General features: G+C 69.7%; 52 protein-coding genes (2 of these 52 running past the window's edge). 23 read left to right on the forward strand and 29 right to left on the reverse strand.

What is annotated here, in order from left to right; genetic code table 11:
- The 3 genes from ACW5EG_RS05535 to ACW5EG_RS05545 all read left to right on the forward strand — a co-directional run.
- Positions 1-144: the end of a hypothetical protein gene (locus ACW5EG_RS05535; protein WP_457021018.1), read on the forward strand. It extends 168 nt beyond the left edge of the window; 144 of the gene's 312 nt are visible here — the last part of the coding sequence; the start codon falls outside the window, past its left edge; the stop codon is at positions 142-144.
- A gap of 134 nt (positions 145-278) precedes the next feature.
- A complete protein-coding gene (hutU, locus tag ACW5EG_RS05540; RefSeq protein WP_457021019.1) occupies positions 279-1,946 on the forward strand; it encodes a urocanate hydratase in 1,668 nt (555 codons plus the stop codon).
- 130 nt (positions 1,947-2,076) lie between these two features.
- Positions 2,077-2,586 (forward strand): MgtC/SapB family protein, encoded by a 510-nt coding sequence (locus tag ACW5EG_RS05545; protein WP_457021020.1) that lies wholly within the window; start codon positions 2,077-2,079, stop codon positions 2,584-2,586.
- A gap of 15 nt (positions 2,587-2,601) precedes the next feature.
- Here the strand turns inward: ACW5EG_RS05545 and ACW5EG_RS05550 are convergent, their stop codons facing one another.
- Both ACW5EG_RS05550 and ACW5EG_RS05555 read right to left on the reverse strand, forming a co-directional pair.
- A complete protein-coding gene (locus ACW5EG_RS05550) occupies positions 2,602-3,681 on the reverse strand; it encodes a DUF1615 domain-containing protein (RefSeq protein ID WP_457021021.1) in 1,080 nt (359 codons plus the stop codon).
- A 206-nt stretch (positions 3,682-3,887) separates the two neighbouring features.
- On the reverse strand, positions 3,888-4,427 hold the full coding sequence (locus ACW5EG_RS05555) for a hypothetical protein (protein ID WP_457021022.1): 540 nt from the start codon (positions 4,425-4,427) through the stop codon (positions 3,888-3,890).
- A gap of 314 nt (positions 4,428-4,741) precedes the next feature.
- Between ACW5EG_RS05555 and ACW5EG_RS05560 the strand changes: the two genes are divergently transcribed.
- Positions 4,742-4,918, forward strand: coding sequence for a hypothetical protein (locus tag ACW5EG_RS05560; protein WP_457017755.1), 177 nt, complete (start codon positions 4,742-4,744; stop codon positions 4,916-4,918).
- Between the two features lie 36 nt (positions 4,919-4,954).
- Here ACW5EG_RS05560 and ACW5EG_RS05565 read toward each other — a convergent pair whose 3' ends face one another.
- Positions 4,955-5,275: a hypothetical protein gene (locus ACW5EG_RS05565; protein WP_457021023.1), complete on the reverse strand. Its 321-nt coding sequence runs from the start codon at positions 5,273-5,275 to the stop codon at positions 4,955-4,957.
- 92 nt (positions 5,276-5,367) lie between these two features.
- Positions 5,368-5,727 carry a DUF1428 domain-containing protein gene (locus ACW5EG_RS05570; protein ID WP_457017757.1) on the reverse strand — a complete coding sequence of 120 codons (360 nt, stop codon included), beginning with the start codon at positions 5,725-5,727 and terminating at the stop codon, positions 5,368-5,370.
- A 274-nt stretch (positions 5,728-6,001) separates the two neighbouring features.
- Here ACW5EG_RS05570 and ACW5EG_RS05575 point away from each other — a divergent pair, with 274 nt between their 5' ends.
- Entirely contained in the window at positions 6,002-7,192 is a 1,191-nt protein-coding gene (locus tag ACW5EG_RS05575) for a hypothetical protein (protein ID WP_457021024.1), read from the forward strand.
- A 36-nt stretch (positions 7,193-7,228) separates the two neighbouring features.
- Here the strand turns inward: ACW5EG_RS05575 and ACW5EG_RS05580 are convergent, their stop codons facing one another.
- The 3 genes from ACW5EG_RS05580 to ACW5EG_RS05590 all read right to left on the reverse strand — a co-directional run bounded on the left by ACW5EG_RS05580 (position 7,229) and on the right by ACW5EG_RS05590 (position 11,562).
- On the reverse strand, positions 7,229-9,091 hold the full coding sequence (locus ACW5EG_RS05580) for an ABC transporter ATP-binding protein (protein ID WP_457017759.1): 1,863 nt from the start codon (positions 9,089-9,091) through the stop codon (positions 7,229-7,231).
- A 168-nt stretch (positions 9,092-9,259) separates the two neighbouring features.
- Entirely contained in the window at positions 9,260-11,008 is a 1,749-nt protein-coding gene (locus tag ACW5EG_RS05585; RefSeq protein WP_457021025.1) for a DUF2207 domain-containing protein, read from the reverse strand.
- Entirely contained in the window at positions 11,005-11,562 is a 558-nt protein-coding gene (locus tag ACW5EG_RS05590; protein WP_457021026.1) for a LemA family protein, read from the reverse strand. The genes ACW5EG_RS05585 and ACW5EG_RS05590 overlap by 4 nt, the downstream gene beginning before the upstream one ends.
- A gap of 174 nt (positions 11,563-11,736) precedes the next feature.
- On the opposite strand from ACW5EG_RS05590, the gene ACW5EG_RS05595 reads away from it, so the two are divergent.
- On the forward strand, positions 11,737-12,255 hold the full coding sequence (locus ACW5EG_RS05595) for a DUF4019 domain-containing protein (protein WP_457021027.1): 519 nt from the start codon (positions 11,737-11,739) through the stop codon (positions 12,253-12,255).
- Positions 12,256-12,357: 102 nt separating this feature from the next.
- Here ACW5EG_RS05595 and ACW5EG_RS05600 read toward each other — a convergent pair whose 3' ends face one another.
- The 5 genes from ACW5EG_RS05600 to ACW5EG_RS05620 form a co-directional block, all read right to left on the reverse strand.
- Entirely contained in the window at positions 12,358-13,086 is a 729-nt protein-coding gene (locus ACW5EG_RS05600; RefSeq protein WP_457021028.1) for a hypothetical protein, read from the reverse strand.
- 71 nt (positions 13,087-13,157) lie between these two features.
- Positions 13,158-13,832 (reverse strand): hypothetical protein, encoded by a 675-nt coding sequence (locus ACW5EG_RS05605; RefSeq protein WP_457021029.1) that lies wholly within the window; start codon positions 13,830-13,832, stop codon positions 13,158-13,160.
- 17 nt (positions 13,833-13,849) lie between these two features.
- Positions 13,850-14,362 (reverse strand): RNA polymerase sigma factor, encoded by a 513-nt coding sequence (locus ACW5EG_RS05610; RefSeq protein WP_457021030.1) that lies wholly within the window; start codon positions 14,360-14,362, stop codon positions 13,850-13,852.
- Positions 14,363-14,458: 96 nt separating this feature from the next.
- Complete coding sequence (locus tag ACW5EG_RS05615) at positions 14,459-15,400, reverse strand: DMT family transporter (RefSeq protein ID WP_457017766.1); 942 nt, start codon at positions 15,398-15,400, stop codon at positions 14,459-14,461.
- Positions 15,401-15,461: 61 nt separating this feature from the next.
- Positions 15,462-16,376, reverse strand: a complete 915-nt coding sequence (locus ACW5EG_RS05620; RefSeq protein ID WP_457017767.1) for a LysR substrate-binding domain-containing protein — start codon at positions 16,374-16,376, stop codon at positions 15,462-15,464.
- Between the two features lie 101 nt (positions 16,377-16,477).
- On the opposite strand from ACW5EG_RS05620, the gene ACW5EG_RS05625 reads away from it, so the two are divergent.
- The gene (locus ACW5EG_RS05625; protein ID WP_457017768.1) at positions 16,478-17,374 is read left to right on the forward strand and encodes a DMT family transporter; all 897 of its coding nucleotides are present in this window, start codon (positions 16,478-16,480) and stop codon (positions 17,372-17,374) included.
- A 59-nt stretch (positions 17,375-17,433) separates the two neighbouring features.
- On the opposite strand, the gene ACW5EG_RS05630 is transcribed toward ACW5EG_RS05625, so the two are convergent.
- The 6 genes from ACW5EG_RS05630 to ACW5EG_RS05655 form a co-directional block, all read right to left on the reverse strand.
- Positions 17,434-18,777, reverse strand: a complete 1,344-nt coding sequence (locus tag ACW5EG_RS05630) for an NTP/NDP exchange transporter (protein WP_457021031.1) — start codon at positions 18,775-18,777, stop codon at positions 17,434-17,436.
- Between the two features lie 9 nt (positions 18,778-18,786).
- A complete protein-coding gene (locus tag ACW5EG_RS05635; RefSeq protein WP_457021032.1) occupies positions 18,787-19,770 on the reverse strand; it encodes an aldo/keto reductase in 984 nt (327 codons plus the stop codon).
- Positions 19,771-20,087: 317 nt separating this feature from the next.
- A complete protein-coding gene (locus tag ACW5EG_RS05640) occupies positions 20,088-20,924 on the reverse strand; it encodes a DUF72 domain-containing protein (RefSeq protein WP_457021405.1) in 837 nt (278 codons plus the stop codon).
- On the reverse strand, positions 20,921-21,346 hold the full coding sequence (locus ACW5EG_RS05645; protein WP_457021033.1) for a VOC family protein: 426 nt from the start codon (positions 21,344-21,346) through the stop codon (positions 20,921-20,923). Before ACW5EG_RS05645 ends, ACW5EG_RS05640 begins: the two co-directional genes overlap by 4 nt.
- Positions 21,347-21,431: 85 nt before the next feature.
- Positions 21,432-22,253: a helix-turn-helix domain-containing protein gene (locus tag ACW5EG_RS05650; RefSeq protein ID WP_457017772.1), complete on the reverse strand. Its 822-nt coding sequence runs from the start codon at positions 22,251-22,253 to the stop codon at positions 21,432-21,434.
- Between the two features lie 284 nt (positions 22,254-22,537).
- The gene (locus tag ACW5EG_RS05655) at positions 22,538-24,352 is read right to left on the reverse strand and encodes a DUF885 domain-containing protein (protein WP_457021034.1); all 1,815 of its coding nucleotides are present in this window, start codon (positions 24,350-24,352) and stop codon (positions 22,538-22,540) included.
- A gap of 173 nt (positions 24,353-24,525) precedes the next feature.
- On the opposite strand from ACW5EG_RS05655, the gene ACW5EG_RS05660 reads away from it, so the two are divergent.
- From ACW5EG_RS05660 to ACW5EG_RS05710, 11 genes are all read left to right on the forward strand, one after another.
- Entirely contained in the window at positions 24,526-26,160 is a 1,635-nt protein-coding gene (locus ACW5EG_RS05660) for a TldD/PmbA family protein (RefSeq protein WP_457021035.1), read from the forward strand.
- A gap of 173 nt (positions 26,161-26,333) precedes the next feature.
- Complete coding sequence (locus tag ACW5EG_RS05665; protein ID WP_457021036.1) at positions 26,334-27,968, forward strand: TldD/PmbA family protein; 1,635 nt, start codon at positions 26,334-26,336, stop codon at positions 27,966-27,968.
- An 18-nt stretch (positions 27,969-27,986) separates the two neighbouring features.
- Positions 27,987-29,321: a TldD/PmbA family protein gene (locus ACW5EG_RS05670; RefSeq protein ID WP_457021037.1), complete on the forward strand. Its 1,335-nt coding sequence runs from the start codon at positions 27,987-27,989 to the stop codon at positions 29,319-29,321.
- Between the two features lie 233 nt (positions 29,322-29,554).
- On the forward strand, positions 29,555-30,268 hold the full coding sequence (locus ACW5EG_RS05675; protein ID WP_457021038.1) for a DUF4159 domain-containing protein: 714 nt from the start codon (positions 29,555-29,557) through the stop codon (positions 30,266-30,268).
- Between the two features lie 239 nt (positions 30,269-30,507).
- Entirely contained in the window at positions 30,508-31,506 is a 999-nt protein-coding gene (locus ACW5EG_RS05680) for an AAA family ATPase (RefSeq protein WP_457021039.1), read from the forward strand.
- An 11-nt stretch (positions 31,507-31,517) separates the two neighbouring features.
- Positions 31,518-32,417: a DUF58 domain-containing protein gene (locus ACW5EG_RS05685; RefSeq protein ID WP_457018413.1), complete on the forward strand. Its 900-nt coding sequence runs from the start codon at positions 31,518-31,520 to the stop codon at positions 32,415-32,417.
- Positions 32,414-33,565 (forward strand): BatA domain-containing protein, encoded by a 1,152-nt coding sequence (locus tag ACW5EG_RS05690; protein ID WP_457017779.1) that lies wholly within the window; start codon positions 32,414-32,416, stop codon positions 33,563-33,565. The genes ACW5EG_RS05685 and ACW5EG_RS05690 overlap by 4 nt, the downstream gene beginning before the upstream one ends.
- The gene (locus ACW5EG_RS05695; protein WP_457021040.1) at positions 33,562-35,754 is read left to right on the forward strand and encodes a hypothetical protein; all 2,193 of its coding nucleotides are present in this window, start codon (positions 33,562-33,564) and stop codon (positions 35,752-35,754) included. Before ACW5EG_RS05690 ends, ACW5EG_RS05695 begins: the two co-directional genes overlap by 4 nt.
- On the forward strand, positions 35,751-37,649 hold the full coding sequence (locus ACW5EG_RS05700; protein WP_457021041.1) for a hypothetical protein: 1,899 nt from the start codon (positions 35,751-35,753) through the stop codon (positions 37,647-37,649). Before ACW5EG_RS05695 ends, ACW5EG_RS05700 begins: the two co-directional genes overlap by 4 nt.
- 304 nt (positions 37,650-37,953) lie before the next feature.
- Positions 37,954-38,304 (forward strand): GFA family protein, encoded by a 351-nt coding sequence (locus ACW5EG_RS05705; RefSeq protein ID WP_457021042.1) that lies wholly within the window; start codon positions 37,954-37,956, stop codon positions 38,302-38,304.
- Positions 38,305-38,453: 149 nt separating this feature from the next.
- Complete coding sequence (locus ACW5EG_RS05710; RefSeq protein WP_457021043.1) at positions 38,454-39,410, forward strand: aldo/keto reductase; 957 nt, start codon at positions 38,454-38,456, stop codon at positions 39,408-39,410.
- 133 nt (positions 39,411-39,543) lie between these two features.
- Here the strand turns inward: ACW5EG_RS05710 and ACW5EG_RS05715 are convergent, their stop codons facing one another.
- Both ACW5EG_RS05715 and ACW5EG_RS05720 read right to left on the reverse strand, forming a co-directional pair.
- Positions 39,544-39,846: a hypothetical protein gene (locus tag ACW5EG_RS05715; RefSeq protein WP_457017784.1), complete on the reverse strand. Its 303-nt coding sequence runs from the start codon at positions 39,844-39,846 to the stop codon at positions 39,544-39,546.
- Between the two features lie 143 nt (positions 39,847-39,989).
- A complete protein-coding gene (locus ACW5EG_RS05720; RefSeq protein WP_457017785.1) occupies positions 39,990-40,919 on the reverse strand; it encodes a peptidylprolyl isomerase in 930 nt (309 codons plus the stop codon).
- 119 nt (positions 40,920-41,038) lie between these two features.
- Between ACW5EG_RS05720 and ACW5EG_RS05725 the strand changes: the two genes are divergently transcribed.
- The 3 genes from ACW5EG_RS05725 to ACW5EG_RS05735 all read left to right on the forward strand — a co-directional run bounded on the left by ACW5EG_RS05725 (position 41,039) and on the right by ACW5EG_RS05735 (position 44,680).
- Positions 41,039-41,416, forward strand: coding sequence for a PadR family transcriptional regulator (locus tag ACW5EG_RS05725; protein WP_457017786.1), 378 nt, complete (start codon positions 41,039-41,041; stop codon positions 41,414-41,416).
- Positions 41,413-42,321: a sensor domain-containing protein gene (locus ACW5EG_RS05730; protein WP_457017787.1), complete on the forward strand. Its 909-nt coding sequence runs from the start codon at positions 41,413-41,415 to the stop codon at positions 42,319-42,321. The genes ACW5EG_RS05725 and ACW5EG_RS05730 overlap by 4 nt, the downstream gene beginning before the upstream one ends.
- 85 nt (positions 42,322-42,406) lie before the next feature.
- Positions 42,407-44,680 (forward strand): CocE/NonD family hydrolase, encoded by a 2,274-nt coding sequence (locus ACW5EG_RS05735; protein WP_457021044.1) that lies wholly within the window; start codon positions 42,407-42,409, stop codon positions 44,678-44,680.
- Between the two features lie 22 nt (positions 44,681-44,702).
- On the opposite strand, the gene ACW5EG_RS05740 is transcribed toward ACW5EG_RS05735, so the two are convergent.
- Together ACW5EG_RS05740 and ACW5EG_RS05745 are read right to left on the reverse strand one after the other, a co-directional pair.
- Positions 44,703-46,037 (reverse strand): polyhydroxyalkanoate depolymerase, encoded by a 1,335-nt coding sequence (locus tag ACW5EG_RS05740; RefSeq protein WP_457017788.1) that lies wholly within the window; start codon positions 46,035-46,037, stop codon positions 44,703-44,705.
- A 121-nt stretch (positions 46,038-46,158) separates the two neighbouring features.
- On the reverse strand, positions 46,159-46,761 hold the full coding sequence (locus ACW5EG_RS05745) for a class I SAM-dependent DNA methyltransferase (protein WP_457021045.1): 603 nt from the start codon (positions 46,759-46,761) through the stop codon (positions 46,159-46,161).
- 85 nt (positions 46,762-46,846) lie between these two features.
- Between ACW5EG_RS05745 and ACW5EG_RS05750 the strand changes: the two genes are divergently transcribed.
- Entirely contained in the window at positions 46,847-47,296 is a 450-nt protein-coding gene (locus ACW5EG_RS05750) for a CopD family protein (RefSeq protein WP_457021046.1), read from the forward strand.
- 19 nt (positions 47,297-47,315) lie between these two features.
- On the opposite strand, the gene ACW5EG_RS05755 is transcribed toward ACW5EG_RS05750, so the two are convergent.
- Together ACW5EG_RS05755 and ACW5EG_RS05760 are read right to left on the reverse strand one after the other, a co-directional pair.
- Positions 47,316-48,950, reverse strand: a complete 1,635-nt coding sequence (locus ACW5EG_RS05755) for a sensor domain-containing diguanylate cyclase (RefSeq protein ID WP_457017791.1) — start codon at positions 48,948-48,950, stop codon at positions 47,316-47,318.
- 97 nt (positions 48,951-49,047) lie between these two features.
- The gene (locus ACW5EG_RS05760) at positions 49,048-50,736 is read right to left on the reverse strand and encodes an alkaline phosphatase (RefSeq protein WP_457017792.1); all 1,689 of its coding nucleotides are present in this window, start codon (positions 50,734-50,736) and stop codon (positions 49,048-49,050) included.
- A gap of 263 nt (positions 50,737-50,999) precedes the next feature.
- Here ACW5EG_RS05760 and ACW5EG_RS05765 point away from each other — a divergent pair, with 263 nt between their 5' ends.
- A complete protein-coding gene (locus ACW5EG_RS05765) occupies positions 51,000-52,337 on the forward strand; it encodes a dicarboxylate/amino acid:cation symporter (RefSeq protein WP_457017793.1) in 1,338 nt (445 codons plus the stop codon).
- Between the two features lie 21 nt (positions 52,338-52,358).
- On the opposite strand, the gene ACW5EG_RS05770 is transcribed toward ACW5EG_RS05765, so the two are convergent.
- The 5 genes from ACW5EG_RS05770 to ACW5EG_RS05790 form a co-directional block, all read right to left on the reverse strand.
- A complete protein-coding gene (locus ACW5EG_RS05770; protein ID WP_457021406.1) occupies positions 52,359-52,913 on the reverse strand; it encodes an NADPH-dependent FMN reductase in 555 nt (184 codons plus the stop codon).
- A 110-nt stretch (positions 52,914-53,023) separates the two neighbouring features.
- A complete protein-coding gene (locus tag ACW5EG_RS05775) occupies positions 53,024-53,899 on the reverse strand; it encodes a bile acid:sodium symporter family protein (RefSeq protein ID WP_457021047.1) in 876 nt (291 codons plus the stop codon).
- A gap of 25 nt (positions 53,900-53,924) precedes the next feature.
- Complete coding sequence (locus ACW5EG_RS05780; protein WP_457017795.1) at positions 53,925-54,338, reverse strand: hypothetical protein; 414 nt, start codon at positions 54,336-54,338, stop codon at positions 53,925-53,927.
- A gap of 819 nt (positions 54,339-55,157) precedes the next feature.
- Complete coding sequence (locus tag ACW5EG_RS05785; protein WP_457017796.1) at positions 55,158-56,045, reverse strand: DUF4097 family beta strand repeat-containing protein; 888 nt, start codon at positions 56,043-56,045, stop codon at positions 55,158-55,160.
- 29 nt (positions 56,046-56,074) lie between these two features.
- A protein-coding gene (locus ACW5EG_RS05790; protein ID WP_457021048.1) for a hypothetical protein crosses the window boundary here: on the reverse strand, positions 56,075-56,252 show its end. The gene runs 353 nt beyond the window's last position; 178 of the gene's 531 nt are visible here — the last part of the coding sequence; its start codon lies beyond the right edge, outside the window — the gene reads right to left on this strand; it ends in the stop codon at positions 56,075-56,077.

The raw sequence follows: 56,252 nt of genomic DNA on the forward strand, positions 1-56,252 counted from the left end.
GTTGCCACCCGCAACCGGTCGAAGAAGTCCGATCAGGAATGCGTCGGGTCGGCGGGCCGCGTCTACACCCGCGAGGATATCGAGCGCACCGGCTCTGCCGACCTGCACGATGCGCTGCGCCGGCTGGATCCGTCGATCTTCTGATCGCGCGCGGCCACCGGTACTTAAAGCGACGCCCGGCGATGCCGGGCGTTCGCGTATCCGGGCGCCGCATGCGCTGGTAGCACGTGCGCGAGAAGGGCACACTTTCCATCCTTTGCCCGTACGGAAATCCGAGGATGATCGATCCGCGCCACGACCCGTCCCGCAGCATCCGCGCGCCGCGCGGCAGCACGCTCAGCTGCCGCAGCTGGCTCACCGAGGCGCCGTTCCGCATGCTGCACAACAACCTCGATGCCGAGGTGGCCGAGGATCCGGCATCGCTGGTGGTCTATGGCGGCATCGGCCGCGCCGCGCGCGACTGGGACTGCTACGACGCGATCCTGGCGACGCTGCGCACGCTGGGCGACGACGAGACCCTGCTGGTGCAGTCGGGCAAGCCGGTGGGCGTGTTCCGCACCCACGCCGACGCGCCGCGCGTGCTGATCGCCAATTCCAACCTGGTGCCGCACTGGGCCAACTGGGAGCACTTCCACGAGCTCGACCGCAAGGGCCTGATGATGTACGGCCAGATGACGGCGGGCAGCTGGATCTACATCGGCTCGCAGGGCATCGTGCAGGGGACCTTTGAAACCTTCGTGGAAATGGGGCGCCAGCACTATGGCGGCAGCCTTGCCGGCAAATGGATCCTGACTGCGGGTCTGGGCGGCATGGGCGGCGCGCAGCCGCTGGCCGCGTCGTTGGCGGGCGCGAGCAGCCTGACCATCGAGTGCAGGCAGGCCAGCATCGATTTCCGCCTGCGCACGCGCTATGTCGACGAGCAGGCCGATGATCTGGACGACGCGCTGGCGCGGATCGCGAAATACACCGCCGCAGGTGAAGCGAAATCGATCGCCCTGCTGGGCAATGCCGCCGAGCTGCTGCCCGAAATGGTGCGCCGCGGCGTGCGCCCGGACTGCGTGACCGACCAGACCAGCGCCCATGACCCGGTGCACGGCTACCTGCCGGTTGGCTGGACGGTGGAGCAGTGGCTGGCCGCACAGAAATCCGATCCCGACCAGGTGCGCGACGCGGCCAAGGCCTCGATGCGCGTGCACGTCGAGGCGATGCTGGCCTTCCACGCGCAGGGCATCCCCACGGTCGACTACGGCAACAACATCCGCCAGATGGCCAAGGACGAAGGTTGCGCCAATGCCTTCGATTTCCCCGGTTTCGTGCCGGCCTACGTGCGGCCGCTGTTCTGTCGCGGCGTGGGCCCGTTCCGCTGGGTGGCGCTGTCGGGCGACCCGGAAGACATCTACCGCACCGACGCCAAGGTCATGGAGCTGATTCCCGACGATGCGCACCTGCACCGCTGGCTCGACATGGCGCGCGAGCGCATCAGCTTCCAGGGGCTGCCAGCGCGCATCTGCTGGGTCGGCCTGGGCCTGCGCGACAAGCTGGGCCTGGCCTTCAACGAGATGGTGCGCAATGGCGAGTTGAAGGCGCCGGTGGTGATCGGCCGCGACCACCTCGACAGCGGCAGCGTCGCCTCGCCCAACCGCGAAACCGAGGCGATGCGCGACGGCAGCGACGCGGTGAGCGACTGGCCGCTGCTCAACGCCATGCTCAATGTCGCCAGCGGCGCCACCTGGGTGAGCCTGCACCATGGCGGCGGTGTCGGCATGGGCTACAGCCAGCACAGCGGCGTGGTGATCGTCTGCGACGGTACGCCCGAGGCCGACAAACGCATCGCGCGGGTGCTGTGGAACGACCCGGGCACGGGCGTGATGCGGCATGCGGATGCGGGTTACGAGATCGCGAAGCAGTGCGCCAGGGAGCAGGGGCTGAAGCTGCCGATGCAGTGACGCTGCCGGTCGGGCCATACGCCTCATTCACCCTCGCCCGACGCGCAACCCACTAGCGTGCGGGCCGTAGCGCGATTTTCCGGCAGGTTCCCGCGCGCCCATCCTGTTCGCACACCGGAGATTGTTGTCCATGGCCCTGCTCGACGAAATCGGCGCTGCAATCGCGCGTGAACTGGCCCTGCCCGACGTGGACACGCTGACCACGCTGGTGGTCCGGGTGCTGGTGGCCGCCGTGCTGGGCGGGCTGGTGGGCTGGGAGCGCGAAGCCAAGGGCCGCGCCGCCGGGCTGAAGACCCATATCCTGGTCTCGATCGGGTCGGCGCTGTTCGTGCTGGCGCCGCTGCTGGCGGACATCGATCCGGCCGAGGTGACGCGCGTGATGCAGGGCATCGTCTCGGGTGTCGGCTTCCTTGGCGCGGGCGCGATCCTCAAGCTCGACAAGGAGGAGCGGATCTCGGGCCTGACCACCGCAGCCGGTGTGTGGATGACGGCGGCCATCGGCATGGCCGCGGGCATGGGCCAGGAGATGGTGGCGCTGATCACCACCGTGGTGGCCCTGCTGGTGGTCGGCGTGCTGCCGCGCCTGGGACACGGCCGGCAGGGCGTCAATGGACCCCACCGGGACATGGGCGAGACCTGACCACGCTTGCGCCGGTCAGCGCTGCAGGCAGTGCCGGTAGCGCGCATCCACGCGCTCGGCAAACCAGGCGGTGGTGAGTTCGCGGGTGATCTTGGGGCTGTCCAGGCGGATGCCGGGCACCACGGCGCGCGGCAGCGGCGTGTTCTGGTACGCCTCGGCAATGGCGAACACGCGCTGGAACAGTTCGCTGTCGTTGAAGTTGAGGCGATCGCCACGCTCCAGCGCACGACGGATTTCGCGTTCGTCCATGCCCAGCTGCGGGCCGAGCGTGCGCACCGCGCTTTCGGTACGCCCCGGACGATCAAGCGGTGCACCAGGCAGCAGCAGGTCGCCGTCGAGTTCCAGCGGCAGCCCGCTGGCACGGCTGACCGCCGCCTGGAAGGCGGCGTTGCGGCTGGCGTAGTGGCCGGCGTTGTAATCGGCGAAGCGGTGGATCTTGCGCGTGTACGGGGTTTGGTAGCCGAGCAGATGCAGGATCCCGAAATACAGCCCGCCACGGCGGCTGAAGACCTCGTCGCGGATCGAACCCTGCACGGGCCAGGGATAGTCCGCCGCATTGGCCTCGGCAAACGGGATGGCGACCTGCATCGCACCGCCGGTCTGCACCGGGTTGCGCCCGGCAAACAACCGCTCGCCCATCGGCACGCGCCCGATCAGGTCTTCATAGAGTTCGCTCAGCTCGCGCTCGGTGCGCACGCGCGCCAGGCGCTCGCCGTAGCTGCGACCGTCGGTGGACTGCAGCTTGAGCGCGCCATCGACCAGCAGCCCGGGGATGTGCAACGCGGCGGCGCGGCGGTCGATCTCGCCGCGGGCGATGCCTGGCAGCCCGGCGATGGGCGGGTCGGCCTTGTAGCCCGACTCCTGTTCGATCACCGCCAGCACGGCGCAGACGTTCTCCACGCCGGGTGGAATGCCCTGTGCAGTGAACGCGACCTGGATGTCGCTCGCCCAGCCGGCTCGGTCCTGCACCGTGGCCGGGATTCGCCGCTGGATGTCGGCGCGCAGCGCATGCGGGTCCGGCGCGGGGGTGGAAGGTGCACGCGTCGCGCAGCCGGAGAGCGCAAGCAGGGCGGCCAGCACGCATCCCCAACGCACGGCGTCTAGTTCGCGTGCCTGCCCTGGACGGGCAGGCGCCGGTACGAAGAGCCTGGCCGGTGCAGGGCAGCAGGCGCTCGCTTGCGTGGCCGCGGTTGGCCCCGGATGCCTCACGCGGATCTCCTGTCCAGGTCCGCCGGCATGATGGCGGCGGCCGGGCCGGCCTACAAGCCGGATCCGCGCACGCAGGCGGCGCGTGCAGCGGCTCAGCCGTTCGGGTCGTCGAACAGCGCCTCGTAATTCCCGACCGCGGCGTGCATGTCGGCGACCGGCGCCGCGTCGGCGGGATTCGCGTGCAGGGCCTGGGTACCGGCCATGAGCCGCGCCAGGATCGCGTGCAGGGCGACGTCCGGCTCGGTCTCGAGCTCGCAGTTGGCGAACATGTACTCGATGGCCGCGTCGACGTCGGTGGCGCGGGCGGCGACGGTGGCCGGGTCCGGGTCCGATTTGAGGCCGGCAATGGCGGTGCGGACGCGGGACATGCCCTCGATCAGCGGCGCGTCCGGGGTCCAGGGCTCATGGCCTTCGACCACCGGGACGTCCATGCCCAACTGTCCGTGCTGCACATGGGGGTCATCGTGCGCGTGCGGGTCGTCACCGGCGGGCGTATCCAACTGCGCGGCCGGCACGCTGTCGGCGCCGGTCGCATCCGCCGGCGGCGCCTGGCCGTCTCCGGCGCATCCCGATCCAAGGGCGCCGATTGCCAGGGCGAGCGCAAGAGCCAGGGGAACCTGTTTGAAGTCCATGACAAAACCTCCAGGGGAAGTGGGGGAGGGCTCCATCCTAGGCCGGCAGGCCGGCCAGCGCCCTGACCCGGGTCAAGTGGCGACGCCGGTGGCGACGGATGGAGCGCGTACCGGTCGACGCCCGCGGGCGTCGTCATCCGCGCCCTGGCATCGAAACCCCTTCTGTGCTATGATTACACCCGTAAGTCGTTGTAATCATTCAATTTATGGAGGAAGCAATCAAAAATTACCTGAAGCGTTCATTTCTTTCCCTGATTCCCCGCGGCCATCGCCGCCACCGGACTTCAGCTGCGCGCGCCGCGTTCGCGCCGGCGGTGAGCATCACCCGCCTCCAGTCCGGCCTGCCGCAGTCGTTCCCCGCGGCCATCCCCGCAGATGACGGTCATCGCCATCGTCGCCGCAATCCGCACTCGGCCTATACCCGCGGCCGTTACCTGGCGCGACCACTGCACACGGCTGGCACCAGCCAGCAGATGTTCCGCATCACCTGACCGGAACAGCCCGGCCCACGCGGCCCGTAGCCCTTTCTATTCGATTTCCATCGTTGCCAGCACCTGCAGGCGGCGCTGGTATGCGTCCCAGTCGTCCTGGCTCCTGGTCGGCGCGGTGGCGTCGGCATAGAGGTGGATACGGTCGGTGTTCTGGCTGCGCGCGTGGCTGAGTAATTCGGCCCGGGTCGGGCCCAGCCCCCGGAACCTGACCGCATGCGGTGCGTAGTCGATGCGCTCGTCGGTGCGCATGCCCAGCGGCTTGTACAGACGGTTGAGTACGACGTGACCGCGGTCTTCCACGCGCTCGATGCAATACGGCAGGAACACGCGGCGGAATTCGTCGCTGGACTGGTTCATGGCGGTCTCCCCTGGCGGCTGGGTCCGCTGCAGTCTTCCGCACGGTTTGCGGGCAGGCAACCCGGCCCGGTGCGACCGGACCGGGGGCGCTGCTATTTGCCGATGTCCAGCAGGCAGTCGAAGCCGCCGAAGATCATGCGTTTGCCGTCGAACGGCATGGGGTTGGCAGCGGGATCCATGCGCGGGTCTTCCATCATCTTCTTCATCCCGGCGTCGCGGGTGGCTTTGTCGGGCCATTCGACCCAGGCGAACACCACCGTCTCGTCGCCGCCGGCCTGCACCGACCGGGCGAAGTCGGTGACCTTGCCGGCGGGCACGTCGTCGCCCCAGGCCTCAACCACGCGGGTCGCGCCGTACTCGATGAAGCAGGGGTCGAAGCGGCGGGCATGGTCGAGGAAGGCCTGCTTGTTGGCGGTGGCGACCGCAATCACGAAGCCGTCGATATAGGGCATGGGAAATCTCCTGGCGGACGGGCGGCGGCCGGATGCCGTCGCCGCGGGAACGCGCGTCCCGATCGGGCGCACGACTGGATTGACGAATTGCAGGCGCCGGTTTCGACATCGACACGCAAGGCGGCGCGCGGGGCGGGCAGCCTGAGCGCCCCCAGCGGTCGGGCCGGTTCATCGGGCGTTCGACTGATCACGGGGGTGGCGCCTACACTGGCATGCCCCCCAACTCGAGACGCCCGCGGTGTCGAAAATCGGCTGCGCGGCGCCCGGACGCCGCATGCGCAAGCGCCTCCCCATCCTGTTCCTGGCCAGCCTGATGCTGCTCGGCTGCCGCGTGCAGGACGAGGCGGCCGCGACGGCGACGGTGGAGCTTGCCAGCCCCGAGGAGGGCGGGGCGGTCAGCACCGCCCCGGTGCAGATGGAAGGCGCGGACGCGCCGGCAGCGGACGAGCGCTCCGAGCCGGTGCCTGACGAGCCGGAGGAGGTCGACTGGGCGCCGATGGTGCTTGCGCCAGGCGAGGCCTCGGTCAGCTGCGAGCTGGACTACGTGCGCGAGGGCGACGGCGCCCCGCTGGTCGAGTTCGACCGGGAAGCGATCACGACGGCCCTGGGCGAGTGCGCCGAGCGCGGCGTGATGCGGCTGCGTTACGCGGGCAAGATCAACGCCGCGTTCGCGTCGATGATGCAGCGCGTGACCCGGGTCGCCGACGACCTCGACATCGACAAGCGCGTGCTGGACATCAATTCCAGCGGCGGCATGGTCGAGGACGCGATCCGCACCGGCGACCGCATCGCCGAGTCGCGCTGGACGATATGGGTGCGCGAGGATGCGGTCTGCCACAGCGCCTGCGTGTTCATCCTGGCGGCCGGCGACATGCGCATGGTGAGCGGACGCATCGGCATCCACCGCATCATCCGCATGAGCTCCACCGCGTCCACGCGCGTCGAGCTCAACCGCGAGCTGCGCGTGGTCTACGACCGCGTGCGCGACTACCTGGAGCGCAACGGCGCGGCGACCGCGGTGGCCGACCTGATGATGGCGGTTCCCAACCGCAACCTGCGCCTGCTGACCGGCGACGAGCTGGGCCTGTACGGCCTGGACGGCATCAACCCCGCCCAGGATGATCTGGACCGGCTGCGCCTGATGCGCCAGTGCGGCGAGGACTTCGTCGCCAGGCGTGATGCCTTCGTGCGCGCCTTCGACGCCAGCTGCAAGTCGTCCAACGCCGACCTCGAGACGCTCAATTCCTGTGGGCTGGACCTGCGCAAGGACTACGGCTTCCCCGATGCCGCCTGTCCTGCCGAAAGCCCGCTGTCGGAGTTCGACGCGCTGCTGGTGGCGGACAAGCCAGAGCACATGGGCAGGCGTTCGCTCACGCCGGTGCAGGGCGGCGAACAGGGTGGCCAGGCCCGGCACGAAGAGCCGTCCAGGAGCGACGGCGCCAGCGGCGACGCAGGCGGGCGCTGAGCCGCCGCCAGTGCACTCCCGCACCGTTACGCGGGCTCAGGCGTCCTCGTGACGCAGCACCTGCACCGTCTCGCCGGTGTCGATGAAGCCGCCGGACTGCCGCGCCCACAGCTGCGCATAGATCCCGCCGGCGGCGGCCAGCGTGTCGTGCGCGCCCTGTTCGACGATCGCGCCCTGGTCCATCACGATCAGCCGGTCCATTGCCGCGATGGTGGACAGGCGGTGGGCGATGGCGATGACGGTCTTGCCTTCCATCAGCCGGTACAGGTTTTCCTGGATCACGGCCTCGACCTCGGAGTCGAGCGCGGAGGTGGCTTCGTCCAGCACCAGGATCGGTGCGTTCTTCAGCAGTACGCGCGCGATCGCCACGCGCTGGCGCTGGCCGCCGGACAGCTTGACCCCGCGCTCGCCGACGTGGGCGTCGTAGCCGCGCCGCCCCTGGCCGTCGCTCAGTTCCAGGATGAACTCGTGCGCGCGCGCCTGGCGCGCGGCCTCGATCATCTCGTCCTCGCTCGCGTCGGGGCGGCCATAGAGGATGTTGTCGCGCACCGAGCGGTGCAGCAGCGAGGTGTCCTGGGTGACCACGCCGATCTGCGCGCGCAGCGAGTCCTGCTGCACGCTGGCGACGTCGGTGCCGTCGATCAGGATGCGTCCGCTCTCGCAGTCGTGGAAGCGCAGCAGCAGGTTGACCAGGGTCGACTTGCCCGCGCCCGAGCGGCCGACCACGCCGATCTTCTCGCCGGGGCGCACGTGCAGGTCGAGATGGTCGATCACGCCGCCGGTCTTGCCGTAATGGAAGCCGACGCCGTTGAAGCGGATGTCGCCGCGCACGCGCGCCAGCGCCGGCGCGCCGGGCGCGTCATCGACCGTGGGCGGCAGCGAGATCGAACTGATCCCGTCGTGCACCGTGCCGATGTTCTCGAACAGCGCCGACAGCTCCCACATGATCCACTGCGACATGCCCAGGATGCGCAGCACCAGCGCGACCGTCACCGCGATCGTGCCGGCGCCGATCGCGCCCTGGTGCCACAGCCACAGGCCGAGCACCACGGTCCCGAACAGCAGCGCCATGTTCATCGCGTACAGCAGGCTGTACACGTGCGTGGCCAGCCGCATCTGCGGATAGACCGTGGTCAGGAAGCCGTCCATCGCCTCGTGCGCATAGGCCTGTTCGCGCCTGGAGTGCGAGAACAGCTTGACTGTGGCGATGTTGGTGTAACTGTCGACGATGCGCCCGGTCATCTCCGAGCGCGCATCGGCCTGCGCCCGCGAGATCTTCTCCATGCGCGGCACGAAGTGCTTCATCAGCAGCCCATAGGCCGCGATCCAGGTCGCGAACGGCAGCATCATCCGCCAGTCCGAGGCGCCGGCCACGGCCAGGGTGCCGAAGAAGAACACCAGCACGTAGTTGCCGATGTCGAGCAGCTTGATCACCGTCTCGCGCACCGCCAGCGAGGTCTGCATCAGCTTGGTGGCGATGCGCCCGGCGAACTCGTCCTGGAAATAGCCCATGGACTGGCGCAGCAGGTAGCGGTGCACGTTCCAGCGGACCCGCATCGGGAAGTTGCCGAGCAGGGTCTGGTGCTGGACCAGCGCGTTGGCCAGCACCATCAGCGGCAACACCAGCAGCACCAGCGCGCCCATCCACAGCAGGCGCGTGCCTTCCGCTGCCAGGAACGTTTCCGGCGTGGTGCTGCCTAGCTGGTCGACCAGCGAGCCGACATAGGCGTACAGCGCCAGCTCCGCCACCGCGATGCCGGCGGTGGTCAGCGCCATGAGCAGCAGCCATTTCTCGGTGCCGCGCGTGTAATGGCGGCAGAAGGCGTACAGCGTGCGCGGCGGCTGCGCCGGCGGATCCTGCGGAAACGGGTCGAGCCGCGATTCGAACCAGCGATACATGGCTTGGGTGGCTGGCGGGGGGCGGGCATTGTCGCCGATCGCCAGTGAGCTCGCGTGCGGCATCCATGGAACGACGAATGCCGGCAGCGGCGCGATACGGCAGGGGAAGGGAGGGGCGCGTCCTGGTGTCTTCTGCAGCCGGGCGCGAACTGGCGCGCCTGGGCGATGTCAGCGACCGCCTCCGCCGCCCCCACCGCCGCCACCGCCGGAGAATCCGCCGCCGCCGCCGCTGGAGGAACTGCCGGGTGGCGTCGACGAGGATGCGATCTGCGAGGCCAGGCTTCCACCGATTGCCTTGGTGAAGCTGCCGATGTCGCCGATCGAGCCGGTGCCGTTGCTGGCGTGGTACCAGCCGATCGCCGAGGTCGCCGTGGCGGCGGCCGCTGCACCCACGGCGAGCGTGAACCTGCGGGTCCAGGCGTCCTCGACGTCGAGCGCGACCGCATACGGCAGCAGGGCTTCGAAACGCCCGGCGTCGAGGGTTGGCCCGGATCCTTCGCCGCCAGGTGCCTGCAGCCGCTGCAGGTCCTGCTTTTCGGCCACGCCCAGATAGCGGCGCAGCCCTTCGATATGGTCGAGCACGCGGCGCCCTTCGCGGGTGGGCGCGCGCACCAGGAAGGCGAAGGCGATCACGATGGCCAGCATCGCCAGCATCGGCACGGCCGCGAACACCAGGCCGCCGCCGGTCTGCACGCCCAGCGTTATGGCCGCTGCGCAAGACAGCAGCATCAGCAGCAGGGCGACAACGCTGCTGCCGGTGTTGTTGTGGAACATCGTGCCCTGGAAGCGCTGCTCGAGTCCCTTCTGGTGGGCGCTGGTGGCCGCCTGCAGCAGCGGTGCGCTGTCCTTGTCCAGTTCCACCGTGGACGCGGCGGCAAACAGCCCTGAGGCCAGGACCGCCGCATCTCCAGCCGGCGGCGGGCCCGCCTTCTCGAGCCGCCAGTGGTCGCTGAGCAGGCCCTTGTCGCGCTCGATCCGCAGCGCGCCAGCCACCGCGAGCGTCAGCACGTCGGCCGAGAAGCAGCGTGTGTCGTAGGCCATCCGGCGGATGTAGCGCAGCCCGGCCGGCGTGATGCCCTCGGGCGGCTCGTAGCGCACGATCACCGTACCCGCGGGCGGATCGCGGCCCACCTGGTGCCAGCGCAGCGCGCAGTAGCCCGCAACCACCAGCAGGCCGAGCAGCGCGACCAGCAGCGCGATGTTGTCGGCCAGCAGCCAGCGCGCGCGCTGCGTGGCGTCTGGCGCGGTGACCACGCCCTTGGGAAAGGACAGCGCGATGGTCAGGCCTTCGCCAGGCTGCAGCGGCGAGGTCAGCCACCATGTCGCGACGCCGGGCGAGGGCGTGGCTGTCCGGTAGGCCTGGCCGCGCGCGCCCTGCGGGCCGGTCCAGCCCTCGGCGGTCAACGACGCCGTGGGCACCGGCTGCGGCAGGCGCACTTCCACGCTGCCCGCCTCGATCGGGAACACCCAGCCGGTGCCGATCGCATTCCAGTACAGCTCGTCGTGGCCATCGAAGAAGCCGAGCTGGCGGGTGGTGCGGTAGCGCAGGGTGTAGCGGTGCGTGGCCGGCACCGGCAGCAGGTCGTCGTTGTCGGTGTTCACGCGCACACCGTTGTCGCGGCGCTCGGTGAACCAGGGTTCTGGCTGGCCGTTGCGCAGCACGTCCACCACCTCGAACCCGACCACCACGCGGTTGCCGTGGCGGTCGCGGTAGCGGGTGGGGAAGTCGCGATAGATGCCGCGGCGGATCTGCTCGCCTTCGGCGCGCACGCGGATGTGCTCGGTCACCTCGAGGCTGCCGTCGGCGTTGACCAACACTTCGATGTCGTAGGACTGGATGCGCTCGGCCGCGCGCAGCGGCAGTCCGCATGCGGCCAGCAGCAGGCAGGCGCAGGCAAGCCGGAGCAGGGCGCTCACGGCAACCGCACCTGCACCGGCGCGCGCTGGGCATCGCCGGACTCGAAGAACTCCTCCTGGCCAAAGCCGGCCAGCCGCGCGACCACGAGATCGGGCACGCGCTGCGTTGCGTCGTTGTAGTCGCGGACTGCGCCGTTGTAGAAGCGTCGCGCGTACTGCAGCTGCTCCTCGACCTCGACCAGGTCGCGCTGCAGCTGCGCGAAGTTGTCGCTGGCCTTCAGGTCGGGATAGGCCTCGCGCAGCGCGAACAGCCGGCCCAGCGCCTGCTCGAGCGCATCCTCCACCCGGGCCAGCTGCGGCCGGCTGGGCTGCGCCAGCGCCTGCGCACGCAGCGTGGTCACTGCCTCGAGCACCGCGCGCTCATGGCCGGCGTAGGCCTGCACGGCCGCAACCAGCTGCGGCACCAGGTCATGGCGGCGCAACAGCTGTACGTCGATGTCGGCCCAGGCGGTGCGCACCTGGTTGCGCAGCCGCACCAGCCGGTTGAAGACCAGCACCGCCCAGGCGAGCAGGGCGAGCAGCAGGCACAGCGGCAGCAGCAGGGACAGGCGCATTCGGGCGGGTTTCCCGGCGGGCTGGAGGCAGGTGTACTGGACGCAGGCGGGTGGTCCGGTGTGACAAGGGTAGCGGAGCGGCAGGCGCTGCGCGGCCGCCGTTTGGTCCCCCTGGAGCCGGCCCGGCGCTGGCGTACACTCGGTCGCCCGACCCAACGCAAGGCCTGATCGACCATGAACAGACTGCGCCTGTTTTCGACCATCGCCGCACTGGCCCTGTGTGGCAGCGCCCTGGCCCAGCAGCCCGTGCCGCAGCCGGCCCCGGCCGCGCAGCCCGCAGCGGCGCAGCAGCCGGCGATGGAGCAGCTCACGCCCGAGCAGCGCGCCGCGCTGGCCAAGCAGGATGCGGACATGACCCAGGCCGCCCTGCAGGTGCTGCAGATGGTCGATGGCAACCGCGTCGGCGAGGTGTGGGACGGTGCGTCTGCCGCGATGAAGCAGATGGTCTCGCGCGACGAGTTCATCAAGCAGGTCACGATCGACCGCAACCGCCTGGGCGCGGTGTCCTCGCGCGGTACGCCGGAAGTGAGCCGCTCGCTGTTCCGCGCCGGCCAGCAGGTGCCGGAGGGCCTCTACATCAACGTGCGTTCGGCGACGACCTTCGCCAGCAACGCGCAGCCGGTGCGCGAGCTGGTGTCGTTCCGCCTCGACGAAGACCGCGTCTGGCGGGTATCGGGCTACAGCCTGCGCTGAGTCCGGTGCACGACGCGCCGGATGACGGCGCGTCGTTTCTCATCGGTGAGGATGGCGCCGTCCGCGCCGCTCCGGATCGTGCGCCGCGATGTCTCCCGGGCGTTACGGCGGACTTGCCGGTTCCGTGGTGCCGGGCACGGGAATGACCTCGCCCGATACCAGCGAGTAGCGCCCGTCATCCCCGATCCGGTAGCTGGCGCGGTAGCCCGGCCCGATCTCGGCGCCGCGACCCGTGTCCTCGATGATCGCGAACGCATCGGCTGTCTCGATATCGTAGTCGCGGCGATACAGGATTCCCATCGAACCCACCAGCAGATGGTCGACGAGTGCGCCGTCGACACGCCCGGTGGTAAACAGCACGTCGCGATGCGCGGGCTCGAGGATGGTCCCGATATCCGTGCGCAGCAGCCAGACATCGGCAGCCGTCGTCGAGCCGACCCGGAACAGCTGCAGCTGCGTCGGCGACAGCGCGCGCAGGTCCAGCGTGCCGTCCTCTTCGTGGTAGGCGAAAACCCTGCCGTAGCCGCGGTCGAACGCGGCCGGCGACTTCAGCGTGCGCGTGCCGAACAGCGACAGCACGCAGCGGCCCACCGCGACACCCGTCCCGGGATCGTCGTGCGCCAGCGCGAACCCTTCCCGCAGCGGGAGCTGCAGCGAGACCAGCGCGCCCGGCATGCAGCTGAGCGTGGACGGCGTGGGCGTGGTGGTCGCTGACGTTGCCGAGTCGGCGGGTGCCCGGTCGGCGCATGCGGGGAGCAGGCACGTGGCGAGCAGGCAGGCGAGGCGCGTTGCGGCAGGGCGGCTTGCGCAGGCGCTGGAAACTACGGGCATGCGTGGTGCGTCGGCTGTCGATGCAACCTTGATGATACGCGCCCCTGCGCGGCAGTCCGACGCGCGCAGCCTCATCCGCGTTCGAAGCGTGCCAGCTCATCGAGCAGGCGCTGGCCGCGGCGGATGCCATCGCTGCCGTCGTTGCTGCGGCAGCCGGTGCCATCGGCAGAGGCGCGACCCGCACGCTTTGTCCTCCACGCCGCCCAAGCCCAGGTGCCGAGCAGGCCGGCGATACCGACGGCGAGGCTGGCGGCGATCCATGCCGGTGTGCCCGCTGCAGGATCGACTTCGCCCAGGCCCGCGAACGCGAGCACCACCGGCAGCCACATGATCCACCACGGGGCCCCGCAGAGGCCGGAGTTGAGCGCCTGCAGGCGCAGCAGCGTCGCCATCTTTTTCTGGATCCTCAGCACCGGCGCCGAATAGTCGATGCTTGCGGAGAAGGTGATCGTCATTGCCGCCATCACCGCCGTCATCAACCCGAATGCATGCACCAGCAGGCCGCTGGCTAGCAGGCCGGGCACGTCGGTGTTGCGCGTCCAGCAGGCCACGCCGAGCACGATCAGCGCGATGCCGAGCAGCAGCTGCAGCACCTGGCCCCACAGCAGCGGTCGCAGCTGGCCGCGAACGCGGTCCAGGCGATGTTCGCGCAGCAGCTGCCACTGCAGGTCCTGCTGGAGCTCCAGCTGGTGGCCCAGGGTCTGCCAGGCCTGCCTGAGTTCGTCGAGTTCCATGGTCGTGTCCATCTGTCTGCCGTGGGGTGTCAGCGCCAGCCGCCGGCGGCGGCCCAGTCGCGCAGCCGCTGCTTGAGACGGCTGATCCGGCTGGTGATGCTGCTTTCGCCGAGGCCCAGGACCTCGGCCATCTCGCGGGTGCTGCGTTCCTCCAGGTACAGCACCAGCAGCGCGCGGTTGAGCGGGTCGAGTGTGTCCATGAAGCGCCGCAGCAGGCGCAGGCGCTCGGCATCCTCGTGGCTGTCGACGCCCTCGTCGGCGGGTTCGTGCACGCTCTCGTCGAGCAGCACGGCGTGGCGGCGGCGCAGGCTTTCGCCGCGCAGCCACGAGATCGCGGTGTTGAGCGCGATCCGGTACATCCAGGTGGAGAACCTGCGCGACGGGTCGTAGCCCGGCCATGCACGCCAGAGCTGTGCGGCGATGTCCTGGGCGAGGTCGGCCCGGTCCTCGGCGCCGTACGCGTAGCTGTTGGCCACCTTCAGCACGATGCCGCGATGCTGCTGCAGCAGCGCGTCGAACCGGCTGGCGGGGGAGTCGGTCATTGGCGCGTCGTCCATGTCGCGGCTGCGGGAGAGTGTGCCTGTCATGCCCGGGTGATACGCGGCGGGGCGCGGTTTGTCACATCCGCCAGGGTCGACTCATTCGATGATGCCCTTGGCCTCCGATGTCCCCAGCACCTCCGGATGGTCGATCCGGCGCTGCGGATGCAGCAGCGGATGCACGAAGACCGCGACCAGCAGCACCGCCACACCTGCGTAGAACATCGGCGTCAGCTCGTGCTGCTCGCCCAGCAGCAGCATGGCCAGGATGATCGCGTAGACCGGCTCGAGGTTGACCGCCATCTGCGCGGAGAATGCACTGATGTGGCGCAGCGCCACCAGCGAGAGGGCGAACGGAAACAAGGTGCAGGCACCTGCGAGCAGGAGCAGCCACAGTGCGTCGCTGGCCGAGGGCAGTGCCAGCAGCGGCCCGGCGAATACCGGGAACAGATGCGGCATCAGCGGCGCCAGCAGGGTGAGCGCGATGGTGCCGGCGCCGAGTTCGACCGCCGTCACCGTCAGTGGATCGGCATGCTCGACCAGGCGTTTGTTGAGCGAGCCGAAGACCGCCACGAACAGCGCAGACAAGCCTCCGACTGCGATGCCCACGCGCATGTCGGCCGACACCCCGCCCACCACCAGGGCCACGCCTGGCAGCACCAGCACGCCCAGCGCCAGCTCACGCATGGAAAAGGGGCGGTGCGCGAGCTTGGGTTCGATCAGCGCCACGAACACCGGGGCGAGGGCCATGCAGGTCGCCGCCACCGAGGCGTTGGCCAACTTGATCGCGCCATAGAACGTCAGCCAGTGCAGCGCCACCAGCACGCCGATGCCCGAGTAGGCGAGCAGCAGCCGCGGCGAGAGCGCGCGCAGTCCGCGCCACACCCGCGGCACCAGCATCAGCGCCAGCACCACCAGGCCCATCCGCCACCACACCAGCGGCAGTGCCGGCAGCGTGATCAGTTTGCCGAGGATCGCGGTGAAGCCCCACAGCACGACGCACAGGTGGATCTGCCAGTGGGCGCGGGCGCTGGGGGTCATCGAAGCGGGGTCGGGTGACGGGCGGGCAGGATGCCTCCGCGCCGCGCAAACGTCACGCTCTTCAGCCGCGCCCGGCGGTCGCTGGCGCGGGCTCCGGTCCAGGCGGCTGCACAGCCAGCCAGTCGATCACGCGCTGTACCGCCGCGCGCGGCCGCCGGTGCGCCGGATAGACGATGTGGTAGGCGTATCGGCCCGGCATCGTCGCACCGGGCAGGCGCTGCAGCTGCCCGCTTGCGAGCCAGGGGGCGACGATGCGTTCGCGCGCCAGCGCGGCGCCCAGCCCGATCGCCGCGGCGCGCAGCATGTCGGTGCTGTCGCTGAAGATGAACTGCTCGTCGATGCGGCTGCTGCGCACGCCGTTGGCGCGGAACCAGTCGTGCCAACCCTGGTGGGACAGGTCGGCGACCAGGGGCAGGCGCAGGATGTCGGCAGGCGATGCGACATCGGCCATTCCCGGCAGCGAAGGCGCAGCCACCGGGAACAGCGTCTCGTCCATCAGGTGGATCGCGGCCAGCCCCGGCCAGCGCCCCGGGCCGTGGCGGATGGCAAGGTCCGGGCCGACATCGTCCAGGCGGGTCAGCGCAATCTCGGTGTCCACGCGCAGGCGCAGGTCGGGATGCGCCCTGGCGAACGCAGGCAGCTTCGGGATCAGCCAGGTGTAGGCCAGCGAGTGCAGGGTGGTGATGCGCACCGTGCGCGCGTCATCGCGGCTGCGCAGGTCCTGCATGGCGCCGTCGAGGTCGTGGATCGCGCCGCTGGCGATGTCGGCGAGGTGGCGGCCTTCCGCGGTCAGCGAAACGCCGCGTGCGTGGCGCTGGAACAGGGCCACCCCCAGGCGCGATTCGAGCTTGCGCACGTGGTGGCTGACCGCGCTCGCGGTGAGGTGGAGCTCCTCGGCGGCGTGCGCGAAGTTCTGGTGCCGGGCCGCGGATTCGAACGCGACCAAGGCCGGCAGCAGGTCGGAGCGCAGTGTCATGCGAGCCACAAATCCCGTTTGTGCCTTGGCCAAAAAGTATGCGCTTGTGCCTGTCGGGCGGACAAGCACAATCCACCGCTCACCACAGAGAGATTGCCGCCATGTCCTGCCAGAACGTCACTGCGGCAACGGCGCCGCGCGCAGAGGCGGCATGGCTGACGCCGCTCGAGCTGTGCGTGCTGGGCGCGATCTGGGGCGCGTCGTTCCTGTTCATGCGGGTGTCCGCGCCGGACTTCGGGGCCGCGCCGCTGGTCGAGGTGCGCCTTGCGCTCGGCTCGATCGTGCTGCTGCCGTTCCTGTGGCGCGCGCGCGGGCAGTTTCCGCTGCGCCTGTGGCCGAAGCTGGCGCTGATCGGCGCGATCAACTCGGCGGTGCCGTTCCTGCTGTTCGCCTGGGCGGCGCAGCGCGCGCCGGCCGGCATCGGCGCGATAGCCAATGCGATGACCGTGCTGTTCACCGCGCTGATGGGCTTCCTGTTTTTCGGCGAACGCATCGGCACGCGACGTGCGGTGGCGCTGCTGGCCGGTTTCGCCGGCGTGGTCGTTCTCGCCAGCGGCAAGGTCGCGGGCATGAGCGTGGGTGCGGCCGCGCTGGCCGGTGCCCTGGCCTCGCTGCTGTACGGCCTCGGCATCAACCTGGTGCGCCGCCACCTGACCGGCCTGCCGCCGGCCGCGGTGGCCTCGGCCACCCTTGGCGTCGCTGCGCTGATGACCCTGCCGCTGGCGATCGCCACCTGGCCGGCGCAGCCGCTGCCGCTGGCCTCTTGGCTGTCGGCGGCAATGCTCGGCGTGCTGTGCACGGGCATCGCCTTCGTCATGTACTACCGGCTGATCGCGCGCGTCGGCGCCAGCCGCGCGTCCACCGTCACCTATCTGGTGCCGCTGTTCGGCGTCGCCTGGGCCTGGTGGCTGCTGGACGAACCGCTGACCTGGACGATGGCACTCGCGGGCGCCCTGATCCTGGGCAGCGTGGCCTTCAGCCAGGGGCGGGTGCGATGAGCCAGAAGCGCGTGCAGTTCGACTTCATGGAAGCGAACAAGCGCGTCCCGTCTCCCGACTCAGGCGGCTGAATTCCCGGTCTCACGCGACGTGGCCGGCACCCCGTCTGCGCTGCCTCCGGAGCGTCGCTGCTGCGCGCGCCCGAGCCAGATCCCGAGCATCGCCCAGAACAGCGCCAGCGGAACGACCACGGTGACGAGCCCGCCCAACGCCAGGCCGACGCGCCCGAGCACGCCCTCGACCTGTGCGCCCACCACGTCGCCGGCGCGGTACACGAAGGTGTCGATGAAGGCTTTGGCCTTGTACTTGTCCTCGCGGCCGATCACGGTGAACAGGGCCTCGCGCGCAGGGCGGGTGAGGCCGCGCTGCACCGCCCGGTTCATGGCCTCGAGCAGGATCAACACGGCGAACGAGCCGTAGATCGCCAGCCCGACGAAGCCGAGCGCGGTGGCCACCGGCAGCGCCGCCAGCGCGAAGCCCAGGCCGAAGCGGCGGATGATGTGTCCGGTCAGCGTGAGCTGCAGCAGCAGCACCGCCACCTGGGTCCACATGTCGATGTTGCCCAGCAGGCTGGTGCGCGCGTCGAGGTCGCTTTCGGCGGCGGCCACCATCTGCAGGCGGGTGAAGTAGATGAATGTCGCGACGATGGTCATCGTCAGCACGTAGCCGGCGATGCCCATCAGATAGGGCGAGGAGAACACCGCGCGCAACCCGGCCCAGGCGCTGCCGCCGATGCGCTGCTCTTCCTGCGCGATGGTGGCTGCTGCCGGTGCCGCGTCCGCAGCGGGCGCGCGGCGGTCCGGACGCACATGCACCAGCGCCCAGGCCAGGCCGACCGCAAGCAGCAGGAAGCCGGCCGCGATCAGCAGCAGGCTCGGCGTGCCCAGCGGTTGGGCCAGGCGCGACGCCAGCCACGGCCCGAAGATCGCGCCCAGGGTGCCGCCGACCGCGATCAGCGCGAACAACCGCCTGCCCTGGTCGCTGGAGAAACGATCGGCCAACAGCGCCCAGAACACCATGGTCACGAACAGGTTGAACACGCTGAACCAGACGTAGAACACCTGTCCGCTACGCGCACCCACCACCCCGGGCGCGAACGCCAGCAGCGACCAGAACCCGACCAGGCTCAGCGCGAAGAACACGTAGGTCGCGCTGATGAAGTGCAGCCGTCGCAGGCGCGCGACCAGCCAGCCGAACAGCGGATTGACCGCCAGCGTCACCAGGGCGGTGCCGATGAACAGCCAGCGCACGCTGTCGATGCCGCGCTCCATGCCCAGCGCGTCGCGCGCCGGGCGCAGCATCATCAGCGCGGTCAGGATGCAGAAGAAGAACGCGCCGGCGATGAGCACCGGCGCGAGCTCGCCGCGCCGCAGGTTGAACAGGTCGGAGATCCGCTCGCGCATTGCCATCGATCAGGTGAACATCGCCACCAGCTCGGCCTGCCGCGCCTCGTCGAGCAGCGGGCCGATGCCGCCCTTGAGGTTGTCGGCCTGGCGCTCGGGCTTGCCGGTGGCCGGGATCACCGCGGTCACCGCCGGATGGCTTACCGCGAACTTCAGGAACATCTGCGCCCAGGAACCCACGCCTACTTCTTCCGCCCAGTCGGGCAGCGCCTTGTCGCGGCTGGCGGCAAACAGCTTGCCGTCGTCGAAGGCGCGGTTGACGATCACCGCGATGCCCAGCTCCTGCGCAAGCGGGAAGATGCTCTGCGCGGCCTGCGGCGCGTTGACCGAATAGTTGATCTGCACGAAGTCGGGCTTCTCCGCGCGCATCAGCCGCGCGGTGTCGGCATGGCCGCGCTCGAGGTAATGGGTGATGCCGATGTACTTCACCTGGCCCTCGGCCTTGAGTTCGCGCGCGTAGGGCATGGCCTCGGCCATGTTGCGCAGGTTGTGGACCTGCAGCAGCTCGACGCGGTCGGTACGCAGGCGGCGCAGCGAATCCGCCCATTGCGCCTCAAGTTCGGCGCGGCTGTCGGCAGCGAGCTTGGTGGCGAGGAAGCAGCGTTCGCGCCAGCCGCCCTCCGCGAGCAGGGCGCCGACCACGTCCTCTGCGTTGGTGTAGTTGGGCGAGGTGTCGATCAGGCTACCGCCGCCCTCGAAGAACACCTTCAAGACGTCCTTGAGCGCATCGAACTCCGCCGAGTCCAGCGGCACCTCGTAGCTGCCGGAGGTACCGACACCGATCACCGGAATCGCCTCCCCGGTCGATGGGATGGCGCGCGTGAGCAGGGCGCCGCCGAGCGGCACGATGTCGGCGATGGCGCCGGTGGGCTTCTCACGTGGACGTGGCAAGGCCGGGTCCGGCATCTCGTGGCTGCAGGCGGCGAGCGGGACAAGCGCCAGTCCGGTGGCGGCGAGGCCGGCAGTGGCGATGAAGTCGCGGCGGCTGGTCATGACGGAACTCCTCGTGACGGGGCGGGCAGGACAGGCGCGTCGATGCGCGGCAGGGTAGGCACAAGTGGCCATGTGAATCCAGTGACGGGGCAGGCATCCGCCGCGAATGTTCCTGCTCCCTGGCCGCGCGCGCGACGCCCTGCTCCCTCCCTCGCGGAGCGGGGGAGGGTTGGGGTGGGGGCAGGCAGGTTGCCACGCCGATTCACGCGCGCCTTTGGCGCGCACCCCCATCCCAACCTTCCCCGCAAGCAGGGGAAGGAGCAAACGCGGAAGGAGCAAGCGGGGGAAGGAGCAGGCGGGAAGGCCCGTGAACGCAATCAGTCCCGTCGCGCGCCCAGCATCCGCAGCAGGGCGATTGCAGCGGCGGGATTGCGCTCCTTCGCCGCAGCGATGAAGAAGACGAACACGTCGCGCCTGCGCGGCGCAACATCCGGCGCGGTCAGCATGGGCAGCTCGTCCGGCGTTCCTCCCCCGGCCCAGGTGCGCATGCGTGCCGCCCACGCATGCAGCTCGGCATCCGGGTATCCGGACGCAATCCCGGGACGCGAGCGCATCAACCGCGCATAGATGAAGTCAGCGGTGGCGTCGGCGAAGCTCGGATGTTCATCCGAATCGGTGAAGACCGTCGCCATGCCGTGGCGACGGACCAGGGCGATGTATTCCGCATCGACGAACGCATGGTCGCGCACGTCCAGCACATGGCGCAGCGGCCGGCCGCCGGCCTGCCGAGGCAACAGTTCGAGGAACGCGCCGAACGCCGCACGATCGATGCGGGTGCCGGCATCGAACTGCCACACCAGCGCAGCCAGGCGATCGCCCAGCTCGGCGATGTCGCCCACGAAGTCCTCGACCTGCGCGCCGGCCCTGTCCAGCGCGCGCGACTGGGTGATCCGCTTGGGCGCCTTCGCGGTGAACACGAAACCGGGCGGCGTTTCGTCGCGCCACTTCGCGTACGTCGCCGGCTTCTGCGCGCCGTAGTAGGTCCCGTTGATCTCGATCGCCGAGAGCTCGCGGCTGGCGTACTCCAGCTCGCGACGCTGGACCAGGCCCCTGGGGTAGAAGTTGTCCCGCCAGGGCGCATAGGTCCAGCCACCGATGCCGACGCGGATGCCGTCGACGGCGGGCACGCCGCCGCCGGGCAGATCCAGACTCAGGCTGCCCACGGGTCGTAGCTCCCGAACCACCACAGATGGCCTTCCGGATCCCGGCAGGAATAGCCGCGGCCGCCGTAGCCCTGGTCGGCGATGTCCTGCACGATGCGCGCGCCCGCGGCGGTTGCCTGTGCGTAGTGCGCGTCGACGTCGCGCACGACCACGCAGGGACTCTGGGTCTCGCGCAGCCCGATTTCGTCGGGCTGCGCGATCTGGCGGCCCCATTCGCTGCCGTTGCCGGCCGAGCCGAGCATGACCATGCCGCTGCCGAAGGTGAGCTGGGCGTGGTGCACGGTGTCGCCGTCGGCGTACACCGCGTGCTTCTCGAAGCCGAAGGCACGGCACAGCCAGTCGATCGCAGCGGGCGCGTCGCGGTAGCGCAGGCAGGGAATGATGGTGCTGGTGGTGTTGGCGGCGTTGCTCATAAGGTCCTCGTGTGAACAGGTCGCGCGTCTGGGCGCCGGGGCAATCTGGCGCGTCCACGCGTCGGGGTCTTGTAGATTCCGGCACTCATGGCAGCGCCACGTGTCGCTGCCACTCGCCGCGCCGAGCCATCCAGCTGGTAGGTGTCATCCCGGAGAAGGCGCGAAACTCGTGCACCAGGTGCGCCTGGTCGTGGAAGCCGCCGTCGGCGGCGAGGCCCGCCCAGTCGATGCGCCCACCGGCGCGTGCGGCCGCCAGCGCGGCATGAAAGCGCTGCAGGCGCACATGGCGCTTGGGCGACAGTCCCACCTGCTCACGAAACAGCTCGCCAAACCGCCGCGAAGACAGCCGGCATTGCGCGGCGATGTCGTCGATGCGCTGCACGCCGGGCGCGGCCTCGATCAGGCGCAGAGCGTGCGCGACCGTGGGGTGCACATGCGCAGCAGTCGCGCCGGCATGGCGCAGCAACCAATGCTCGAGGATGTGCAGGCGCGCGGCGGCATCGGGCGCCGCCAGCAGGCGTTCGCGCAGCGGGGCGGCTTCGCCCGCCGCGATCGCGTCGAGATCGACGTGGCCATTGGCGATGGCGTCCATGCGTTGGCGGAAGAACGGTGCCGCCGCGCCGGCATGGAACACGACGCCGACAACGCGGACCTGCTCGGCCGTATCGATCAGGCAACTGCGGGAGGACGGTGCGTCGAGCGCGGCGCCCGCATTGCGCGTGCAGCGCAGCGCCTCGTCGTAGACGCGGCTCTCGTCCTCGTCCAGGTTGATCACCAGTTGCGCCCGTGCCGATGGCAGCAGGCGGTCGAAGCCATGCGGCTGCCGCGGCAGGTCGCAATCCCAGATCGACGCGACAAGCGACGACAGCGGTGCAGCCGGCGCGACGACGATCAATCCCATGGCCATGCCTCGGCGGGTCCGTGCGCAGGGTAACGCACGCGGCGCTCACCGGCGTGCAGGGCAGGCGCCCCGGTTGCCTCCCTACGCAGCAGGATCGATCCGCAGGCCCACCTGTGCGTCGCTGCCCCGTTCGCGCGGCACCTCGACATGGCTCGAGCGGTGCCCGATCGCATCCCCGTGCGCATCGAGGGAGCGGTCGAACGCCGCCAGCCCGAATCCCCATCATCGCGCCAGGCGCGGCGTGCGCCTGGCGGCGATCGGGAAGGCCGCAAGCAGGTGCTGGAGGAGAGTTACTCGATCGGCTCGTCCAGCAGCAGCTGGCGTGCGAAGCGCACCGGCGGCGCGCCCTGGGCGAGGATGCCGTCGTGGTAGGCCTTCACGTCGAAGCCGTCGCCGGCCTTGGCCTCGGCCGCCTTGCGCGCGTCGAAGTGCTCCTGCGCGCCGACGAAGTAGGTGGCCAGCTGGGTCGACGAGAGCTGCGCGCGTACCCACTTGCCGTCGGCCTCGCTCTGCTGCTGGAAGGTCTGGCGCACCATCAGGTCCATGGCCTGCTCCTTGGTCCAGTTGTCCACGTGCAGGCCCTGGTCGAGGATGGCGTTGCCGACCGAGCGTGCGTAGAACTTCAGCTGCATCAGGCGAAACAGCGGGTCGTTGTCGAGGTAGCCGGCATCGGCCAGCACGCGCTCGGTATACACGGCCCAGCCTTCGGCGAACGGGCCGGAGCGGAATACGGCTCGCAGCGTTGACGGGTGCCCGGACGAGTGCACGCCCTCCAGGTAGTGGCCCGGCATCGCCTCGTGGATCGACAGCACGTGGATCATGTAGTTGTTGTATTCACGCAGGAACGAGTCCACCTGCTTCCCGTCCCACCCGTCCGGGATCGGCGAGATCGCGTAGTAGGTATCCAGGCCCTTGTCGAGCGGGCCGGGCGAATCGCAGTAGGCAACCGAGAAGCCGCGCTGGAACTCGGGCATCAGGATGATCTTCACCGGATCGTCCGGCACGGTCACGATGTCCTTCTCGCGCACGAACTGCGTCGCCACTTCCAGCGTGTGCTTCGCGAAGTCCACCACCTGGTCGCGTGCCGGCCGCTGTTCGTAGGCGAACTCCATCGCCGCCTCGATCGCGGCCTGCTTCTGTTCTTCGGTCGGCGCGTCGGGCGTGGCCGGTGCGCCGGCCTTGCCGGCAAGCACGCCGCGCGCAACCGTGTACATCTCGTCGCGGATCCGCGCCAGTTCGGCTTCGGCACGCTGGCGGATCTCCTGCCGCGACAGCGAAGAGTTGAGCGCGAACTGCAGCTGCTGGTCGTAGAGTTCGGCGCCCACGCGGAACTCGCCCTTCGCGTTCGGCACCAGGGTTTCGTCCAGCCAGCGCTGGTGTTCGTCGACGGCGGTGCGCAGGGCTGCGACTGCTGCGTCAAGGCGTTCGCGGTCGGCGCCCTGCAGCAGGCCGGCGTTGGGCGTGATGAAGGTGTCGACCAGGCTGAGCACGCCGCGGTTCTGCTGTGCGACCGTCTCGGCATGGGTGCGCGGTACGCGCGCGGGGTCGAGGTTTTCGCGCGCCTGCGCCAGCAGCGCCGGGATCTTTTCCATCCGCGCGGTGGCCGAAGCCAGTCGCTCGGGCAGCGGCGCGAACTCGCGCGCCATCAGGCCGTAGATCGCGCCGCCGACCAGCCCGCTGTAAATCTGCGGATCGCGGGCCCAGTCCTGCAGGGTGCCCGCGTTCCACAGCGCGTATTGCAGCTGGTTGCGCAGGATCCGCGCGTCGACCTGGTTCTCGCGCGAGAGCGTGGCCAGCTCGATCGCGTCGAGTTCGGTGAGCATGCGCCGGTTGAAATCGTCGGCCTTCGCGCGGCCGGCGGCGGACAGGTCGTCGAGTTCGGCGTCGAAGCGGTGATCACCGATCTGGGTGGCGGCGACCGGCGTCAGCGCGAGGGCCTGGTCGAGGTAGCGCTGCGACAGTTGCGCGAAGCGGGCGTCGGCCTGCGATGCCTGGGCAGCGTCGCTGGCGGGCGTGGTAGCCGCGTCGGCAGCGGGCGCGCGGTCACCGCCGCACGCGGCAAGGGTCGCGGCAAGGAGTGCGGCTGCAAGCAGGGAAGGGCGCATCGTGGTCCGGCGTGAAAGTGTGATGCGGCAGCATAGCGGCAGTGGCGAGGCCGGTGCGGACGTGCCTGCGCGGGGCACGGTCTTGCCGGCGGCGAACGTGTCGGAAGTCATGCCTGCGGCGAGAACGGCGCCGACTATGCTGGCGACTGTTGTCCGGATGACGGAGGAAGACGATGCAGCGACGTGGATTCCTGGCCCTCGGCGGCCTCGCCGCAGGCGGCGCGATGCTTCCGCCGCTGCTGATGGGCCGCGCGATCGCGGCGGAGCAGCTGCTCGCGCCGGTCGACGCCGTCGCCAGGAAGCGGCTGGCCGATGCCGCCCTGCAGGCCGCGACCGACGCTGGCGCCAGCCACTGCGACGTGCGCATCGGGCGCTACCTGCGCCAGTCGCTGATGACGCGCGAGGCGCTCGTGCTCAACGTGGCCAACGAGGAGTCGGTGGGCGTGGGCGTGCGCGTGATCGCCGGCGACGCCTGGGGCTTCGCCGCGACCAGCCGGCTCGATCCCGATGCGGTGGCCAATGCAGCACGCCAGGCGGTGGCCATCGCCCGGGCCAACGCGCGCATCCAGTCCGCACCGGTGCGGCTGGCGCCCGCGCCCGGCGTGGGCGAAGTGGCGTGGCGCACGCCGATCGCGAAGAACGGCATGGCGGTGCCGATCGGCGACAAGCTCGACCTGCTGCTGTCGGTCAATGCGGCCGCGCTGGAATCGGGTGCGAGCTTCGCCAGTTCGCGCATGTTCCTGATCAACGAGCAGAAGTATTTCGCCTCAACCGACGGCTCCTACATCGACCAGGACGTGCACCGGATCTGGGTGCCGTTCACGGTGACGGCGATCGACAAGGACAGCGGCAAGTTCCGCACCCGCGACGGCCTGTCGGCGCCGATGGGCCTGGGCTACGAGTACCTCGACGCCGATCCGTCGCAACGCTTCGAGCTGCCCGGCGGCGTGGTCGCCTACGGCAAGTCCTACGACATGCGCGCCGACGCCATCGCCGCGGCCAGGCAGGCGCAGCAAAAGCTGAAGGCGCCCTCGGTCAAGCCCGGCAAGTACGACCTGGTCGTCGACCCGAGCAACCTGTTCCTGACCATCCACGAGAACGTTGGCCACCCCCTGGAACTCGACCGCGTGCTCGGCTACGAGGCCAACTATGCCGGCACCAGCTTCGCCACGCTCGACAAGCGCGGCACGTTCCGCTGGGGCAGCGACATCGTCAACTTCAGCGCCGACAAGACCGAGCCGGGCAGTCTCGGCGCGGTGGGCTACGACGACGAGGGCGTGAAGTGCAAGCGTTGGGACCTGGTGCGCGACGGCGTCCTGGTCGACTACCAGTCGATCCGTGACCAGGCCCATATCCTCGGCAAGACCGAGTCGGACGGCTGCTGCTACGCCGATTCCTGGTCGAGCGTGCAGTTCCAGCGCATGCCCAACGTCTCGCTGGCGCCGGGCAAGGTGCCGCTCAGCGTGCAGGAGATGATTGGCGGCGTGGAGAATGGGCTCTACATCCACGGACGCGGCTCGTACTCGATCGACCAGCAGCGCTACAACGCGCAGTTCGGCGGACAGCTGTTCTTCGCGATCCGCAACGGCGAGGTGCAGGAGCTGGTGGAGGATGGCGCGTACCAGATCCGCACGCCCGAGTTCTGGAACGCGTGTTCGGCAATCTGCGACGTGCGCGACTACCGCCTGGGCGGGTCGTTCTTCGACGGCAAGGGCCAGCCGAGCCAGGTGTCGGCGGTGTCGCATGGTTCGTCCACCGCGCGCTTCGACGGACAGAACGTGATCAACACGGCGCGTTCCCTGGGCTGACACGCAAAAATTTGCCACCGCGCGGCCGCTTCCGTGGCGGCGGACACCTTGACCCTGCCGAAAGTCATTTGCGCACGCGCACCGTCGCGTCGAGAATCGGGATTCCCTCCGGCGCGCCGCGCGACCCGGAGCCGCGGCGCCAGCGCCGCGGACACGACAACGGAGATACGGCCTTGCAACGACGCGATTTCCTGGCCCTCGGCGGCCTCGGCATGGGCGGCCTGGCGCTACCCGCATGGCTCGGCAAGGCGATCGCCGCCGAGCAACTCGTCAGCACCCTCGACGTCGCGATCAAGAAGCAGCTTGCCGACGCCGCCCTGCAGGCTTCGCGCTCGGCCGGCGCCAGCTACTGCGACGTGCGCATCGGCCGCTACCTGCGCCAGTTCGTGATGACGCGCGAGGACAAGGTGCAGAACGTAGTCAACACCGAGTCCACCGGCGTGGGCGTGCGCGTGATCGCCGACGGCGCCTGGGGCTTCGCCGCCACCAACGGCCTGACCACCGAATCGGTGGCCGAGGCCGCGCGCCGTGCCACCGCGATCGCCAAGGCCAATGCCAAGGTGCAGGCCGCGCCGGTGCAGCTGGCGCCCGCGCCGGGCTACGGCGAGGTGGCGTGGAAGACGCCGATCCGCCGCAACGCGATGGAAGTGCCGCTCAAGGACAAGGTCGACCTACTGCTGTCGGTCAACGCGGCGGCGACCAATGCCGGCGCCAGCTTCGTCAACTCGACCCTGTTCCTGGTCAACGAGCAGAAGTACTTCGCCTCCACCGACGGCTCCTACATCGACCAGGACGTGCATCGCATCTGGGCGCCGATGACGGTGACCGCGATCGACAAGGCCAGCGGCAAGTTCCGCACCCGCGACGGCCTGTCCGCGCCGATGGGGCTGGGCTACGAGTACCTCGACGGCGACGCCTCGCAGAAGTTCGTCTCGCCCAACGGCGTGGTCAACTACGGCCAGTCCTACGACATGGTCGAGGACGCAGTCGCGGCCGCGAAGCAGGCGCAGGAGAAGGTCAAGGCGCCGTCGGTGAAGGCCGGCAAGTACGACCTGGTGCTCGATCCCTCGCACACCTGGCTGACCATCCACGAATCGGTGGGGCATCCGCTCGAACTCGACCGCGTGCTGGGCTACGAGGCCAACTACGCCGGCACCAGCTTCGCCACGCTCGACAAGCGCGAATCGAAGTTCCAGTACGGCAGCGACGGCGTCACGATCTTCGCCGACAAGACCCAGCCCGGCAGCCTCGGCGCGGTCGGTTACGACGACGAGGGCGTGAAGTGCAAGCGCTGGGACCTGATCAAGGACGGCACCCTGGTGGATTACCAGACCATCCGCGACCAGGCGCACATCGTCGGCAAGACCGAGTCGGACGGCTGCTGCTACGCCGACTCCTGGTCGAGCGTGCAATTCCAGCGCATGGCCAACGTGTCGCTGGCGCCGGGCAAGCAGAAGCTGTCGGTGGCCGACATGGTCAAGGACGTCGAGAACGGCATCTACATCATCGGCGACGGCTCGTTCTCGATCGACCAGCAGCGCTACAACGCGCAGTTCGGCGGCCAGCTGTTCTACGAGATCAAGGACGGGAAGATCACCGGGATGGTCGAGGACGTGGCCTACCAGATCCGCACGCCGGAGTTCTGGAACGCGTGCGCCGCGGTCTGCGACGAGAGCGACTACCGCTTGGGCGGGTCGTTCTTCGACGGCAAGGGCCAGCCGGGCCAGGTCTCGGCGGTCTCGCACGGTTCCAGTACCGCACGCTTCAACGGCATCAACGTCATCAACACCGCCCGTTCGCTCGGCTGACCGGCACAGGAGAACACCATGAGCATCTTCACCGAAGCCGAAGCCAAGGCCATCCTCGACAAGGTCATCGCGCTGTCCAAGGCCGATGAATGCACCGCCACGCTGTCGGGCGGCAACAACGGCAACATCCGCTTCGCACTCAACGACGTGTCCACCAGCGGCATCGTCGACAACGTCGAGCTGGGCGTGTCGGTCGCGTTCGGCAAGCGCGTGGGCACCGCGACCATCAACGAGTTCGACGACGCTTCGCTTGAACGCGTGGTGCGCCGCGCCGAGGACCTGGCTCGGCTGGCGCCGGAAAACCCGGAGTTCGTGCCGGCCATCGACAAGCAGACCTACGCCCCGACCAGCACCTACAACGCTGCGACTGCGGCGATCACGCCGGAGTACCGCGCGCAGGTGGCGGCCGATTCGATCGCCCCGTGCCGCCCGGCCGGGCTGGTGGCGGCGGGCTTCCTCGAGGACAGTCGCTTGTTCACCGCGATCGCCAACAGCAACGGCAACTTCGGCTACCAGACCTCGACCGGCGCGGACTACACCTGCACGGTACGCACCGAAGACGGCCGCGGTTCGGGCTGGGTGGGGCGCAACGTCACCGACGTCTCGCAGCTCGACGCCGGGCGCGACGTCGCCATCGCCATACGCAAGGCGCGCGAATCGGCCGAGGCCAAGGCGCTGGAGCCGGGCAAGTACACCGTGGTGCTGGAGCCGCACGCGGCCGCCGGCCTGATCTCGTTCATGATGTACTTCTTCGACGCGCGCCAGGCCGACGAAGGCCGCAGCTTCCTGTCGAAGAAGGGCGGCGGCAACAAGCTCGGCGAGCAGGTCTACGACCCGCGCGTGAACATCTGGGCCGATCCGGCTGATCCGAACGCCCCGGTCCTGCCCTGGGACGATGAGGGCATGGCGCGCAAGCGCATGCCGGTGATCGAGAACGGCAAGATCGCCAACATGCTGTATTCGCGCTACTGGGCGCAGCAGCAGGGGCGCGAAGCGGTGGCCACGCCGGGCAACCTGATCATGTCCGGCGGCACCAAGTCCACCGCCGACCTTGTGCGCGAGACCGAGCGCGGCATCCTGGTCACGCGCACCTGGTACATCCGCATGGTCGATCCGCAGACCGTGCTGCTCACCGGCCTGACCCGCGACGGCACGTTCTACATCGAGAACGGGCAGATCCGGCATCCGGTCAAGAACTTCCGCTTCAACGAATCGCCGGTGATCATGCTCAACAACATCGACGAACTCGGCAAGCCGGTGCGGGTGAGTGGCGATGAATCGCGCTTCGCGATGATGATCCCGCCGATGCGCCTGCGCGATTTCACCTTCACCTCGCTGTCCGACGCGGTGTGACGCAGCGTCGCAAGCACCGTGCTCCCTCCCCCGCGCGCGGGGGGTGAGGGTGGCCTGCTTGCGCGGCACCGCCGTGCAGGCCGCCCGAACGACCAGCGCGCTGCGCCGGGCCGGACGGGTTGGGGTGGGGTGGGGGCAGGGTCGCAACACGCTTATCGCATGTCCACTTCATCGCACCATCCGCAGATTCCGGCCAGTCCTGTCGCGCCTTCAGGGACGGGAGCTTCCCGCCCATGAACCGCGCGCAGTTCCTGCGCCTGGGCCTCGGCGCTGCCGCCGGCGCCTGGTTGGCCACGAAGTCCTCCGGCGCGCATGCCGCGGGCGCGGCCAGCTACGACTTCTGGTTCACGCGTCTGAAGTACGACTCGGGCGATTGGGACGTCGACGAGCGCATGCCGTCGAACATGATCACCTCGCTGATCGACTACACCGGCCTGCGCGTGGACCCCAGGGAGCACGTGGTCGAGCTGGCCGATCCGAAGATGCTGTCGGCGCCGTTCTGCTACCTGGCCGGGCACAAGCTGGTCGAGTTCAACCCGGCCGAACGGCGCAACTTCGAGCGCTACGTGCGCAATGGCGGCTTCGTGTTCGTCGACGACTGCAACCACGACATCGACGGGCTGTTCGCCAAATCGTTCGAGGCGCAGATGGCATCGATCTTCGGTGCGCGCGCGCTGGCGAAGCTGCCCAACCGGCATCCGCTCTACAGCAGCTTCTTCAGTTTCCCGGACGGGCCGCCGGCGACCAGCTACGAGCTCAACGGATGGGGCGACGACCTGGTGCACGACTACCTCAAGGGCATCAGCATCGACGGCCGCCTGGGCGTGCTTTACAGCAACAAGGACTACGGCTGCGAATGGGACTACGACTGGCGCAACAAGCGCTTCCTGGCGCAGGACAACACGAAGTTCGCGGTCAATATCGTGGTGTATGCGTTGACGGCGTAAGGACGTGAGGTCGCAGTTGCCGAATGTCTGTCACCGAACTCCTGCATCGACTACTGTCATTTCGACCGGAGGGAGAAATCTGTTGGCAGATCGGGAAATGCAGATTTCTCCCTTCGGTCGAAATGACAAGATGGCGCTGGAGCCGTTTCGCACCACGACCGTGAATGCCACGGGCTGAATGGCAGAAGACTTTCCTCCGATGCATCCCGCAATCGCTCCCGCCTGACCTGGCCCCGCCCATGACCGCTCCCCTCACCGAACCGGACATCCAGTCGCGCCTGTCGCGCCTGTCCGAGCTGCGCGCCGCCATCGCCACCGCGATCGTCGGTCAGCACGAAGTCGTCGAACAACTGCTCACCGGCCTGCTGGCCGGCGGCCACTGCCTGCTCGAGGGCGTGCCTGGCCTGGGCAAGACCCTGCTGGTGCGCACCCTGGGCCAGGCGCTGGAACTGCAGTTCCGGCGCGTGCAGTTCACGCCCGACCTGATGCCCAGCGACCTGCTTGGCACCGAGCTGCTGGAGGAAGACCACGGCACCGGCCATCGCCACTTCCGCTTCCAGCAGGGGCCGGTGTTCACCAACCTGCTGCTGGCCGACGAGCTCAACCGCACGCCGCCCAAGACCCAGGCCGCGCTGCTGGAGGCGATGCAGGAACACACCGTCAGCTTCGCCGGCGTCACCCACGCGCTGCCCGCGCCGTTCTTCGTGCTGGCCACGCAGAACCCGATCGAGCAGGCCGGCACGTATCCGCTGCCGGAGGCGCAGCTCGACCGCTTCCTGTTGCATATCGCGCTCGACTATCCGGGCGAGGACGAGGAGCGCGCGATCATCGCGCAGACCACGTCCAGCCATGTCGCCCAGGTGCCGCGGGTGATGGATGGCGAGGAGGTGCTGGCGCTGCAGGTGCTGGTGCGCGAGGTCCACGTGGGCGACGAACTGCTGGCGTGGATCACCCGCATCGTGCGCGCGACGCGCCCTGGCGAGGCTGCGCCGCAGGTGGTGCGTGACTACGTGAAGTGGGGTGCGGGACCGCGTGCCGGCCAGTCACTGGTGCTGGCCTCGAAGGCGCGCGCGCTGCTGCACGGGCGCCTCGCCGCAACGCGCGAGGATGTGCTGGCGCTGGCCGCGCCGGTGCTGCGCCACCGCCTGCTGCTGTCGTTTGCGGCCGAAGCGGAAGGGCGGCGTCCGGACGAAGTGATCGCCGCGCTGCTGCGCGACGTGCCGTATCCGGGCGCCTGAGCGTCGCGACGATCGTGGCCTGGGATCCCGTCACGCCGGGCTTGCGCGCGCAACTGCGCGGGCTGCGCATTGCTTCGCGGCGCAGCAGTGCGCTGCGCGGCGGCGGCCAGCACCGCAGCCGCGACAAGGGCGCGGGGCTGGAATTCTCGCAGTACCGCAGCTACGAGCCGGGCGACGAGCCGCGTCGCATCGACTGGAAGCTGTACGCGCGCAGCGACCGATTCTTCGTGCGCGAGGCCGAGCGCGACAGCCCGCTTGCGGTGTGGATCATGCTCGACGCCAGCGCCTCGATGACGCAGGCAGACGAGACGCGGCCGGACTGGTCGCGCCTGGATGCGGGCAAGGCGCTGGCGGCCTGCATCGCCGAGGTTGCGCTGCGCCAGGGCGATCGCGTTGGACTGATCGCGCTGCGCGAGGATGCGCTGTCCTTCGTACCTGCGGCGGCGGGCAGCCGCCAGCGCGAGCGGCTGCTGTTCGAGCTCGCACGCATCCGCGCCGGTGGCGGCGTGCCCGATGAATCACGCCTGCGCCCGGTCTGGGATCGCATCGCCGCCGACGACCTGGTGGTGGTGCTGGGCGACTTCCTCGATCCGGCGGTGCCCGGCCTTGCGACGCGGCTGTCTGCCGCACGCCGCGAAGTGCTGGCAATCCAGCTGCTGGCCGTGGCTGAGCGCGACTTTCCGTTCGACGACGGACGCCGCTTCATCGATCCGGAAACCGGCGAGGCGATGCCCGGCGACGCACGCGCGCTGCGCACGGAATTCCTCGCTCGGTTTGGCGAGGCGCAGCGGTCCCTGCATGCGCGGCTGGGCCAGGCCGGCATCCGCCACGCCGTGCACGTGCTCGACGAACCGCTGCTGCAGCCGCTGCACCAGTTGTTCGCGGCGGGCCCGGGCGGCGCGGACGCATGAATCCGATGCTGCTGTTGCCTGCCGGACTGGCCGCGCTCGCAGCGCTGGCGCTGCCGCTGCTGATCCATCTTGCAAAGCGCCAGCAGCAGCGGCCCACCGTGTTCGCCGCCCTGCGCTGGCTGCGCGCACGGCCGCGGCCGCGGCGGCGGGTCCGCATCGACGAACCCTGGCTGCTTGCGGTGCGCCTGCTGCTGGTGGCGCTGCTGGCGGTGCTGCTCGCGCAGCCCGCACTGCTGGGCGTCGAGGACAAGCGCCCGCGCCTGCTGGTGGCGCCCGGTGTCGATGACGCGATGCTCTTGGCCGCGCGCGCCGATCCGGAGGTGGATGCGCGCTGGCTGGCGCCCGGCTTTCCAGCGCTGGACGGGGCCGCGCCCTTGGGCGACTTCGCGAGCGCAAGCCTGCTGCGTGAGTTCGACGCGACGCTGCCGACGGCTGCGCCGCTCGCGGTGCTGGTGCCTGAGCGCATGACCGGTGCGGATGCAGCGCGCCTGCAGCTCACGCGCCAAGTCGAGTGGCGGATCGCCGCCGGTGGCGCCTGGCCCGAGCCGATGGCGGACAAGGCGCCGAAGATCGCGATCCGGCACGACGTCGCGCATCGTGACGGGGTGCGCTACCTGCGCGCGGCGGCGCTGGCGTGGGCGGACGCAGAGGACGCGACGATCGATGCGGCCGAGTCCACGAACCTGCCCGCGGAGAACGCCGAGGTCCTGGCGTGGATGCATGCAGGACCGCTGCCGGACGATGTCCTGCACTGGGCGCAGGCAGGCGGCCAGGTGCTGCTGCCGGCTGATGCGGAGATTGCGGGCGGCAGTGCGCCGGTGGCTGTCTGGCGCGACGACGATGGCGATCCGCTTGTGCATGCGACACAGGCCGGCAAGGGCCGGTTGCTGCAGCTGGCGCACGCGCTTGCACCCGGGGCGATGCCGCAACTGCTCGAGCCGACGTTCCCGCATGCGCTGCGTGAGCTGCTGCAGCCCGCACCCGCGCCGACCGCGGTTGCCGCGGCCGATTACGTGCCCGGCACGGGCGGGCTTGCGATGGCGCCGGTGCCGCTGGACCTGAGGCCCTGGCTTGCGCTTGCGATCGCGCTGCTGGCACTGCTGGAGCGCTGGCTGGCGACGTCGCGCCGGCGCGGAGCGGCCGCATGAGTGCCACTGCCGCGCTCGACCAGGTATTGCGCCGCGTCCGCCGCCGCATCGCGCTCGATGCGCTGCTTGCCTGGCTTCCGCTGCCGTTCGCGCTGGCCGCGCTGCTGTGGCGCTGGGCTGGGACGACGCCTGCACTCGCCGTGGCCACGCTGGCGCTGCTCGCGATCGTCGCATCGGTCGTGCAGCGGCTGCGCCGCTTCAACCGCAGCTGGCTGGCGCGGCGACTGGATGCGTCGCGTCGCGACCTCGACGACAGCAGCGCGCTTGTGTTCGCAGACCCGGCGTCGCTGTCGGCGCTGCAGCGCCTGCAGCGCGATCGCCTCGAGCAGCGCCTGCGCGAGCGTCCCGCGCCCGACCTGCGCCCATCGTGGTCGATACGTGCGATCGCCATCGCATGGCTGGCGGTGGTGGCGGTGTGCATCTTCGTTGCGCTGTGGCCGGCATCGCGCCCGTCGTCCGTCGCCGCGGCGATTCCGCTGCGCAGCGCGCAGGCGGCGGAAGAGCCGCGCCTGCTGGCGCAGTCGCTGCAGGTGCAGCCGCCCGGCTACACCGGCCTGGCTCCCGCGACAACGCAATCGCTGGACGCCCAGGCGCCCGCCGGCAGCACGCTGCAGTGGATGCTGCGCTACGCGCCGCAGCCCGCAGCCGTCGAGCTGGTCTTCCATGACGGCGAGCGCATCGCACTGCGGCGGGAAGGCGAAGCCTGGATCGCCGACCACGTGCTGCAGGCCTCCACGCTGTATCGCGTGGTGCCTGCCAGTGTCGCTGATGCAGGCTCCTTGCCGCTGCACCGCCTCGATGCGATCCCCGACCAGCCGCCGCGCGTGCGCGTCCTGCTGCCCGAGCGCGGCCTGACATTGCTGGCCCCAGGCCAGCGCGACTGGCAGCTGCAGTTCGAAGCTACCGACGATCATGGCGTGGCCGCGCGCGCGCGCCTGCTGGTCACGCGCACCGAAGGCACTGGCGAAAACATCCGCTTCCACGACCACGTGCGCGTGCTGCAGGGCCGCGGCGACGCGCGCAGCAAACGCTTCGAGGTGCGGCTGCAGCCGTCGGACTTCGGCCTGCAGCGCGGCGAGGACCTGGTCGCGCGGCTGGAGGTGACCGACAACCGCGCGCCACAGCCGCAGCTCACCCGCAGCGCAAGCGTGATCCTGCGCTGGCCGCCGGAGCCGGTGCTTGGCGCCGAAGGCCTGGACGGGCTCGCGCGGCAGGTGCTGCCGGCGTATTTCCGCAGCCAGCGCCAGATCATCATCGACGCCGAAGCGCTGCTGAAGGAGAAGGCGCGGCTCGCCAGCGACGAGTTCGAACGACGCTCGGACCTGATCGGCGTCGACCAGCGCCTGCTGCGCCTGCGCTACGGCCAGTTCCTCGGCGAGGAGAGCGAGGGCGACAACGCCCTGCCGACCAGCGACCTGCCCACCAGCGACCTGCCGGCCGCCGACGGGCATGAGGATGATGCGGACGGTGCGCACGCGAAGGACGATGGACCGGAACAGGAACACGGCCACGATCACGGCGAGCCCGGCGCCGCGCAACCCGGTGGCTTCGGCACCGTGGGTAACGTGCTCGAGCAGTTCGGCCACACCCACGACATCGCCGAGGCTGCGACCCTGCTCGATCCGGAAACGCGGGAAACCCTGCGCAAGGCCCTCGGTGAGATGTGGCAGTCCGAACTGCACCTGCGCCAGGCCGCGCCCGGCGAAGCGCTGCCGTACGCCCATCGCGCGCTGGAGTTGATCAAGCAGGTGCAGCAGGCAGAGCGCATCTACCTGCAGCGGGTGGGCACGAAACTGCCGCCGATCGACGAATCGCGCCGCCTGGGCGGTGATCGCAGCGGCTTGCGCAATCGCCCGCTGCCGGCACTCACCGCGCCCGCAGGCGAGGACGCGCTGGCGGCCGCCTGGCAATCGCTGGAGGGCGCGCCGGCGGACACGCTGCCGGCCACGCTCGACGGGCTGGAGGCCTGGGCCGACGCAGGCCGCGACCGGCTCGAGGACCCGCTCGCCTGGATCGCCGCCATCGACGCACTGCGCCAGGATCCGGGCTGCGACAGCTGTCGCGAAACGCTGCGCGGCCTGCTGTGGAGCGCGATGCCGCGCCCGGCCGGCGGGTTCGCACCGCGCGCGGACGATGCCATGTCGCGCCGCTATCTCGATGCGCTGCACGCCAGCGAGGACACGCCATGAACCTGCAGCAGTGGGTGCTGCTGGTGCTGGCGCTAGCGGTGGTCGCGGGCGCGGTGCGGCTGTGGCACGCGCACAGGCTTGATCCGCGCGGGCCGCGCGCCTGGCGCCTGCTCGCGCTGCTGGTCCTGCAGCCGCTGCTGGCGGGCGCGCTGTACCTGACGCTGTTTCCGCCGCAACGCGACGTCGATCCCGTCGCGCTGGTGCTGCTCACCGAGGGCGCGAGCGCTGCGGACGCCGCGCGCGCGGATGGCATCGTGCTGGCGCTGCCGGAAGCGGGCGAGGCCGGTGACGTGCCGCGCGTGCCCGATCTTGCCACCGCGCTGCGCCGGCATCCCGGCAGCACGCGCGTGCAGGTGCTGGGTGCGGGCCTGACCGCGCGCGACCGTGATGCCGCGCGCACGGTGTCGATCGCGTTCGCGCCGCCGCCACTGACGCCGGGCATCGTGCACCTGGCGATGCCGCAACGCGTGACCCGTGGCGCGAGTTTCGCGATCGCCGGCCAGGTCGAGGCCGTTGCTGCCGGCAACATCGAGCTGCGCGATCCGGCTGGTCGACGCGTCGATGCCGTGCCGCTGCATGACGACGGTCGTTTCCTGGTGCGCGGCATCGCAATGGAAGCCGGCGCGGCGCGGTTCGAGCTGCGCCTTGTCGATGCGGATGGCGCGACGCTCTCGCAGGTCGCTGCGCCGTTGTGGATCGAAGCGGCCACGCCGCCGCGCGTGCTGTTGCTGGCCGGCGCACCCGGTCCGGAAACGCGCGCGCTGCGGCGCTGGCTGGTTGATGCCGGCGCGCAGGTGCAGGCCCGCATCGCCTTGGGTGGCGGCCTGCAGCTGGGTTCCGCGCCGCTGGGCGAGGCGGCGCTGGCCGAAGCCGATCTGGTGATCGCCGACGCGCGCGCCTGGTCCGGCCTGGGCGAGGGTGGCCGCGTCCGCGTCCTGGCTTCGGTCCGCGCAGGCATGGGGCTGCTGCTGCGCGCCGATACCACGCTGCCCGGGGCGTCGCTGCGCGGCGTGAACGGCAAGGGCTTCACGATCGCCGGCGGCGCGGGCAGTGCGCCCTGGGCGCTGCCGCCTGCGCGGGTGGATGACGAACCAGCGCTGCGTGCACGGCTCGGCAGCGGCAGCCGCGACGCGCCCTTCGACCTGGAACAGGCGCAGGCGCCGCTGCCTGCGCTCGCGCGGCGCGGATGGCGCGTGCAGGGCGAGCAGGCCGTCGCGTTCGCGCCCGGCGACGGAATGCCGCCTGGCTGGTGGCGCGCCGAGGGACGCGGTCGGATCGGCCTGTGGACCCTGCTCGACAGCTACGTGCTGCCGCTGCACGGCCGCGCGGATCTGTACGACGATATCTGGAGCCCGGTCGTCGCCACGCTTGCGCGGGCGCGTACCGACAACTTACCGGTGATCGATGCAGGCGCCCGGGTTGGCGAGCGGATAAGCGTCTGTGGCTGGCCGCCCGGCGCGACCGTCGAGGTAGCCGACGGCAGCGTGTTGCGGCCGCTCGTCGACCCGGCAAGCGGCAGCCGCAGCTGCGCCGGCATCTGGCCGAGCGTCGACGGCTGGCACCAGCTGCGGCTGGACGATGCGCAGCGGTGGTTCCATGTCGCTGCCGCCGACGCGGACGAACCCATGCGCCTTGCCGCGCTGCGCGATGCCACGCTTGCACTTGCTGCGTCTCCATCGGCGACAGACGCGAAGACAGACGCGAAGACCACGTCTGCTTCGCCAGTGCGGGCTCCAGGTCAGCCTGGGCCGGCATGGCCATGGTTCCTGCTGTGGCTGCTGCTGGCCGGGCTCGCCTGGTGGCTGGAGCGCTCGCGCGTGGGCCTGGCGGCGAGCGGGCCGGTAGACGGGGGAGAGGTCCCCCGTCATCCCGGTGAACACCGGGATCCATCTTGATCCTGCTTCGTTGCTTGCGGGAAAGCACAATGGATCCCGGCTTTCGCCGGGATGACGGCTAATAATGCCGTGGAAGCGTGGCGCAGTGGCTGACGACCGCGTTCGTAATCGCATCCGCGATCTCACCGTCCTGTAGGAGCGGCTTCAGCCGCGAACGGGCGGCGACGCGTCGTCGATCGCGGCTGAAGCCGCTCCTGCACAGGCATCCTGCAGGCATCCTACGGCCTCATCGACGCGCGCGCGGTTACGACAGCCTTGCACGTCGCGCGTATCCTCGTGGCCGGTTCCCAGCGAGGTGCGCACCATGGCGAAGTACCAGGGCAGCTGCCACTGCGGCAGGATCACGTTCGAGCTGGACGGCGAGATCGGCCAGGTCATCGACTGCAATTGTTCGATGTGCCGGCGCCGTGGCGCGCTGCTTGCCGCGTTCCCGCGTGAGGCGCTGACGCTCACGACGCCTGAGGACAACCTGTCCACCTACCGCTTCAACCGCGAGGCGATCGACCATCACTTCTGCGCGCACTGCGGCATCGCGCCCTTCAGCGAAGGCAAGGGCGGCGACGGCGCGGCGATGACCATGGTCAACGTGCGCTGCCTGCCGGAGGTCGACCTGGCCACGCTCCAGGTGCTGGCCGTGGACGGCGCGAGCCACTGACCCGGCGCAGGCATCGTTTCAGGCCGGTGCGCTCGCCCGCAGGCCCGTGCGGGGAAGGGGGATAGGACTTCGCCGTCCCCGGGTTTGAACCATCGTCCCCAACGCGCCAGACTCGCGTCACAGCCATCTGCACCGCCGAGGAACCAACGATGACCACGCGCCGCGATTGCCTGAAATTCTCGATTGCAGCCGCGCTGGCGGCCACCCTTCCGCACGGTCGCCTGCTGGCCGCCGACGAGGGCAAGCTGCTCACCCGTGCGATCCCCTCCTCGGGCGAGCAACTGCCGCTGATCGGCCTGGGAAGTTCGGCCACCTTCTCGCAGATCGCGCGCAGCGAGGACACCTCGGCGCTGCGCGAAGTGCTGCAGGCGCTGGTCGCCGGCGGTGGCACGGTGTTCGATACCGCGCCCTCCTATGGCGCGTCCGAGGAAGTCGCCGGCGAACTCGCGCGCGAACTCGGCATCACCGACCGCATGTTCTGGGCCACCAAGGTCAATGTCGCCGGCCGCGAAGCCGACGCGGAGGCCGATCCCGCCAAGGCGCGCGAGCAGATCGAAACCTCGTTCAAGCGCCTCGGCAAGCAGCAGCTGGACCTGGTGCAGGTGCACAACCTGGCCGACGTGCCGACGCAGCTCGGGATCCTGCGGGAGTTCAAGGCCGAGGGGCGGGTGCGCTATGTCGGCGTGACGTCGACCAGCAAGCCGGCCTATCCGCGGCTGGTCGAGATCATGCGCAACGAGGAGATCGACTTCATCGGCGTCGACTACGCGGTCGACAATCGCGACGTCGAGGAAACCATCCTGCCGCTGGCGCAGGAACGGAAGATCGGCGTGCTGGTGTACCTGCCGTTCGGCCGCACGCGCCTGTGGCAACGCATCGGCGAGCGTCCGCTGCCGGACTGGGCGGCGGAGTTCGACGCCCAGTCCTGGGCGCAGTTCATGCTCAAGTACGTGGCCGCGCATCCAGCCGTGACCTGCGTGACGCCGGCCACCAGCAAGGCACGCCACATGGCGGACAATCTCGGCGCCGGACGCGGGCGCCTGCCCGATGCGGCGCAGCGCCAGCGCATGGCCGAGTACACCGACGCGCTGCCGGCGGCGGGCTGAATGTCGACCGCGGGCGATGAATCAATCGCCCGCGTGGTCCCTCCTCTGCAGGAGCGGCTTCAGCCGCGACCTCCGCAGCGATGCACGCCCCCGACGCCATGTTCGCGGCCTGAGCCGCCACCGCAGCGGCAGGCTACTCCCGCCCCTCCTCCTGGTCGTCGATCTCGACGAAGGCATCAAGGTCGAAAGCCATCGCTTCCACCGCATCGCGCACCTTGCGCGCAGTGGCGGCATTGGGCACTTCGACTTCCACTTCGTGCGTATCGGCACCGCGCGAATCGTGCAGGCCGGCGGAGCTGGAATCGGGATCGTCCATGCGCGGCATCAGGTCGGCCACTTCCTCGACGTGCTCGATCCCCTCCAGGCTCTGCAGCAGGTTCATGATCGCGCGGACGTTGTCTTCGGAACTGACGATGCGGAGGCGGAGCAGGGCCATCACGATCTCTCGGCTGTAGGGGGCGAAGGCAGACTAGGCAGGCCTTGGCAAACGCGGCGTGAGGATGCGGCGTTCGATACATCCCGCCGACCGGCGCCGCATCCCGAACCCGGCCTGGCGCTGACGCCACTCCCGGCTTCGCGTCAGCCCTGGTCGCCGTCCGGCGTGCGCACCGGGACCGCGATGTTGCACAGGTCGATGTGGCCGGCCGGGCGGTGGTAGAAATCGTCGCTGCGGTTGCGACGCGATTCCACCAGCGCGTCGAACGTTGGCGTATCGGTACGCAGCACCTCGATGCGCTCGCGCTGCGCTTCGGGCAGCTGCGATGCCAGCGTGACCGCCTTGATCGGGGTGCGCTGCGCCGCGTCCTCGTAGACACCCATCGGCGGCGGGCCGCGGTCGATCGCACTGAGCAGCTCCATGCCGCTGAGCACCCGCCCGACCACGGTGATGTTGCGGTCGAGCTGGCGCGGCGACTGCCCGGTGACCACGTAGAGCTCCGCGCCGATGCTGCTGTCGGGCGCGATGTTGCGGCCGGCGCCGAGCGCGCCGTAGCAGTGCGCCATCCAGGCCTGGCCTTCGGCGCCTTCGCGCGCGGCGGGGAAGCCGTCGGCAAAGCCCACCTGCGCGGCCCAGCCGTCGCGGTCGGGCAGGGCATGGAAGGGCAGCCCGCGCGCGCTGCGTTCGAACTCCGCCGGCAACGTCTGCTTCGCGCTGCCGAGCGGCTTCGCCTTCGCCGGGTCGTCGGCCTCGGCATCGCCGAACTGCACCACGAAGTTGTCGTGCGAGCGGTAAATGCTGGTGCCGTTCCAGAAACCCTCGCTGGCCAGCGTGCGGATGTTGGCGACGTGCCCGGGTGCGAAGGACGGCGCCAGCTCGATCACCACGCGACCCGCGTCGAGGTCCATGTACAGCGTGTTCTCCGGGGCCGGCGTGCGCCAGTCGGACGGCTGCGAGGCATCGAGGACCTCCTGCGTGGTGCGCGGTTTGGCCACGGCGCCAGGCTCGGCCGCGGTCAGCGGCAGCGCCAGGGTGGCGGCAAGGATGGCGATGGCTGGATGGAAGCTGGGCATGCGGCATTCCCGGGTGGGTGAGGCGGCGATTGTGGCCGATCGCCTGCGACCCGGACTAATGGCACATCCGCTATAGCGAAGTTCGCAATAGCATCTGTTCCAGATGGCGGGAGGACCGCATGGCGGCCGGCGACGAACAGGAAGAGGCACAGCTGCGCAAGTTCCAGAAGGAGCTGAGCGCGGGCACCGTGTCGCTGGCGCTGCTGGCCGTGCTGGGCGCATCCGGCGAGCCGATGTACGGCTACCAGATCGCCAAGAGGTTGGAGCGCTTCGGCGACGGCGTGCTCAGCGGCAAGCAGAGCGCGCTGTACCCGGTGCTGCGCAACCTGGAGGCTGCCGGATTGCTGGACAGTTCGATCGAACCGTCCGATGCCGGCCCGCCCCGCCGCTACTACCGCATCACCGCAGCAGGGCGCGTCGCCCTGCGCGTGCGGGCCGCCGCCTGGCGTGCAACCCGCGATTCCGTTGACGCCGTCCTGGAGGGGACCTGCGAATGAACAGCGAACGCTTGCCGACCACCATTCCCGAATACCTCGAGCACCTGCGCCGCTCACTGGCCGGCGCCGACCCGGCGCTGGTGCAGGACGCGCTGTACGACGCCGAGGAATACCTGCGCTCGGAGCTGGCCGAGAATCCCGGCAGGAGCGAGGCCGAGGTCATCGCCGCGGTGGCATCGAGCTACGGCGCGCCGGACGAGGTCGCCGACATCTATCGCGACACCGAAGTGACGGTGCAGACCGCGCTGCGTGCACCACCGCCGCGCCCGCGCCGGTCAGCGCTCGGCCGCTTCTTCGGCGTGTTCGCCGACCCGCGCGCCTACGCCTCGCTGTTCTACATGGTGCTGTCGCTGGCCACGGGCATCTTCTACTTCACCTGGGTGGTGGCCGGCTTCTCCACATCGCTGGGCCTGTCGGTCACGATCGTCGGCATTCCGCTGCTGATCCTGTTCTTCGGCTCGGTGCGGGTGCTGTCGCTGGTCGAGGGCAGGATCGTCGAGGTGATGCTGGGCGAGCGCATGCCGCGGCGGCCGCTGTACACCGCGCGCGGCCGCAGCGTCTGGCAGCGCATCGGCGACATGTTCACCGATCCGCGCACCTGGAGCACGTTGCTGTACTTCGTGCTGATGCTGCCGCTGGGCATTGTCTACTTCAGCGTCACGATCAGCTTGTTGGCCTTCGCGCTGTCGCTGATCCTGAGTCCGTTCGCGCTGTTGCCGGGCGTGCACATGAACGTCTGGCTGTTTGGCTTGGACATCCCGGCCGAGGCGCCGTGGCTGCTGCCGATTCTGGTTGCAATCGGGGCACTTGTTCTGGTGTCGACGCTGCACATCGCGCGCGGTATGGGCCGCATGCACGGTCTGCTGGCGAAGCACCTGCTGGTGAAGACCGCGCAGTACGCATGAGGCTGGCTGGCGTGCCGCCTGGCCTGCTGCAGCCCGACTCGCAGACTGAGCAGGCCACAGTAGAGATATATGCGAGGGAACGATGATGGCAGGACCGTTTCGGTTGACCATGCGCGGGCAGGCTTTGATGCTGTGGCTGCTGCTCGCCCCATGGCTGGCGTGGGCGTCCGCCCCCGAGTTCCCGATGGCCGTCGTGGTTCCGGGGGACGACGAGGCGAATGCTGAGGCCGTCGCCGTGCTGGCGCGCGACGTGCTCGGTGCCGCCGCGCGTGGCGTGGTCGACGTACCCTCGGCTGGCCTGGCGCATCTGCGGATCGCGTCCGGCAAGTCGGCGGAAGCGGCGCAGGCGGTCGCTGCAGTCATGCGCGAGCTGGCGGCTGCCGGCGATGCCGATCGCGCGAGGCGTTGGGCGCCCTACCTCCTGTACGCGCGGGCGGGCGGCGTGGACGGGGAATTCGATGACGCCTATGCAGACGCCTTCCGCGAACTTTTCGGAGGGCTCGAAGATCCGGAGGCGCAGCGCACCGCCTACTGGTTCGTGGCGGATGTGGAGGGCGCGCGGGCCAGCCTGCGCGCCGCACTGGCGCAGCTCCACGGAAGGAGCCGCATCGGGCTGGACGAAGCATTGGATCTGGCGCGCAGGCAGGCGTTTGTCACGACCTACAGTGCCGCGACGACGCTTGCGCCAGCCTTGGTTGGGGCCGACGAGGATGAGCGCTATCTGATCGACGAAGGCGCGCTGATCCGCACTCCGCAGGGCGCGACGCTGTCGGCTGTGGTCGCGCGCAGCCGCAAGGTGCAGGTGCCGCAGCCGGCGGCCATGCTGTTCACCATCTACGCCGATCCCGATGCCAACCGCGCCACCGCAGTTGAAGCCGCCGCGCGCGGCTATGCGGGCGTGGTGGTCGATGCGCGCGGCAAGCGCCTGGGCGTCGACGCGATCCGGCCGTACGAGACCGAGGCCGACGATGCTGCCGCCGCGGTGGAATGGATCGCCAGCCAGCCCTGGAGCGACGGTCGCGTCGGGATGTACGGCGGCAGCTACTCCGGATTCGCGGCCTGGGCGGCGACCAAACGCATGCCCCCGGCGCTGAAGACGATCGTGCCCTACGTGGCGGCCATTCCCGGACTCGGCCTGCCGATGGAGAACAATGTATTCCTCAGTGCCAACTACGCGTGGCCGTTCTACGTCGCCAACCACCGCCTGCTCGACACCGCGACCTACTTCGACCGCGAGCGCTGGCAGCGGTTGCCCGAGGCCTGGTACGCCAGCGGGCGGCCGTACCGCGAGATCGACCGCGTCGATGGCACGCCCAATCCATGGCTGCAGCGCTGGCTGACGCATCCTGCGTACGACGAGTACTGGCAAGCGATGGTGCCCTACGGCGAAGACTTCGCGCGGATCGACATTCCGGTCCTCAGCATCACCGGCTATTACGACGACGGGCAGGTCTCTGCGCTGCAGTACTTCAAGGAGCACCTGCGGCATCGACCGGACGCGCCGCACTACCTGGTGATCGGCCCATACGACCACTTTGGCGCGCAGGCGACGTTCAAGCCCCGGTCCCTGCGCGGTTACGACCTCGACCCATCCGCGCAGTTCGACACCCGCGAGCTGACGTTCCAGTGGCTTGACCACGTGTTGCGCGGCGGCGAGCGCCCGGCGCTGCTGCGGGACCGCGTCAACTACCAGCTGATGGGGGCCGACGCGTGGGGGCATGCACCCTCGCTCGCGGACGCGGCAGATCCCGTGGCCTTCCATCTGTCGGATGCGCCCGTTGGCAGCTACCTGCTGCTGTCGGATGCGCCCGCGGAGCGGGTGACCTGGATGAGCAGGCGCGTCGATCTCGCCGACCGCTCCGGCGAACACGGTGGCTACTATCCCGACCCGGTCGTCCTCGACCGGATCGACGTCGACGGCGGCTACGCGTTTGCCAGCGCGCCCTTCGAACGCCCGACCTCGGTGGTTGGCAGCTTCTCAGGCGATCTCAAGGTGCGCAGCAGCAAGCGCGATTTCGATTTCAGCGTGCTGCTGTATGAGCTGCGGCCGGACGGCAGCGCGATGCAGCTGTCGTATTACGTCGGCCGCGCCAGCCACGCGCGCGACATGACCCGTCGCGAGCTGCTGGTGCCGGGCCAGTGGACCACGCTGCCGTTTGAGCGCACGCGGATGACGGCCCGGCGCATGCAGGCCGGCAGTCGCCTGCTGGTGGTTCTGGACGTCCTCAAAGACGGCCACCACCAGGTCAACATGGGGACGGGCAAGGACGTGAGCGACGAATCCGCTGCGGACGGAGGCGAACCGCTGGTCGTCGACTGGCACACGGACAGCATGATCCGCGTGCCGTTGCGGCACTGAGTGGGAAAGTGCCGAGGCGCGCTCAGCGCGCGGAGGCAGCCTTCCTGCGCGGTGCGGCCTTGCCGGCGCGGCTCTTGTGCCCGCCCGGTGCGCGCTTGCCATCGCCCGCCACGTTCGCGGCGATGAAATCCCGCACCTTCGGATACACCTGCTCGCGCCAGCGGCGGCCGCTGAAGATGCCGTAGTGGCCTGCGCCCTTGACGGTGAGGTGGTGGCGGTCGTCTTCGGCGACGGCGGTGCACAGCTCGTGCGCGGCGCGGGTCTGGCCGAGCCCGGAGATGTCGTCGAGTTCGCCCTCGATAGTCATCAGCGCGGTGCCGGAGATCGCGGAAGGGTCCACCCGCTCGCCGCCCACGTCCCACAGCCCGCGCGGCAGCAGGTGCTCCTGGAACACGACGCGGATGGTGTCGAGGTAGTACTCGGCCGGCATGTCGAGCACGGCGTTGTATTCGTCGTAGAAGCGCCGGTGCGACGCGGCGTCGTCCAGGTCGCCCTTGACCAGGTCCTGGTAGAAATCCCAGTGCGACATGAAATGCCGCTCGGGGTTCATGGCCATGAAGCCGGTGTGCTGGAGGAAGCCGGGATACACGGGGCGTCCGGCGCCGGGGAAGTTCTGCGGCACCCGGTGGATGACGTTGTTCTGGAACCACGACAGCGGCTTCGTCGTGGCGAGGTTGTTCACCGAGGTCGGTGACTCGCGCGTGTCGATCGGCCCGCCCATCATCACCATCGAGCGCGGCACCGGCTCGCCGCGCGCGGCCATCAGCGATATCGCCGCCAGCACCGGCACGGTGGGCTGGCACACGCTCATCACGTGCAGGTCCTTCGCACCGATGTGGCGGATGAAGTCCTCGATGGTGTGTACGTAGTCGTCGAGCGTGAACGCGCCGGCGTCCTTGGGCACCATGCGCGCGTCGACCCAGTCGGTGATGTAGACCTTGTGGTCGCGCAGCATGGTGCGCACGGTGTCGCGCAGCAGGGTGGCGTGGTGGCCCGACAGCGGCGCCACGATCAGCACCGATGGCTGCCCGCGCATCTCGCCGATGGTGCCCGCGTCGTCGGTGTAGCGCTTGAAGCGCAGCAGGTTGCAGAACGGCGTCGAACGCACCGTCTTCTCGACCACCGGATAGACCTCGCCTTCCCATTCGAGCGAATGGATCTCGAAGGCGGGTTTCTCGTAGTCCTTGCCGATGCGGTAGACCAGCTCGTTGGCCGCGGAGATGCGCCCGGCACCGGGCATGCCCGAGAGCCAGCTTCCGGACGTGGAGAACGCCTTCGCGTTCGCCTCGGCCCAGTAGGTGAGCGGGGCCATCCAGGAGCGGTTGAATTCATGGAACTGGTAAAGGAACATCGGCATCACGTGTGTGGCGGCTGCTGCGTCGCAGCATAACCGATCGGGACGGGCCCCCAGTCAAGGCTGTGCGAGGGCTGGCGGAGGACGTGCGCCGCGTTCAGGCGGCGCGTTCAGGCACTCGCGTTCAGGCACCACGCGGCGCGAGTTCCAGGGCGGCGGCACTGTCGGCCAGGTCCGGTGCCAGCCAGCAGTGCGAACCGACCTGGCGCAAGCCCAGCGCGGCGAAGCGGCGGCGGTAGAACGTGGCTGGCCGCGCCTGGAAATCCACGTTGTCGCCTTCGGCCTCGTCCTCGCGGCTGAAGCATTCGAGGAAGGCCACGCCGCCGCACAGCTCGGCAAGACCGGGCAGGCCGCGGTCGAGTTCCTTCAGCGGCAGGTAGTGCATCACGTCGCTGCACACCAGCAGGTCGACCGGCGGACACGGCCGCAGCGTCGCAAAGTCGGCGAAGCGCGCCAGGTGCAGGTTGCGCCGCGCGCCATGGCGGGCGATGGCGTACTCGCTGCTGTCGAAGCCCAGGTAGCGCGCCTTGGGCCGGAGCCGCAGCAGTGGCGCGCGCCACGCGCCTTCGCCGCAGCCGATGTCGAGCACGCTGCGCAGCGGACGCTCGAGATGGTATTCGGCGGTGGCCACGGCCAGCGCCACCTTGCGCGCCAGCCGCTGCGCGCCGCCGATGCCGCGGCGGCGGTACCAGGTGTCGAAATAGTGCTGGTCGTAGCGCTTTTGCATGGGGTCGGGGCTGCGGAAGCGGCGGCTACAATAGCGCGCCGCCGCCCGCGTCGACGACGTTGGCGGCATCCGACGGAGCGCCGACATGCAAGCCTACCTGTGGATCAAGTCCGCGCACCTGCTGTTCGTGATGGCCTGGGTGGCGGCCGCGTTCTACCTGCCGCGCATCCTGATCAACCTGGTCGAGGCCGGCGATGAACGCGCCGTGCGGGCACGGCTGATGCTGATGGGCAGGCGGCTGTACCGCTTCGGCCACGTGATGTTCGGGCTGGCGCTGCTGACCGGCGTGGTGCTGTGGCTGGGCTACCGGGTGATCCCTGGTTTGCCGACCATGGTGGGCAGCGGCAGCGGCTGGCTGCACGCCAAGCTGACCCTGGTGGCGCTGATGCTGGCGCACTACATCGTTGGCGGACGCTGGCTGCGGCGCGCCGATACGCGCGCGCTGCCCACGGGCAAGGCGCTGCGGCTGTTCAACGAAGTGCCGGTGTTCCTGCTGCTGGGCGTGATCTGGCTGGTGCTGGCCAAACCGTTCTGAGCGACGCGGCAGCGCGGTGCTACTGGCTTGCCAGCAGCACCCGGTCGCGTCCGGCCTGCTTGGCGCGGTACATCGCGCCGTCGGCGCGGCGCAGCAGCGAGGCCGGATCCTCGTCGTCGTCGTGCAGGCTGGCCAGGCCGATGCTTGCGGTCACCTGCAGGCCTTCGATGCCCAGCGAGTCGCCGGCCTCGCGTACGCGCCGGCGCATCAGCTCCAGCCGCGGACCAGCAGCCGCCAGCTGGACGCCCGGCATCACCACCAGGAATTCCTCGCCGCCCATCCGCACCACGTCCTCGTGCCCGCGCATCGACGCGGCCAGCGCCCCGGATACCGCCACCAGCACCGTGTCGCCCACATGGTGGCCGTGCACGTCGTTGATGCGCTTGAACAGATCGATGTCGAGGAAGCCGACGGTCAGCGGCTCGCCGCTGTCGCGCGAGTGCTGGAACAGTTCCTCCAGCCGCGCCAGTCCGCTGCGCCGGTTGGGCAGTCCGGTCAGTTCGTCGGTGGCGGCCAGCACCCGCATCGCGTCGTGCGCCCGGCGCAGGTGGCCGAAGCGCCGGGTCAGGGCGTAGCCCATCGCGATCAGGAACCAGGTCACCGCCAGCTGCACGACCTCGATCCGGTAGGAGGCCAGCAGCCGGCTGCCGAGCAGCATCGCGACGATGATCGCCAGGAACGGGACGATCGAAACCGCGCCGAGGACGGCGCTGCGATCGCCGCGCCGCAGCGACAGGTTGGACACCGCCAGCAGGCCCACGCAGGCCAGGCCAAAGGCCATGTCCAGCCCCGACATGGTCCAGCGCAAGGCGGACAGGGGCAGCACCGGCACCAGCAGGCCGGCGAGGATGGCGACACGCATCAGCCAGGTCACCGCGGTGCGCGGCAGCGGCTGCGCGCCGACCACGCCGGACTGCTTCCAGATGCCATGTGTCAGCGCAGCGATGGTGAAGGCGCTGGATGCGGTGAGCCACCAGGCTTCGTGGTGGCCCACCGGCAGCCAGGGCCGCGGATATCCGCTCATGCCGCTGAGGATGGCCTGGCCCGCCACCAGCACCACGCACACGCCCGCGTGACGCAGGAAGGTGCGGTCGCGCGTGCCGACGAAGCCCATCAGCGCCGACATCGCCAGCGCCAGACCGATCGCCATACACGACACGCGCACCAGCAGCCGCATCGTGTCCATCTGCTGTACCGGGCTGGGCGCGCCCAGCACCACGGTCGGATGCCAGTCCGGCTGCAGCGGGTCGGCCCAGGCGACGCGGATAGGTTCGCGGCTGCCCGCCGGCGGCACCGCGACCATGCCCACGCTGGCGCGGAAGCGCGAGTCGCGGGTGCGCGCGTCATGCATGCGTCCGCAGACCTCGCGGTCGCCCAGGGCGACCATGACTTCGCCGGAGAGCACGTTGAACACGTTGATCGCCTGTGGCGTGCCGGGCCAGCCGCCGGGTGGCGCCTCGATCCGCCGCTCGCGCAGGCCCTCGCGCATCAGTGGGGTGCAGGTGCGCATCGGCGTCTGTTCGGCCGAGGGCGCGCCCGCCAGCAGGAAGCCGTCGCGTGCAGGCGGCGCTTCACCGGCGGTGGCGATGCCGGCCAGGCAGGCCAGCACCAGGCCGATTACGTGGTGCCAGCGGGATTTTCCTGCCGATTGCACTGCCAACACCTCGTGGGGCATGTCCGGGGCTGTCGCCTGCCTGGCGGACAGCGTCCCTTGGAGAAGGACTGCAACCGCGTCCGGCGGTTGATGTGGCTCAGGGCGCGCCGAAGGCCGCCGGATCAGGCAGTTCGACCGGGACCCCGTCGCCGTTGCATGCGCCGGCGGCACACAGCCGCCCGCGCAGCGCCGGGGTGGCCTGGACGATCACGTGGTGGATCACGTGCTGCTCCAGGGTGCCGCGGAACGCGTCGCTGCCGGGGCCGCGCGCCCAGATGCCCACGTCGTCGCCGCCGTGGGTCTCGGACGATAACGGCACCAGGGCCTCCTGCATGAAGTCCGGATGCGCGGTATCGACCGCGGACAGGTCCGGGCGCCCGCTCGCCGGCTCGAAACCACCCGGGCTGTGCAGGTGGCGCTTGGGACCGGCCGGCTGGCGCGCGCTGGCGCCGCTGTAGCCGGGGCCGTTGGCGTAGACCAGGGTGGTGTAGGGCAGGCCGAGGGCGTCGCGGGCGTAGTGGCTGGGGTCGTCGTCCTCGTTCACGCGGCCGCGCACCTTGCCCAGGATGTCGTTGCCGCGCCGCGGATAGCCGACGAAGTTCAATGTGTGCGAATGGTCGGCGGTGACCACGATCAGGGTGTCGTCGGCCGAGGTCATTTCCGCCGCGGCGCGCACCGCGCGCGACATGGCGATGGTTTCGTCGAGTGCGCGGTAGGCGTTGCCCTCGTGGTTGGCGTGGTCGATGCGGCCACCCTCCACCAGCAGCACGTAGCCGCCAGGATCCCGCGACAGGCGCTCGATCGCGAAGCGTGTCATTTCCTCGATGTCGGGCTCGCCGGCCGCGCTGCGGTCGCGGTCGTGCTCGTACTGCATGTGGTCGTACTCGAACAGGCCCAGCACCGCACTGGCGTCGCTGGCGGCGTGCAGCTGGCCGGTGTTCCACACCCAGGTGGCGTCGGGGCGGCGCTGCACCCATTCGTCCGCCAGGTTGCGCCCGTCCAGGCGCTGGCCGACCTTGTCGTCGAGTTCGGGGTCGCGCACCGACACCGGCAGGAACTCACCGCGACCGCCGCCCAGCACCACGCTGGGGCCACGGCCGGCGGGGAAGTCGAGCAGCTGCTGCGCGATGTCGCGGCATCCGGCGGCACGCGCGGGCTCGGGCAGGTCGGTGTCGTTCTCCCAGTTGCGGTCGGGCGCGTGCGCGTAGGTGGCGGCCGGCGTGGCGTGGGTGAGCCGCGCGGTGCTGACGATGCCGGTGGCCAGGCCGGCGTTGTCGGCCAGCTGCAGCCACGACACGAGGCGGCGATCCAGGCTGCCGGCACAGTCGTCGCGTGCGCCGGCGGCGACGCCGATCGCGCCCATGTGCGACTTCACCCCTGCCGCGATCGCGGTCATGGTGCCGGCCGAGTCGGGGGTCTGCGAATCGGTGTTGTAGGTCTTGGAAAAAGCGGTGTGCGGGAATTGCTCCCAGGCCAGCAGGTTCTCCTCGCCCGGGCCGCCGGCGCGCTGGCCTTCGAGCACGCGCGCCGCTGCGACCGTGGTCAGGCTCATGCCGTCGCCGAGGAAGACGATCACGTTCTTCGCGCGGCCTGCCATCGCGCCGTTCGCCGCTGCGCGGGCGGCGCCGCTGCGGTACCACCACTGCGGGGTCTCACCTTCGGGGTGCTCGACCACGGGAACGTCAACCGTCCAGGTGGTCGGCGCGGTGGCGCGCTGCGGCGTGGCGACACAGGCCGCGAGCAGGGTGGTGAGGAGAGCGGGAACGATGGGCAGCAGGCGGGGCATGGCGGCTCCGGTGGGGCAGGGCAGGGTCCAGGCGGTTGGCAGCGCTTCCGGGCCCGTCGCTCGATGACGGCGGGGAAGCGGCGCCAACCCGTAACCCGCCATTATGCCGTGGGGCCAAGTCCGGGCCATGACTACGGTCATTGCCTCCGGCGTCCGCTGTCCCGCCAATGTCGGCGTGGCGTTCCAGCCGGCGCGTCGCGCCCGCCCGGCCGGTCGGATAAGGTGGCGCACTCGCCGCCAGGCGCTGTTTGCCGCATATCCAGATGCCTCTCGTCCACCGCTGGCTCAAGATTCCGTTCTGGCAGCGCGTTGCCGCCGGCTTCGTGCTGGGTGCGCTTGCGGGCTGGCTGATGGGGCCGGCGGCGCAGACCTGGTTCGGGCCGCTGGGCACCGTCTACGTCAACCTGATCAAGATGATCGCGATCCCGCTGGTGTTCTTCGCGGTGGTCAGTGCGGTGGGCTCGCTCGCCGGCCAGCGCTCGATCGCGGGACTGGCGGGGCGCACCTTCCTGTGGTTTGCGATCACCGCGGTGCTGGCGGTGGCGGTGGGCCTGGCCTTCGGCTGGTTGTTCAAACCCGGCCTGGGCGTGGACGCGGCAAGCCTCAAGGTGGCCGAGACCTACCGGCCGCGCGAGGTGCCAGGGCCGCTCGACGTGCTGATCAACATCGTGCCGGAGAATCCGTTCCGCGCGCTGGCCGCGCTGGGCGCCGGCAAGAGCAGCGATGGCCAGAACGTGATCGTGCCCAGCAATTTCACCATCCTCCAGGTGATCTTCTTCGCCGGCCTGTTCGGGTTCGCGCTGGTGAAGCTGGGCGAGAAGACCGTGGGCCTGCGCTCGCTGTTCGACCAGGGCCGCGAGCTGATGATCCAGGTCACGCGCTTCGTGCTGGAGGCCACGCCGCTGGGCACCTTCGGCCTGATCGCGGCGCTGGTGGGCAGCTATGGCTTCGAACAGCTGGTGCCGCTGGGCAAGTTCGTGATCGCGCTGTACGCGGCCTGCGCCTTCCACATCATCGTGGTCTACGGCGGCCTGCTGCTGGCGCACGGGCTCAGTCCGCTCAAGTTCCTGCGTGGCGCCGCGCCGGCGATGCAGATCGGGTTCGTCGCATCGAGCAGCTTCGCCGCGCTGCCGCTGTCGCTCAGTTCGGCCACCCACAACCTGGGCGTGGACAAGGACTACGCCAGCTTCGCCGTACCACTGGGCGCGAGCATCAAGATGGACGGCTGCGGCGCGATCTATCCGGCGCTGGGGGCGGTGTTCATCGCCCAGTTCATGGGCATCGAACTGTCGGCCGGGCAGTACGTCCTGATCGCGCTGGCCTCGGTGCTGGGCAGCTTCGGCACCGCCGGGGTGCCGGGCACGGCGGTGATCATGGCCACGGTGGTGATCAGCGCGGCGGGTCTGCCGCTGGAGGCGATCGGCATCCTCTACGCCATCGACCGCATCCTCGACATGATGCGCACCATGACCAACGTCACCGGCCAGGTGCTGGTGCCGGTGCTGGTGGCCCGGCAGACGGGGCTGCTGGACCGCGCGATCTTTGAGCGCGCGTCCAGCAATGTTGGCATCGAGGACGTGCCCGGGCAGGATCCCGGCTGAGTCGCCGAGGCGGCCCCGGGCTCAGCGCGGAACGAGGCGGGTGACCAGGTCGACGAAACCGTCCACGTAGGCCTGCAGGAAGGCGCGTGTGTCGGCACTGGTGAAGTCGCCGTCGGCACCGATGAGGTCGGGCTTGAACTGGATGTAGGCCTCGCCGCCCTGGACCAGGGCCCCGAGGATGCCGAGGATCTGGCGCAGGTGCTGCTGGCCGACCGCGGTACCGATCGCGCCCGGCGTGGTGCCCGTGATCGAAACCGGCTTGCCGCGCCAGACGTTGCTGCCGATCGGCTTGGAGCCCCAGTCGATGGCGTTCTTGAGTACCGCGGGCAGCGAGCGGTTGTGCTCGGGCATGACCACGGCAACGGCATCGGCGGCGGCGATCTCGGTGGTGAAGCGGTCGACTTCGGCCGGGCGTTCTGCCTCCAGGTCGAGGTTGTACATCGGCAGGTCGTCGATGCGCGGGTAGCTGACCTCGAACGTGTCCGGAAGCAGCCGCGCCATCGCTTCGGCGAGCTTGCGGTTGATGGAGTCGCGACGGTTGCTGCCGACGACGATGGCAAGGCGGTAGGTGGCCAGGACGGCGGTCCTCGTTGGGCGGGGCCGACAGGGTACTGCCGCGACCCCGCCGCGGGCGTGGATGCCGACGAGTCGGGGTGCAACGCTGCGTTGCGGCCGCGGCCGCTTACTCAGGCGACGACAGCGTCGCCCTTGCCTCGCCGGTTCAGCCAGAGCGCGAAGGCCGCCGCGGTGAAGAACATCAGCAGGCTGTACACGGCCGCTGGCACCGACATCGCCGCATTGCTCAGCACGTTGAGCGCGATGAAGATCGCCAGCGTGCCGTTGTGGATGCCGATCTCCATGCCGATCGCGATGGCCTGCTTCCTCGGCAGCCGCAGCGCCAGCGGCGCCAGGTAGCCGGTGCCCATGCTGACGAGGTTGAACAGCAGGCAGGCCAGGCCGACCACCGCGAACCACGCCAGCAGGGTGCTCCACGCCTGCGCCACGGCGGCCACGATCAGCAGTGCCAGCACCAGTACCGACAGCAGCCGCACCGGCTTTTCCATGCGCGTGGCGAACCCGGGTGCGTAGCGGCGGACCGCCATGCCGATCGCCACTGGCAGCACGATGATCAGCGCCACCTCGACGATCTTGCGCACCGGCGGCGGCACGTACTGTCCGGCGCCGAGGAAATATTCGAGCGAGAGGTTGAGGATCACCGGCAGCGTGACCAGGCACAGCAGGCTGTTGATCGCGGTCAAGGTGATGTTGAGGGCGACATCGCCATGCGCGAGATGGCTGTAGATGTTGGCCGTCGCGCCGCCGGGCGAAGCCGCCAGCAGCATCAGTCCCACCGCCAGCTCCGGCGGCAGGCGGAACAGCAGTGCCAGCCCCAGTGCCACCCAGGGCAGCACGGCGGTTTGCAGCACGAGCCCGGTCAGCACCGCGCGCGGATAGCGTGCGACCCGCCTGAAGTCGTCGATGGCCAGGCCCAGCCCCAGGCCGAACATGATCACGCCCAGCGCAAGCGGCAGCAGCAGGGTGGTCAACGGCGAAGACTGCATCGGCGTGGTTCCGTGCGAGCGTCGGTCAGGGAGATGGCGTTCGTTGGCGCGGTCGCGCCAGGCGTGCCGCGAACCAGGCGACGGGCAGCGGCAGCAGCACGCCAGCGACGGTCACCCATGCCGGGTACGGCAGCGATGTCGTTTCGAACGCCAGCCCTGCCAAGAGCAGCAGGCCGACTGCCATCGCTGCCGCCAGCGGATTGGCGCGCGCGATCCTTGCGGCGATCCATGCGCCTGCGAAGGCGGCGGCGAGCCAGCTGGCGAGCTTCCACAAGAGTTCCGCCGCGCTCTGGGAGGCGATCGCCTGCGCGAGTTCCTCTTCAGTCCCGGGGACGGTCGCTTCGGGCACGAACAACGACAGGCCAACGAAGCCCAGCAACGAGATCGCTGCAAGCGAAGCCAGCAGGCCAAGCAGCACCGCGAACGTCGAACGGACCATGCATCTTCCCCCGAAAACCGTCGCGACAGGCGGGCCGCGACGGTCGCCGGATACTAGCATCGGGGCCTGATGCGTCATGCGTGCTGCTGTCGCGCTGGGTCGAGAGCGGCTGGGTGGGGCTGAGGACTCTCCCAATGGCCCCTCAATGGCCCGCCAATGACTCACCGATGACTTGCCGATGACTTGCCGATGACTTGCCGGAACGAGATCTCTCGCCGCGCTCGAGATGACAAATTCGACGGCGACGCAACACAAGGGCTTGTCATTCCGAACGAAGTGAGGAATCTGACGAAGGCGGGATCTCTCGCTGCGCTCGAGGTGACAAATTCGACGGCGACGCAACACAAGGGCTTGTCATTCCGAACGAAGTGAGGAATCTGACGAAGGCGGGATCTCTCGCTGCGCTCGAGATGACAAATTCGACGGCGACGCGACACAAGGGCTTGTCATTCCGAACGAAGTGAGGAATCTGACGAAGGCGGGATCTCTCACTGCGCTCGAGATGACAAATTCGACGGCGACGCGACACAAGGTCTTGTCATTCCGAACGAAGTGAGGAATCTGACGAAGGCGGGACCTCTCACTGCGCTCGAGATGACAAATTCGACGGCGACGCAACACAACGGCTTGTCATTCCGAACGATAGTGAGGAATCTGACGAAGGTGGGATCTCTCACTGCGCTCGAGGTGACAAATTCGACGGGGACGCGACACAAGAGCTTGTCATTCCGAACGAAGTGGAATCTGACGAAGGCGGAATCTCTCGCTCCAACGACAATGCGACAGACAACGAACGCCGGTGGCCACGCAGGCGCGCGACTACTCCAGCACCAGCTCCGCGCGGCCCGAGAAGGTCTCCATCCGGATCTCGCCGGCGCCATTCCCGTAGGTGTGTTCGAAGCTCGAACCGGGGCCGTACCTGGGCTTGTCGATGGCCGCACCGGGAGCGCTGAGGCCGCCGCTGAAACTCTCGCCATGCACCCGCGCCGACAGCGACTTTGGCAGCGTCAGTCGAATGTCGCCGCTGACCGACTCGGCGCTGATCCGGCCGCCTTCGGCCAGGCCGCCGACATAGCTGGCGCTGCCCGAGACGCTGCTGGTGTCGAGGCGGCGCGCCGGCTCGCCGCGGGTATCGACGCGAATGTCGCCCGACACCGTCTCGGCCTTGATCTCGCCACTGATGCGCCCGCGCAGCGCGATGTTGCCGCTGACGCTTTCCACGTCGACCTTGTGGCTGTTGAGGTTGAGCTGCAGGTTGCCGCTGACGCTGCTGATGTCGGCCTCGCGCGGTGCGCCCACGGCCACGATGCTGCCGCTCACGCTTTCGATGTCGAGCGAGCTGCCGGCGACGCCCTGCACGTCGATGTCGACCGCGACACCGTCGATCTCCAGCACCGCCATCTGCGGCACGTCCAGGATCAGCGTGGTCGCCTCGGCGCGGTTGCTGCTCCGCGGGTAGCGCACCTTGACCTCGAGGCTGTTGCGGTCGCCTTCGATCTGCAGGCGCTCGACGCCGTCGCCGAGGCTGCCGGTGATCCTGACCTCGGGCTTGTCCCAGGCGCGCACCTGGATGCGGCCCTTGAGGTTGGACACGTCGATGCTGCCGCGCGGATCCAGCGCACGGGTTTCGTTGATGGGAGTGGCGGCGAAGGCGGGTGCGATGCACAGGGCCGACAGCAGGGCGAGGGACAGGGGCAGGGTTTTCATGGAGTTCTCCTGGAAAGGATGGGTGGCGCTCAGGCGCTGGCAAGTTGCCGGGTGAGCGCCAGGCGCCGCGCATGGATGTGCTGCAGGCGCTGCAGCAGGAAGAAGGCATCGGGATCCTGCGCCAGCGCCTCGCGCACGGCGGCAGCGCTGGCGTCGAGTTCGATCAGGCTGTCGTAGCCGGCCGTGGCTGGCCGCGGCGCAGGCACT

The sequence above is a fragment of the Luteimonas sp. A611 genome, from assembly GCF_054072715.1.

Excerpts from the sequence above, each read along its gene's own strand:
- hutU (WP_457021019.1), top strand. The coding sequence starts at position 279 with ATGATCGATCCGCGCCACGACCCGTCCCGCAGCATCCGCGCGCCGCGC.
- ACW5EG_RS05545 (WP_457021020.1), top strand. The coding sequence starts at position 2,077 with ATGGCCCTGCTCGACGAAATCGGCGCTGCAATCGCGCGTGAACTGGCC.
- ACW5EG_RS05555 (WP_457021022.1), bottom strand. The coding sequence starts at position 4,427 with ATGGACTTCAAACAGGTTCCCCTGGCTCTTGCGCTCGCCCTGGCAATC.
- ACW5EG_RS05565 (WP_457021023.1), bottom strand. The coding sequence starts at position 5,275 with ATGAACCAGTCCAGCGACGAATTCCGCCGCGTGTTCCTGCCGTATTGC.
- ACW5EG_RS05570 (WP_457017757.1), bottom strand. The coding sequence starts at position 5,727 with ATGCCCTATATCGACGGCTTCGTGATTGCGGTCGCCACCGCCAACAAG.
- ACW5EG_RS05575 (WP_457021024.1), top strand. The coding sequence starts at position 6,002 with ATGCGCAAGCGCCTCCCCATCCTGTTCCTGGCCAGCCTGATGCTGCTC.
- ACW5EG_RS05580 (WP_457017759.1), bottom strand. The coding sequence starts at position 9,091 with ATGTATCGCTGGTTCGAATCGCGGCTCGACCCGTTTCCGCAGGATCCG.
- ACW5EG_RS05590 (WP_457021026.1), bottom strand. The coding sequence starts at position 11,562 with ATGCGCCTGTCCCTGCTGCTGCCGCTGTGCCTGCTGCTCGCCCTGCTC.
- ACW5EG_RS05595 (WP_457021027.1), top strand. The coding sequence starts at position 11,737 with ATGAACAGACTGCGCCTGTTTTCGACCATCGCCGCACTGGCCCTGTGT.
- ACW5EG_RS05600 (WP_457021028.1), bottom strand. The coding sequence starts at position 13,086 with ATGCCCGTAGTTTCCAGCGCCTGCGCAAGCCGCCCTGCCGCAACGCGC.
- ACW5EG_RS05605 (WP_457021029.1), bottom strand. The coding sequence starts at position 13,832 with ATGGACACGACCATGGAACTCGACGAACTCAGGCAGGCCTGGCAGACC.
- ACW5EG_RS05610 (WP_457021030.1), bottom strand. The coding sequence starts at position 14,362 with ATGACCGACTCCCCCGCCAGCCGGTTCGACGCGCTGCTGCAGCAGCAT.
- ACW5EG_RS05615 (WP_457017766.1), bottom strand. The coding sequence starts at position 15,400 with ATGACCCCCAGCGCCCGCGCCCACTGGCAGATCCACCTGTGCGTCGTG.
- ACW5EG_RS05620 (WP_457017767.1), bottom strand. The coding sequence starts at position 16,376 with ATGACACTGCGCTCCGACCTGCTGCCGGCCTTGGTCGCGTTCGAATCC.
- ACW5EG_RS05625 (WP_457017768.1), top strand. The coding sequence starts at position 16,478 with ATGTCCTGCCAGAACGTCACTGCGGCAACGGCGCCGCGCGCAGAGGCG.
- ACW5EG_RS05630 (WP_457021031.1), bottom strand. The coding sequence starts at position 18,777 with ATGCGCGAGCGGATCTCCGACCTGTTCAACCTGCGGCGCGGCGAGCTC.
- ACW5EG_RS05635 (WP_457021032.1), bottom strand. The coding sequence starts at position 19,770 with ATGACCAGCCGCCGCGACTTCATCGCCACTGCCGGCCTCGCCGCCACC.
- ACW5EG_RS05645 (WP_457021033.1), bottom strand. The coding sequence starts at position 21,346 with ATGAGCAACGCCGCCAACACCACCAGCACCATCATTCCCTGCCTGCGC.
- ACW5EG_RS05650 (WP_457017772.1), bottom strand. The coding sequence starts at position 22,253 with ATGGCCATGGGATTGATCGTCGTCGCGCCGGCTGCACCGCTGTCGTCG.
- ACW5EG_RS05655 (WP_457021034.1), bottom strand. The coding sequence starts at position 24,352 with ATGCGCCCTTCCCTGCTTGCAGCCGCACTCCTTGCCGCGACCCTTGCC.
- ACW5EG_RS05660 (WP_457021035.1), top strand. The coding sequence starts at position 24,526 with ATGCAGCGACGTGGATTCCTGGCCCTCGGCGGCCTCGCCGCAGGCGGC.
- ACW5EG_RS05670 (WP_457021037.1), top strand. The coding sequence starts at position 27,987 with ATGAGCATCTTCACCGAAGCCGAAGCCAAGGCCATCCTCGACAAGGTC.
- ACW5EG_RS05675 (WP_457021038.1), top strand. The coding sequence starts at position 29,555 with ATGAACCGCGCGCAGTTCCTGCGCCTGGGCCTCGGCGCTGCCGCCGGC.
- ACW5EG_RS05680 (WP_457021039.1), top strand. The coding sequence starts at position 30,508 with ATGACCGCTCCCCTCACCGAACCGGACATCCAGTCGCGCCTGTCGCGC.
- ACW5EG_RS05690 (WP_457017779.1), top strand. The coding sequence starts at position 32,414 with ATGAATCCGATGCTGCTGTTGCCTGCCGGACTGGCCGCGCTCGCAGCG.
- ACW5EG_RS05695 (WP_457021040.1), top strand. The coding sequence starts at position 33,562 with ATGAGTGCCACTGCCGCGCTCGACCAGGTATTGCGCCGCGTCCGCCGC.
- ACW5EG_RS05700 (WP_457021041.1), top strand. The coding sequence starts at position 35,751 with ATGAACCTGCAGCAGTGGGTGCTGCTGGTGCTGGCGCTAGCGGTGGTC.
- ACW5EG_RS05705 (WP_457021042.1), top strand. The coding sequence starts at position 37,954 with ATGGCGAAGTACCAGGGCAGCTGCCACTGCGGCAGGATCACGTTCGAG.
- ACW5EG_RS05710 (WP_457021043.1), top strand. The coding sequence starts at position 38,454 with ATGACCACGCGCCGCGATTGCCTGAAATTCTCGATTGCAGCCGCGCTG.
- ACW5EG_RS05715 (WP_457017784.1), bottom strand. The coding sequence starts at position 39,846 with ATGGCCCTGCTCCGCCTCCGCATCGTCAGTTCCGAAGACAACGTCCGC.
- ACW5EG_RS05720 (WP_457017785.1), bottom strand. The coding sequence starts at position 40,919 with ATGCCCAGCTTCCATCCAGCCATCGCCATCCTTGCCGCCACCCTGGCG.
- ACW5EG_RS05725 (WP_457017786.1), top strand. The coding sequence starts at position 41,039 with ATGGCGGCCGGCGACGAACAGGAAGAGGCACAGCTGCGCAAGTTCCAG.
- ACW5EG_RS05730 (WP_457017787.1), top strand. The coding sequence starts at position 41,413 with ATGAACAGCGAACGCTTGCCGACCACCATTCCCGAATACCTCGAGCAC.
- ACW5EG_RS05735 (WP_457021044.1), top strand. The coding sequence starts at position 42,407 with ATGGCAGGACCGTTTCGGTTGACCATGCGCGGGCAGGCTTTGATGCTG.
- ACW5EG_RS05740 (WP_457017788.1), bottom strand. The coding sequence starts at position 46,037 with ATGCCGATGTTCCTTTACCAGTTCCATGAATTCAACCGCTCCTGGATG.
- ACW5EG_RS05745 (WP_457021045.1), bottom strand. The coding sequence starts at position 46,761 with ATGCAAAAGCGCTACGACCAGCACTATTTCGACACCTGGTACCGCCGC.
- ACW5EG_RS05750 (WP_457021046.1), top strand. The coding sequence starts at position 46,847 with ATGCAAGCCTACCTGTGGATCAAGTCCGCGCACCTGCTGTTCGTGATG.
- ACW5EG_RS05760 (WP_457017792.1), bottom strand. The coding sequence starts at position 50,736 with ATGCCCCGCCTGCTGCCCATCGTTCCCGCTCTCCTCACCACCCTGCTC.
- ACW5EG_RS05765 (WP_457017793.1), top strand. The coding sequence starts at position 51,000 with ATGCCTCTCGTCCACCGCTGGCTCAAGATTCCGTTCTGGCAGCGCGTT.
- ACW5EG_RS05775 (WP_457021047.1), bottom strand. The coding sequence starts at position 53,899 with ATGCAGTCTTCGCCGTTGACCACCCTGCTGCTGCCGCTTGCGCTGGGC.
- ACW5EG_RS05780 (WP_457017795.1), bottom strand. The coding sequence starts at position 54,338 with ATGGTCCGTTCGACGTTCGCGGTGCTGCTTGGCCTGCTGGCTTCGCTT.
- ACW5EG_RS05785 (WP_457017796.1), bottom strand. The coding sequence starts at position 56,045 with ATGAAAACCCTGCCCCTGTCCCTCGCCCTGCTGTCGGCCCTGTGCATC.